This is a genomic window from Halorhodospira abdelmalekii, from assembly GCF_016583625.1.
GTDB classification, from domain to species: Bacteria; Pseudomonadota; Gammaproteobacteria; order Nitrococcales; family Halorhodospiraceae; genus Halorhodospira; species Halorhodospira abdelmalekii.
Genome location: NZ_NRRN01000016.1, coordinates 1 through 57671, shown reverse-complemented (window position 1 = coordinate 57671; position 57671 = coordinate 1). Strand labels below are relative to the sequence as shown.

General features: G+C 64.2%; 43 protein-coding genes and 2 pseudogenes (1 of these 45 running past the window's edge). 29 read left to right on the top strand and 16 right to left on the bottom strand.

Annotated features, from left to right (window positions below; translation table 11 throughout):
- On the top strand, positions 1-1111 hold the 3' portion of the coding sequence (locus CKO15_RS05485; RefSeq protein ID WP_242464592.1) for a cobyric acid synthase. The gene continues 470 nt to the left of window position 1, outside the view; only the last 1111 of its 1581 coding nucleotides appear in the window; its start codon lies beyond the left edge, outside the window; its stop codon occupies positions 1109-1111.
- A 222-nt stretch (positions 1112-1333) separates the two neighbouring features.
- On the opposite strand, the gene iscB is transcribed toward CKO15_RS05485, so the two are convergent.
- From iscB to cobD, 4 genes are all read right to left on the bottom strand, one after another.
- Complete coding sequence (gene iscB, locus CKO15_RS05480) at positions 1334-2665, bottom strand: RNA-guided endonuclease IscB (protein WP_200193319.1); 1332 nt, start codon at positions 2663-2665, stop codon at positions 1334-1336.
- 272 nt (positions 2666-2937) lie between these two features.
- Complete coding sequence (locus CKO15_RS05475; RefSeq protein WP_200193318.1) at positions 2938-3327, bottom strand: type II toxin-antitoxin system HicB family antitoxin; 390 nt, start codon at positions 3325-3327, stop codon at positions 2938-2940.
- The gene (locus CKO15_RS05470) at positions 3327-3575 is read right to left on the bottom strand and encodes a type II toxin-antitoxin system HicA family toxin (protein ID WP_200193316.1); all 249 of its coding nucleotides are present in this window, start codon (positions 3573-3575) and stop codon (positions 3327-3329) included. The genes CKO15_RS05475 and CKO15_RS05470 overlap by 1 nt, the downstream gene beginning before the upstream one ends.
- 105 nt (positions 3576-3680) lie before the next feature.
- Entirely contained in the window at positions 3681-4706 is a 1026-nt protein-coding gene (gene cobD, locus CKO15_RS05465) for a threonine-phosphate decarboxylase CobD (protein ID WP_200193314.1), read from the bottom strand.
- 173 nt (positions 4707-4879) lie between these two features.
- On the opposite strand from cobD, the gene CKO15_RS05460 reads away from it, so the two are divergent.
- A complete protein-coding gene (locus CKO15_RS05460; protein WP_200193312.1) occupies positions 4880-6910 on the top strand; it encodes a cache domain-containing protein in 2031 nt (676 codons plus the stop codon).
- Between the two features lie 92 nt (positions 6911-7002).
- Here the strand turns inward: CKO15_RS05460 and aroB are convergent, their stop codons facing one another.
- Both aroB and aroK read right to left on the bottom strand, forming a co-directional pair.
- Positions 7003-8079 carry a 3-dehydroquinate synthase gene (gene aroB, locus CKO15_RS05455; protein ID WP_200193310.1) on the bottom strand — a complete coding sequence of 359 codons (1077 nt, stop codon included), beginning with the start codon at positions 8077-8079 and terminating at the stop codon, positions 7003-7005.
- A gap of 10 nt (positions 8080-8089) precedes the next feature.
- Entirely contained in the window at positions 8090-8668 is a 579-nt protein-coding gene (gene aroK, locus CKO15_RS05450; protein ID WP_200193308.1) for a shikimate kinase AroK, read from the bottom strand.
- A 112-nt stretch (positions 8669-8780) separates the two neighbouring features.
- On the opposite strand from aroK, the gene CKO15_RS05445 reads away from it, so the two are divergent.
- Together CKO15_RS05445 and CKO15_RS05440 are read left to right on the top strand one after the other, a co-directional pair.
- Complete coding sequence (locus CKO15_RS05445) at positions 8781-9605, top strand: 3-deoxy-D-manno-octulosonic acid kinase (RefSeq protein ID WP_200193306.1); 825 nt, start codon at positions 8781-8783, stop codon at positions 9603-9605.
- Positions 9606-9654: 49 nt separating this feature from the next.
- Positions 9655-10710 (top strand): glycosyltransferase family 9 protein, encoded by a 1056-nt coding sequence (locus CKO15_RS05440; protein WP_200193304.1) that lies wholly within the window; start codon positions 9655-9657, stop codon positions 10708-10710.
- A gap of 64 nt (positions 10711-10774) precedes the next feature.
- On the opposite strand, the gene CKO15_RS05435 is transcribed toward CKO15_RS05440, so the two are convergent.
- The 3 genes from CKO15_RS05435 to CKO15_RS05425 all read right to left on the bottom strand — a co-directional run bounded on the left by CKO15_RS05435 (position 10775) and on the right by CKO15_RS05425 (position 14968).
- Entirely contained in the window at positions 10775-11980 is a 1206-nt protein-coding gene (locus CKO15_RS05435; protein ID WP_207123902.1) for a deoxyguanosinetriphosphate triphosphohydrolase, read from the bottom strand.
- A 118-nt stretch (positions 11981-12098) separates the two neighbouring features.
- Positions 12099-13274 carry a secretin N-terminal domain-containing protein gene (locus CKO15_RS05430; protein ID WP_200193302.1) on the bottom strand — a complete coding sequence of 392 codons (1176 nt, stop codon included), beginning with the start codon at positions 13272-13274 and terminating at the stop codon, positions 12099-12101.
- Positions 13274-14968, bottom strand: a complete 1695-nt coding sequence (locus tag CKO15_RS05425; RefSeq protein WP_200193300.1) for a hypothetical protein — start codon at positions 14966-14968, stop codon at positions 13274-13276. The genes CKO15_RS05430 and CKO15_RS05425 overlap by 1 nt, the downstream gene beginning before the upstream one ends.
- A 182-nt stretch (positions 14969-15150) precedes the next feature.
- Here CKO15_RS05425 and CKO15_RS05420 point away from each other — a divergent pair, with 182 nt between their 5' ends.
- Together CKO15_RS05420 and CKO15_RS05415 are read left to right on the top strand one after the other, a co-directional pair.
- Positions 15151-17598, top strand: a complete 2448-nt coding sequence (locus CKO15_RS05420; protein WP_200193298.1) for a penicillin-binding protein 1A — start codon at positions 15151-15153, stop codon at positions 17596-17598.
- Positions 17558-18265, top strand: a complete 708-nt coding sequence (locus CKO15_RS05415) for a hypothetical protein (RefSeq protein ID WP_338036004.1) — start codon at positions 17558-17560, stop codon at positions 18263-18265. The genes CKO15_RS05420 and CKO15_RS05415 overlap by 41 nt, the downstream gene beginning before the upstream one ends.
- 12 nt (positions 18266-18277) lie before the next feature.
- On the opposite strand, the gene CKO15_RS05410 is transcribed toward CKO15_RS05415, so the two are convergent.
- Both CKO15_RS05410 and CKO15_RS05405 read right to left on the bottom strand, forming a co-directional pair.
- The gene (locus tag CKO15_RS05410) at positions 18278-19582 is read right to left on the bottom strand and encodes a citrate synthase (RefSeq protein ID WP_200193296.1); all 1305 of its coding nucleotides are present in this window, start codon (positions 19580-19582) and stop codon (positions 18278-18280) included.
- A 147-nt stretch (positions 19583-19729) separates the two neighbouring features.
- On the bottom strand, positions 19730-19993 hold the full coding sequence (locus CKO15_RS05405; protein WP_200193294.1) for a type B 50S ribosomal protein L31: 264 nt from the start codon (positions 19991-19993) through the stop codon (positions 19730-19732).
- Positions 19994-20392: 399 nt separating this feature from the next.
- Here CKO15_RS05405 and CKO15_RS05400 point away from each other — a divergent pair, with 399 nt between their 5' ends.
- The 3 genes from CKO15_RS05400 to uvrA all read left to right on the top strand — a co-directional run bounded on the left by CKO15_RS05400 (position 20393) and on the right by uvrA (position 29401).
- The gene (locus tag CKO15_RS05400) at positions 20393-20770 is read left to right on the top strand and encodes a magnesium transporter MgtE N-terminal domain-containing protein (RefSeq protein WP_200193292.1); all 378 of its coding nucleotides are present in this window, start codon (positions 20393-20395) and stop codon (positions 20768-20770) included.
- Positions 20771-21065: 295 nt separating this feature from the next.
- On the top strand, positions 21066-23258 hold the full coding sequence (locus CKO15_RS05395) for a malate synthase G (protein ID WP_200193290.1): 2193 nt from the start codon (positions 21066-21068) through the stop codon (positions 23256-23258).
- 104 nt (positions 23259-23362) lie between these two features.
- The gene (gene uvrA, locus CKO15_RS14070; protein ID WP_242464591.1) at positions 23363-29401 is read left to right on the top strand and encodes an excinuclease ABC subunit UvrA; all 6039 of its coding nucleotides are present in this window, start codon (positions 23363-23365) and stop codon (positions 29399-29401) included.
- 158 nt (positions 29402-29559) lie between these two features.
- Here the strand turns inward: uvrA and CKO15_RS05380 are convergent, their stop codons facing one another.
- On the bottom strand, positions 29560-30831 hold the full coding sequence (locus CKO15_RS05380; RefSeq protein ID WP_200193288.1) for an ATP-binding protein: 1272 nt from the start codon (positions 30829-30831) through the stop codon (positions 29560-29562).
- A gap of 3 nt (positions 30832-30834) precedes the next feature.
- Positions 30835-33678 (bottom strand): TrlF family AAA-like ATPase, encoded by a 2844-nt coding sequence (locus tag CKO15_RS05375; protein ID WP_200193286.1) that lies wholly within the window; start codon positions 33676-33678, stop codon positions 30835-30837.
- Positions 33679-34114: 436 nt separating this feature from the next.
- Here CKO15_RS05375 and CKO15_RS14065 point away from each other — a divergent pair, with 436 nt between their 5' ends.
- Entirely contained in the window at positions 34115-34720 is a 606-nt protein-coding gene (locus tag CKO15_RS14065; protein WP_242464589.1) for a hypothetical protein, read from the top strand.
- 20 nt (positions 34721-34740) lie between these two features.
- Here the strand turns inward: CKO15_RS14065 and CKO15_RS05370 are convergent.
- A pseudogene (locus tag CKO15_RS05370) lies at positions 34741-35310 on the bottom strand (RNA ligase partner protein); the annotation flags it as partial.
- A gap of 243 nt (positions 35311-35553) precedes the next feature.
- Between CKO15_RS05370 and CKO15_RS14370 the strand changes: the two are divergent.
- Positions 35554-36030, top strand: coding sequence for a pilin (locus CKO15_RS14370; RefSeq protein WP_338036003.1), 477 nt, complete (start codon positions 35554-35556; stop codon positions 36028-36030).
- A 154-nt stretch (positions 36031-36184) separates the two neighbouring features.
- On the opposite strand, the gene CKO15_RS05360 is transcribed toward CKO15_RS14370, so the two are convergent.
- Positions 36185-36442 (bottom strand): PP0621 family protein, encoded by a 258-nt coding sequence (locus CKO15_RS05360; RefSeq protein WP_200193280.1) that lies wholly within the window; start codon positions 36440-36442, stop codon positions 36185-36187.
- A gap of 277 nt (positions 36443-36719) precedes the next feature.
- On the opposite strand from CKO15_RS05360, the gene sucC reads away from it, so the two are divergent.
- From sucC to glnB, 4 genes are all read left to right on the top strand, one after another.
- Positions 36720-37910 carry an ADP-forming succinate--CoA ligase subunit beta gene (gene sucC, locus CKO15_RS05355; RefSeq protein WP_200193278.1) on the top strand — a complete coding sequence of 397 codons (1191 nt, stop codon included), beginning with the start codon at positions 36720-36722 and terminating at the stop codon, positions 37908-37910.
- 26 nt (positions 37911-37936) lie between these two features.
- The gene (gene sucD / locus CKO15_RS05350; RefSeq protein ID WP_200193276.1) at positions 37937-38815 is read left to right on the top strand and encodes a succinate--CoA ligase subunit alpha; all 879 of its coding nucleotides are present in this window, start codon (positions 37937-37939) and stop codon (positions 38813-38815) included.
- Positions 38812-40536, top strand: a complete 1725-nt coding sequence (locus CKO15_RS05345; protein WP_200193274.1) for an NAD+ synthase — start codon at positions 38812-38814, stop codon at positions 40534-40536. Before sucD ends, CKO15_RS05345 begins: the two co-directional genes overlap by 4 nt.
- Positions 40537-40719: 183 nt before the next feature.
- On the top strand, positions 40720-41058 hold the full coding sequence (glnB, locus tag CKO15_RS05340) for a nitrogen regulatory protein P-II (RefSeq protein WP_200193272.1): 339 nt from the start codon (positions 40720-40722) through the stop codon (positions 41056-41058).
- 133 nt (positions 41059-41191) lie between these two features.
- Here glnB and CKO15_RS05335 read toward each other — a convergent pair whose 3' ends face one another.
- Positions 41192-41998 carry an outer membrane protein assembly factor BamD gene (locus tag CKO15_RS05335; RefSeq protein WP_200193270.1) on the bottom strand — a complete coding sequence of 269 codons (807 nt, stop codon included), beginning with the start codon at positions 41996-41998 and terminating at the stop codon, positions 41192-41194.
- A gap of 95 nt (positions 41999-42093) precedes the next feature.
- On the opposite strand from CKO15_RS05335, the gene rluD reads away from it, so the two are divergent.
- The 14 genes and pseudogenes from rluD to CKO15_RS05265 form a co-directional block, all read left to right on the top strand.
- On the top strand, positions 42094-43044 hold the full coding sequence (rluD, locus tag CKO15_RS05330) for a 23S rRNA pseudouridine(1911/1915/1917) synthase RluD (RefSeq protein ID WP_200193268.1): 951 nt from the start codon (positions 42094-42096) through the stop codon (positions 43042-43044).
- Positions 43037-43975, top strand: coding sequence for a peptidoglycan editing factor PgeF (pgeF, locus tag CKO15_RS05325; protein WP_200193267.1), 939 nt, complete (start codon positions 43037-43039; stop codon positions 43973-43975). Before rluD ends, pgeF begins: the two co-directional genes overlap by 8 nt.
- A gap of 54 nt (positions 43976-44029) precedes the next feature.
- Positions 44030-45352, top strand: coding sequence for a sensor domain-containing diguanylate cyclase (locus CKO15_RS05320; protein ID WP_200193265.1), 1323 nt, complete (start codon positions 44030-44032; stop codon positions 45350-45352).
- Between the two features lie 192 nt (positions 45353-45544).
- Positions 45545-48172: an ATP-dependent chaperone ClpB gene (gene clpB, locus CKO15_RS05315; protein ID WP_200193263.1), complete on the top strand. Its 2628-nt coding sequence runs from the start codon at positions 45545-45547 to the stop codon at positions 48170-48172.
- A 139-nt stretch (positions 48173-48311) separates the two neighbouring features.
- Positions 48312-48650, top strand: coding sequence for an FmdB family zinc ribbon protein (locus tag CKO15_RS05310; protein ID WP_200193261.1), 339 nt, complete (start codon positions 48312-48314; stop codon positions 48648-48650).
- A 253-nt stretch (positions 48651-48903) separates the two neighbouring features.
- Positions 48904-50370, top strand: a complete 1467-nt coding sequence (gene kaiC, locus CKO15_RS05305) for a circadian clock protein KaiC (protein ID WP_200193259.1) — start codon at positions 48904-48906, stop codon at positions 50368-50370.
- Positions 50367-50651: a circadian clock KaiB family protein gene (locus CKO15_RS05300; protein ID WP_200193257.1), complete on the top strand. Its 285-nt coding sequence runs from the start codon at positions 50367-50369 to the stop codon at positions 50649-50651. The genes kaiC and CKO15_RS05300 overlap by 4 nt, the downstream gene beginning before the upstream one ends.
- Entirely contained in the window at positions 50651-52654 is a 2004-nt protein-coding gene (locus tag CKO15_RS05295; RefSeq protein ID WP_200193255.1) for a putative bifunctional diguanylate cyclase/phosphodiesterase, read from the top strand. The genes CKO15_RS05300 and CKO15_RS05295 overlap by 1 nt, the downstream gene beginning before the upstream one ends.
- A 120-nt stretch (positions 52655-52774) precedes the next feature.
- Positions 52775-54601: an aspartate--tRNA ligase gene (gene aspS / locus CKO15_RS05290; RefSeq protein WP_200193253.1), complete on the top strand. Its 1827-nt coding sequence runs from the start codon at positions 52775-52777 to the stop codon at positions 54599-54601.
- Positions 54602-54740: 139 nt separating this feature from the next.
- The gene (locus CKO15_RS05285) at positions 54741-55385 is read left to right on the top strand and encodes a hypothetical protein (protein WP_200193251.1); all 645 of its coding nucleotides are present in this window, start codon (positions 54741-54743) and stop codon (positions 55383-55385) included.
- 150 nt (positions 55386-55535) lie between these two features.
- Positions 55536-56054 carry a disulfide bond formation protein B gene (locus CKO15_RS05280; protein ID WP_200193249.1) on the top strand — a complete coding sequence of 173 codons (519 nt, stop codon included), beginning with the start codon at positions 55536-55538 and terminating at the stop codon, positions 56052-56054.
- A 116-nt stretch (positions 56055-56170) separates the two neighbouring features.
- The gene (gene tolQ / locus CKO15_RS05275) at positions 56171-56872 is read left to right on the top strand and encodes a protein TolQ (protein ID WP_200193325.1); all 702 of its coding nucleotides are present in this window, start codon (positions 56171-56173) and stop codon (positions 56870-56872) included.
- A 9-nt stretch (positions 56873-56881) separates the two neighbouring features.
- Positions 56882-57343 carry a protein TolR gene (tolR, locus tag CKO15_RS05270; protein WP_200193247.1) on the top strand — a complete coding sequence of 154 codons (462 nt, stop codon included), beginning with the start codon at positions 56882-56884 and terminating at the stop codon, positions 57341-57343.
- Positions 57344-57353: 10 nt separating this feature from the next.
- Positions 57354-57671: pseudogene (locus CKO15_RS05265) on the top strand (cell envelope integrity protein TolA); the annotation flags it as partial.

Sequence of the window (57671 nt, the reverse complement as noted above, 5' to 3'; positions counted from 1 at the left end):
GCACTATTTGCGCAGCAACGACATCAGCAACATGGGCTTGGCCGAGGCGGCCGATCTGCCGGTGGTCTTGCTCGGTGAGGAGGCCCGAGGAGGTATTACGGCCTCGGCGCTGGGGGCCTATCAGTTGTGGAGCCGCAGCGAACGGGCCCGTGTTGTCGGTTACCTGGTCAACCGTTTTCGCGGCGACTCGGAGATCTTTGCTCCCGCCGCTGCGCAGATCACGCGCGCAACCGGCTGGCCCAACCTTGGCTTGATCCGCTGGTTCGACGGCGCCGCCCGTTTAGCGCAGGAGGATTCCCTAGCACTGGATCGGCAGCGGCAGAACGGCGAGGGCGAGGGCGGTGGCAGTGCCGGTACGAACAGACGGCTGCGCATCGTCGTGCCACGTCTGCCCCGCGTCGCCAACTTCGACGATCTCGACCCGCTGGCAGCGGAGCCGGGCATCGAGGTGCGTTGGGTGCCCCCCGGTGAACCTTTACCACGAGACGCCGATGTGGTGCTGCTGCTCGGCTCCAAGGCCACCCGCAGCGACCTGGATGCGCTCTATCGGCAAGGCTGGCACCACGACATCCATACCCACGTCCGCCATGGTGGCTACGTCGTCGGCCTCTGCGGCGGTTTTCAGATGCTCGGTCGAGTGGTCCGTGATCCGCACGGCGTCGAAGGGGCGGCGGGCGAGACCCCGGGGCTTGGTCTGCTCGATCTGGAAAGCACGCTCACCGACGAAAAGTCTCTGCTGGAGCTCAGCGCCGGTCACATCCGCGACGGCCTCAGCGGCCAGCCGCTGACCGGTTACGAGATGCACATGGGGCGTACCAGTGGCGCGGCCTTGGCCCGCCCGTGGTTACGGCTGGAGGACGGCCACAGCGCACGACCGGAGGGCGCGCAGTCGAGCGATGGGCGAGTCATGGGTGGCTACATTCACGGTCTTTTCGCCGCCGACGGTTTTCGCCGCCACTGGCTGCAGCGCCTAGGAGCGAGGGCTGCCGAAGTGCACTACGGCGAGCAGGTCGAGCGCACCCTAGATGCGTGGGCCGATCAGCTGGAGACCGATCTCGATCTGGATCGGCTCTGGACGCTGGCGCGCTCGCCGGCACGACCTTCGGCCTAGCAGCGCCGGATGTTGAATTTTTTCACCGCTTCTTTTAGGCTCCGCGCCACCCCTACCAAAACGCGCCGCAGTGCTCCGCCTATAGCCGCGCAGCGGCTTAGGGGGTGGTGAAGCGGCGCATCTTGCAAGTGGCCACCATTCTGTTACGCTTGGAATCATCACTTTGCGCGAGAAACCCCGTCCTTCAGGGCGGGGAGGGATAGCGCATCGTGCGCAGCACGATTACGCGGCCCGGCTCGCGTCCTCCTCTCTAGGTTTGGGTTGAAGGGTATAGCCGTAGCCATCGGCCCGTTGCAGCAAGCGGCAGTAGCGGTGTGAAATGCCTTGGACTACGCCCTGTCGAGTCTGGATATTGAAACTACCGGTGGCGCGGACGGCCACCCGGCCTTGATAGGTACCGGCCTTCTTGCCGGTTGGTACATCAGCCTGAACCAGATCCCCGGTCTGAAAGCCCTCCACCTGCTTGGTTTGCATCAGATAGCCACGCGGAAAGCCAAACCGGTTGAGCCGTGTGCGCTGGTAGCTGCCTCGACCCGTGGCCCGTACCGTTAGGGTGGGCACATTCCAGTCGGTGACGGCGGTGACCGGCCCGACACAGGCTGCATCCAAGGCGTGGGTCTTGGGAATGCCTAAGCGCTGGCGGTTGTATTTGGTACGCCCGCCGCTACTGGTGACCACGGGCAGGCCGGTGGCCTGAAGCTGCCGGAAGAGCGCCCAACGGGTGCTGTTGACGGCGGCGGCATCCTTGAGTGGCGCCTTGGCTTGGGCCTGAATGCGTTGCAGGCGCTTGGGGTCATCGGCCAGAAAGGCCTCTACGGGCTGATGCCCCTTGGCCTGATTGCACTCACGGCAGGCCAGCGTCAGATTGCTGACCCGATCCGAACCGCCCCGGCTCTTCGGGTGGATGTGATCGATCTCCAAGGGCACCTGTGTCGCACCGCAGTAGGCGCAGCAGCGTTGCCACTTCTCCAGCAGGTACTCCCGCACCTCATAGCCCTGCAAGGTGCCCTGCTGGTACGCCACGCCGCTGATCTCGGGGTTTTCCACGGCCTGGGTATCGAACCGAACCAACTCCATGCTGATCCCCGTCACCGGGACCAATCGACACAGTCGCTCCACCCAAGCTGTTGTGGTCTCTACCCGATGGTGCAGGCTCGGCGGCAACCAACCTTGGGGTCGGGTCCGGTTGTCGAAGCGGGGCGCTCGATAGTGCAATTGGCTCCGGCGCCGCCGCCGGAAGGCACGGCGTTGGGTCAATTTTTCACTGATCTGTTGCCCGCGATGCTCAATCTCCATCAGCATCACTACCTGCTGCCGCTCCGGATCGGTTTCGTCCTTGCGGACTACCGTGACCCCGGTGGTCTTGCTGCCGGGATCGATTTTGATCTCGATCGGCTGCAGCTCCGACTCCTCCACCGTGCGATCTTTGAGCCGGATCGTGAATGGACGCATCCGGTGGACCACGGCCCGGCCCCGCTCCAGCAGCAGCCGTGCCCGCTTCTCCGAGCAGGGCATCAGCGGCTTTTTCCTCTTGTCTAGTACTAAAACTGCCATCTCAATGCTCCATTCTGCCCGCTGGGGACAGATTTCAAATCTGTCCCCAATAGCAGAGAACCCTTACGGGTCCAGTGACGTGGGGCTTGCGCCCCGTCTCCCCTCGGGAAAGTCTGCAACCGGCTCCCGCTTGCGCGGCGACTGGAACCTTCGGCGCTTTACCTTTCGCCAGCATGATCCCAGCCTTCCAGAGCGGCGGACTGAGGAAGCATCCGCCGGTGGGTCTTGACGACCTGTTGCAAACGTAGCGGCACATTGGCCACTCTCCCTGGTCAACCCAGCCTGCTTTCACAAGCTCCCGCCTTTAGGCGGGGGTAGTTGACCGCCGCTCTTTCCAAGTAGCTTCTTAGGGCTTGGCGGGTCAGATCGTTTAGGGAAATCCCATGCTGTGAGGCGGCAACAGCGGCGGCCAGATGCAGTTCGTGGCCGATGCGAACATTAAAAGAGCCTTTGCACGGCTTTTCGGGGAGGGCGCCAAGCTGCTCGCAGGTAGCAATGTAGTCATCGACGGCAGCGCGGAACGCAGTCTCCAGTTCGGCCACCGTTTCGCCTTCATAACTGACCAGAGCGCGCACGAACTGCAGCCTGCCAAATAGGCAATTGTCAGCGGTGCTGGCTTCGATGGAGCCATAGTAGCCACGATATTTCAGTAGTTTATCCATCAAGTCAGCCCTCCCGAACGTAAGTGCTCAATGACTTGGCGCCGAGCATAGGCTTTGAGTTCGTTGCCCAGATGCGGCTTGTGCATATTGATCATCGCTTGAACGTTGCCATTGTGAAACTTAACACGCGAGCCCTGACCTTCAAGTTGCCGATAGCCGAGCCTGTATAGCAAGGTTTCCAACTCTCGCCAAGTGAAGACGGCGTGTTCGTTGAGTAGCTTGGCAATGAGTTTTTCCGTTTTCGACATGCCGCCCCTTTCCTGCAACTAAATTTAGTCGCCTTGATGCGCTATGGCAAGTCACCCCCGGATGCGCTGCTCACTCGGCAGGGCAGGGCAGGGCGGCTATCGGCATCAGGCTTTCGCCACGGCGGCGGCGAGCCGCTGCCACTCATCCTCTTCACTCGGTAGCCCGAAGCGCAGGCCGGCCGGCTCATCAAAGGCCCGGACCCAGATGCCGGCCCTGGCAAGGGCGTGCTGGTAAGCGCGCGGTGCAGCGATCGGCACCCAGCAGTAGAGGGCGGTTCGACCGGCAACCGGCAGCCCGGCGTTATCGAGGAGTGTGGCGAGGCGCTCAGCCGCCGCCTCAAGGTGAGTGCGTTGGGCCAGCTGCCAAGCGCCGTCGGCCAGCGCGAGACAAGCCGCTTGCCTAGAGGGCCCGGTCAGTGGCCACGGCCCAAGCAGGGTGCTCAGTCGCTCGCGGATCGTTGTACTCCCGAGCAGAAAGCCGATACGGGCGCCGGCTAAGCCGAAAAACTTCCCCAGCGAGCGCAGTACGATCAGGTTGGGCGAGTCCGGGTGACCGGCGCAGCGGGCTAGACTGGCAGCGGGGTCGGCGTCGGCGAAGGCCTCATCGACAATCAGCCAGCCGGCCTGGCGCAGTAACGCCTGCTGCCAGCGCTGCAACAACTCAACGGGGTAGCGTCTACCGGTTGGGTTGTTCGGATTGCTCAGCACCACTACATCGAAATCGGGCCGCTGGGGCGGGCCCTCCTCAATCAATGCGGGGTTGATACGCTGTACGGCGTGACCCCAGCGTTGCCATGCAGCGGAGTGCTCGCCGTACTCCGCCTCCGGGATCGCCACCCGCGACGGCGGGCGGAGCGCCGGCAGCAAAGAGATCGCCGCTTGGCTGCCAGGGAGCGGCAGCGGCGCGGTGATTGCTTGGTAGTACGCCGCCGCAGTGGCCGTCAGTGAACCTTCTGGCGCACCTTCCAGCGACTCCTCTTCCGGTAGACGGTGCCAGAGTGCGGCTGCGCTGATCGACTCCGACGGCAGCGGGTATGGCGTGGGGTTGATACCGGTCGATAGATCGAGCCAGCCGTCAGGGTGCTCGCCAAAGCGGGCCACTGCTTGCTGCAGGTTGCCACCGTGCTCCATCCGTTCCCTCGTATTGTGTTCATGCCGGTTCTAGACCACTGTCGCGCGATGATCCGGTTGACTGCTTGACTTAGCATGAGTCCCCCCTCTATGCTGAAATCCCGCTCTTGTCATGGGCTTTATTTTGGGGCCGATTAGAGCGCCTATCAGACGTCTTGCAGGTGTTGGCCGCCATGTTGACGCACAGCCCACTGACGAGTCGCCAGTTTACACAGCAGCAACTGGTTCAGCACATGCCCTTTGTGCACAGAACCGAGCAGGAACTGGAGCAGCTTGGAGAGTGGTGGCAACGCGTAACGTTAATCGGCAAGATTAGCAGCCTGCAGATCGCCAAGACCCTACTCGATGAAATGGACGTCACGCAGCGGCGCTTTCAAGAGTTGCAGCGGCGCCTGGTAGAGAGTTTGACACAAGAGAAGCTGCGCAAGCTCAATCTCGATCTCAGCAGTCGCGCTCAAGTGGCAATCGACATATTGATTCGGAATCTCTTTGAGCGGACTGCCGATGTCGGATTTCTCGCAACAGATCGCTACATTCGTGCCTTTCTGCACAACGACACCCCTACCGAAGCCGACCGCGCGGCCATCGTCGAGCGCTTGCGAGCCTATATCGCAAAGTATAGTGTCTACGACGAGGTCATCCTGCTCAATCCATCCGGGCAGTTGAGCGCCCATCTCGACGTGGATAATCCCGTGGCCGCGATTCGAGATCCCTTGCCTGCACAATTGCTCTCCGCCACCGACACCCCCTATCTTGAGATCTTTCGTCCCTCCGACCTGCAGCCCCTAAAGCGCAGCGCCCATATTTTTGCCGCCCGTATCACCGAATCGGATGATCCAGATTCACGTTTGCTAGGCATCTTGTGCTTGTGTTTCCGGTTTGATGATGAGTTACAAGGTATCTTTGCCCAGCTGGCACAAGAGGGCCTGTTGCTCGCCATCCTTGACAGCAACAATCAGGTCATTGCCAGCAGCGATGAAGCCCGAGTACCGTTTGCGGATCGTTTGCAACCGGCTCCGCAGGGGGCGCTCGGCCGAGCGTCATATAGAGGCACGGAGTACTTGGTGCGGACTGCATCGACGAATGGGTATCAGGAGTATATGGGCTTGCCGTGGCGGGGGCACGCGATGCTTCCCTTGGACGCAGCTTTTAAGCATGAGGTCGATCTAACAGCGCCGAGCGGCCGCTCCGCTGCGCCGCTGGTACAGGTTCAACAAGGGGCGTTGACGGAGATCAGTCAAGCAGCGGCGAAGGTGACGGCGGATCTGACGTTGACCGTAATCAATGGGCAAATCCTGTCGGTTAAACAGGATGCCCAGCAGTTCATGCCGGTGCTCAATGAGATTCGCACCATCGCTCAAAAGACGCGTGAAGTCTTTGACCACTCGATTGAAGTTCTCCAGCAGACCATCAGTGATACCTTGCTCGCCGACGCTGTATTCCAGGCCTCGTTGGCTGTCGACATTATGGACCGTAACCTCTACGAGCGTGCCAACGATGTGCGGTGGTGGGCGCTGACGCACGATTTTCGCAAGTACTTGGCCGATCCAGAAGAGGCGCTGGCGAAACGTGCTCAACTAGCCGCTATTCTCGCCTACATCAACGACCTCTACACGGTCTATACCAATCTGCTGCTGTTCGATCTCCATGGTCGTGTAGTCGCGGTCTCTCGTCCCGAGCAGGAGAGGCTCATTGGTACGGTTTTGCCGCCCGAACTGCCGGTCTCTAGGGCGTTGCAAAATGAAGACCCGCAACGCTACGTGGTCTCCGATTTCGTTGCTACTCCCCTCTATGCGGGCCAATACACCTACGTCTATATGACGGCGGTGCATGCACTGGAGTCGCGGCGGACGGTAGGCGGTATGGCGATCGTGTTCGATGCGGCACCGCAATTTCACGCCATGCTACAAGACGCATTGCCCCATGACGAAAGCGGGGCGGTGAGCCCCGGTGCTTTTGGCCTGTTTGTCGAGCCTGGTGGTCGTATTGTTGCGAGTACGCACGTCGACCTCTGCGTTGGTGAGACGCTGAGCATCGACATCGATCTTGCCGGGTTGAAAAGCGCAAAACGCACCGGCCGCCTGGTTCGCTTCAACGGGGAAAGTTACGCGGTAGGTGCGGTGATGTCGCAAGGGTATCGTGAGTACAAAACGACGAACGACTACCGGAACGATATTATCGCCTTGATCTTCATGCCGGCTTGACGACCCACCGCAGGTACTTCTCGCGGCAGCGCTGTGCGCGCAAGTCGCCACAGCAGCGGGTAATGGGTGTTTGGCAGCCGAGTCTCCTGCCTCTAGCGAGCGTATTCAGCGTGTAGCATCTGCTCCAGCGTCGCCGGCGGGACATCGCTCGTAACGATGGCCTTGCCGATGCCGTGCAGCAGCACCAGGCGCAGCGCCCCGCCGCGGTTCTTTTTATCGACGCTCATTAGCTCCAGAAAGCGCTCGGGTGCGATCGCCGGCGGGTGCAGTGGCAGCCCGCAGCGATCCAGTAGTGCCTCGAGACGCTCCAGATCGCTTGCCTCCAGCCAGCCGAGGTCGACGGAGAGGCGCGCGGCTAGGCGCAGACCGACGGCGACCGCCTCGCCGTGTAGCCAGCTGCTGTAGCCGGTCTCGGTCTCAATCGCGTGTCCGAAGGTATGACCGAGGTTGAGCAGGGCGCGCTCGCCCGCTTCGCGTTCATCGGCGGCGACGACCTCGGCCTTGTTGCGGCACGACTCGGCGACCGCATGGGCGAGGGCCTCGGTATCGCGCGCGATGAGTGCCTCGATGTGCTGCTCAAGCCAAGCGAAGAAGGCCGGATCACGGATCAATCCGTACTTGATGACTTCGGCCAAGCCGGCGGCGAGTTCGCGCGCAGGTAAATCGGTGAGCAGGCCCATATCGGCAATGACGGCCCGCGGTTGGTGAAAAGCACCGATCATGTTTTTGCCGCGCGGGTGGTTGACCCCGGTTTTGCCGCCAACCGACGAGTCAACCTGAGCGAGCAGGGTGGTCGGAATCTGAATGAAGTCGATGCCACGCTGATAGGTTGCGGCGCAGAAGCCGGTCAGATCGCCGATGACCCCGCCACCGAGTGCGATCAGGGTGCTGGAGCGATCGAATCGTTCGCTGATTAGCCGATCGTAGACCTCCTCGCACGTAGCTAGCGTCTTATAGCGCTCGCCATCGGGCAGGATTAGATCGCTGATCGCAGTCTCGGGCGGTGTAGCGATGCGCCCGCGGAAGAGTGGGGCGACGGTCTCATTGCTGATGAGCAGAGCCCGGGCGCCGGGGTTGAGATGGCGAGCGAGCAGTTCCGTGCCGAGTAGATCGGTGCCGATGTAGATCGGATAGCTACGGTCGCCGAGTTCGACGTGCAGCGTGCGCATGTCTCGGTCCTCACGGGTCGGTAGAGCGGCGATGGGGGTCGGGTGGTGGCGCTGGGAGTGCGCTGTGCTCTGCCAGCGCCTGCTCAATGCGTTGGGCCACGGAACGCGCTCGGCCGCTGGTGCTCTCGACGACCACATCGGCGAGTTCACGGTAGAGCGGTTCGCGCTCGGCCATCAGCGCTTCGAGTTTGGCCTGTGGGTTGCTGCCTTGTAGCAGTGGACGATTGGTGTCGTTACGGGTCCGGCGCAGCTGCACCTTGACTGGGGTATGTAGGTAGACGACCAGGCCACGGGCACCGAGCAGATCGCGGTTGGCCGCGACGGTGACGGCGCCGCCACCAGTCGCCAAGACGATCTCATCGTGCCGAGTCAGCTCATCGAGCATCGCGGTCTCGCGCCGCCGAAAGCCGGCTTCGCCCTCGATATCGAAGATCCACGGGATGCTGACGCCGGTACGCTGCTCAATCTCGGTGTCGCTATCGAGGAAGGTGTAGCCTAAGCGTTCGGCCAGCTCACGGCCCACGGTCGACTTGCCGGCACCCATGGGGCCGATCAAAAAGATGCGTCGGGGCGTGTGCCATTGAGCCATACGCCCACTGTAACAGAGCGCCGGGAGCGGCGCACTGGGCAGTGTCTTGTCAGCGCCTTGTCGACTCTGTAGGCGTGTCGAAGCCACCAGAGTATGGCAAAGTAAAGCAGTTATGGAACCGCGCCAGCTTCGCCTCAATGGGCAGTACATCCTCTACGACGCCGAGCGGCTACCGCAGCCGACGGCGGCGCTGTTCGATGCCGATGCGCTGCAGCGGCAGGGGCTTTGGCAGGGGCGGCCGACGGGTGGCCGCGGCAGTGCCTGCTTCGTGACGATTGAAGGGATCCCGGCGGTGCTGCGGCGCTATCGTCGCGGAGGCATTTTCGCGGGGTTGCTCAAGGATCGGTATCTACGCGGACCGCTGACCGCATCGCGACCGTGGCGGGAGTGGTGGGTGCTGGCCCGTCTGCACAGCGAGGGGCTGCCCGTGCCGGCCCCGCTGGCAGCCCGCATGCTGCCGACGGGGCCGTGCTATCGTGCCGATATCGTGATGGAGCGGCTGCCAGCGCAGACGCTGGCAGAGGCGTTGATTGAGGGGAGGCGTGTGTTGAGTAGGGAGTGGTGGTGGGCGATCGGTAGCACCGTGGGGCGGCTGCATCGGCGCGGTCTCGATCACGCCGACCTTAACGCTCATAACGTCTTGCTGAGTGCGGCGCAGGATATCGGCCAAGGTGCGGACCGAAGTGCAGAGCGAGGTACAGAGCAAAGCGAAGGGCACGCGGTCTACGTTATTGATCTTGATCGGGCGCGCTTGCGGCGTCCACAGCTGCATTGGCAACGGCGCAATTTAGCTCGCCTGGAGCGCAGTCTGCGCAAGTTGGCGCGGACTGCTCCCGGTATGGCAGCGCTAAGCGCCGAGTCGTTGCGGTGCTTGACCGATGGCTGGAGTGCCGGCCGCAGCGCGAGTCAGGGGCGTGCCCGGAGCGGGGCGGTGTGAGCGTGGCGGTGGGTAGAAACACCCGAACGCGGCTGCGGAGGGCTGTGCGGTGAGTGCGCCGCGTTCGCTCTGCCTGCTGCGCCTCTCGGCGATTGGTGATGTCAGTCACGTCGTGCCGCTCGTGCGTACTCTGCAGCGGCACTGGCCGCAATGCCGGTTGACGTGGGTGGTTGGGCGCACCGAGTACGGCCTAGTCGGTGGGCTGGAGGGGGTCGAGTTTATCGTCGTCGATAAGGGCGAGGGGCTGATCGGCGCGGCGCGGCGGCTGCGCCGAACCCTAGCCGGGCGGCGCTTCGAGGTGCTGCTGCATCTGCAGGCGTCGTGGCGGGCGAATCTCCTTGCGAGTGTCATCTCTGCGGAGCGGCGGGTCGGTTTCGATCGAGCGCGGGCGTGCAACGGGCAGGGCTGGTTTATCGATACACCGCTGGTCGGGCCGTCACGCGTGCACGTATTGGATGGCTTCTTCCAGTTTCTCGAAGTGCTCGGGCTCAACGCCCGCGAGTTGCGCTGGCAGATCCCGGTGCCCGAGGCGGCGAAGCTCCGAGTCGAGGCGCAGGTGGCAGCGGCGGAGCCCTTTTTGGCGATCAGCCCGTGTAGCTCAATACGAGCGCGTAACTTCCGCAACTGGTCGCCGCAGCGCTATGCGGCGGTGGCCGATCACGCCTACCGACAGCGTGGCCTGAGCTTGGTGCTGACCGGCGGGCCGACGGAGCAGGAGCGTGCTTATGCGCAGGCGATCACTGCGGCGTGCCGGGCCGCACCGGTGATCGATTTGATCGGCCAGACGACGCTGCCCGAACTGCTCGCAGTGCTGACTCGGGCTTGCGCCTTTGTCGGCCCCGACTCCGGGCCGCTGCATCTAGCGAATGCCGTTGCCACCCCGGTCGTCGGTCTCTACGCAACGTCGAACCCGCAGCGCACCGGGCCGTACTGCTTTCTCGATAGTGTCGCTGACCGCTATCCCGAGGCGATTTACGCCGCCTACGGGCGGCCGGTCAGCGAGCTGCGCTGGGGCCAGCGGGTGCGTCAGGCCGATGCCATGGAGCGGATCACGGTCCACGATGTGACCGCACGGCTCGATGCCCTGCTCAGTAACAGCGTTTAGTCACACTGCGTAATACTGCTCAGTCTGCTCAGTGACAGCGTCCAGTCGAATGGCCCCGTAACCGTTAGCGCCCGCAGCCGATCCAGCCGCTGGCGACCGACTGCTCGGGGCGAAAGAGGCGAAGGTGCTCTTCGATGGCGAAGCGATCGGTCATGCCGGCGATATAGTCGGCGACGGCGCGTGCCCGTCCCGGTCGGCCGTGGCGCTGCTCGCCGTGTTCGGCGGCGATCCGCGGCTGCTCCGGCAGCAGACCGGGGTCGTCGAGAAAGAGAGCGAAGAGATCGTAGACGACCTGCTGACTCTTGCGCACCATGCGCGCGACCCGGTAGTGGCGGTAGAGGCGGCGAAAGAGAAAGTCCTTAAGGTCTTGGTGGTGCCGGGCCATGGTGGCGCTAAAACCGATCAGGGGCGTAGGCAAGGCCCGCACCGCATCGACCGTTTGCGGGTTAGCAGCGGCGATGCGGGCGCGCGATTCCTGAATCAGATCCTCGACCTGGATATTGATCATCCGCCGGACCACCTCGTAGATGGTGCGCCGCTCATCGAGTTGCGGGTAGGCGCCTTCGACCTCAGCGAAGAGGGGGGCGAGCAGATCGGTCTCGCGACACTCACAGACGCGAATCAGCCCCGAGCGCAGCCCGTCATCGACATCGTGGCTGTTGTAGGCGATGCCGTCGCAGACGTTGACCAGCTGCGCCTCAAGCGTTGGCTGGCCGCCGTGGATGAAGCGCTCGGCGACCTCGCCGAGTTGCTCGGCGCGCTCGGCCGGGCAGCGTTTGAGTAGGCCTTCACGGGTCTCGAAAGTCAGGTTGAGGCCGTCGAACTCAGCATAGCGGGCCTCCAGGGTATCGACCACGCGCAGCGACTGGATGTTGTGTTCGAAGCCGCCGAGCTCGGCCATGCAGTCGGCGAGGGCGTCTTGGCCAGCGTGGCCGAAGGGGGTGTGGCCGAGATCGTGGGCGAGGGCAATGGCTTCGACCAGGTCGACATTCAGCCCCAAGGCCTGGGCCGCGGTGCGCGCAATCTGCCCGACCTCCAGGGTGTGGGTCAGGCGGGTGCGGTAGAGATCGCCCTCGTGGTTGACGAAGACCTGTGTCTTGTACTCGAGGCGGCGAAAGGCGCCGCTGTGGATGATGCGATCGCGGTCGCGCTGGAACTGATTGCGGTGCCCCGGATGGGGTTCACTGATGCGCCGGCCGCGGCTGTTGGCCTCGGTGACAGCGCACGGGAGTGGCGCGGGAAAGGGCGGTGTTGTGGTCACGATCGACAGCAGCCTAGTTGTGGCGGAGAGGGTGGCGGGCGGATTGAGCAGGCTTCTGCCCCGTCGCTCAGCGGGGAGGAGAGGAGCGAGTCTGCCCAGCAGCCCTTAGGCCAATCCCTAGAATGGTTCACTGCGCGCCGCTCTTCAAGGCGGAGTCGATGAGCAGCGGTGTCACGAAGATCAACAGCTCCTGCTCGCGGCTGCGCTCGTGGCGCTGCCGGAACCAGTGCCCGAGCAGCGGCAGGCGGGCCAACCACGGCACCTGCTGTCGGCTCTCGTAGTGCTCGCGCTCCCGCACCCCGCCGAGGACGACCGTCTCACCGTGATCGACGCGTAGGTGGGTGGTGACGGTCTGGGTATCGATGCTCGGGACACCGGAGAAGATCTGGCCGACCGAGTCCTTGGTGATGTGCAGCGAGAGGGCGATCGAACCGTCGTCGCTGACCGTCGGTGTGGCCGTCAGCGAGAGCGCGGCATCGCGAAAGGCGATGGCGGTGGCGCCCGATTCGGTGGTCTCCTGGTAGGGGATCTGTACCCCCTGCTCAATGCGCGCCTCGCGGCGCTCAGTGGTGAGCACCCGCGGGCTTGAGACGATCTGTCCGTGGCCCTCGGCCTCCATCGCCGAAAGCTCCAACTGCAGCAGCCGCTCGCCGATCTTGCCGACCGCCACCCCGAGTTGACCGCCCCCGATCTGCGGCAATTCGGCGAGCAGGCCGTCACCGCTGCCCGGTCCGAGGTTCGCAAGCAGCGGTCCGCTCGCCGCCCACAACTGACCGTCGCCGCCGATGCGCTCAAAGCCCAAGCGTGAGCCTAGCTCCAGGCTGTAATCGCCGGAGACGAGGACGATGCGCGCCTCGATCATCACTTGGCGGGTCGCCCGATCGAGCTCGGCAATAAGTGCCGCGGCGGCCTCTAAGTCGGTCGGTAGGGCGCGCAGAATGAGGGTGTTGGTGCGCGCATCGACGCTGCTGCGTCCCGCCTCGGCGAGCAGCCCTGTCTCATCGAGCAGCTGCGCGAGGCTCTCAGCATCGCTGTGCTGCAGCGCGATGGTTCGCAGGTGCAGTGTGGGCGTTGGCGTTGCGATTGGCGGAGCTGCTTTCTCATCTTTGCCAAAAAAGGGGTCGCTGAGCGGGGTCTGCGGGTCGGTTTCGCCCTCGATCCAGGCCAAGGGGGATGTTGCGCAAGCCTCTTTGCCTAGTAGCGTGGCGCTAAGCGCTGTCGCACAGAGGAGTGCGCCGGACAAGTGGAGGGTGCGTGCGGTTAAGGTGAAGGGGGATGCCGTCGGCTGGGTCAGGTGCGCCATTACGCTTCCTCTCGGGTCTGGATCAGTAGCTGCCCGTCGAGGTGCAGCACCGGGCGTTGTGCATCGCGCCGCAGGCGCAGTGCCTCGATAACGACAGGGCGGGGGTTCGACGTTACGGCTTCGAGCCACGCGGCAATCGCTGCGTAGCGGCCGCTTGCGCTCAGATCAAGGTGGGGGTGCTCACCGTCGCGACGATCAAGGCGTTGCAACTCAATCCCGTGGGCCTCAAGCTCGGCGGCCAGCCGACTCGCTTCGGTGCTGAGTGTGGTCAGTGTCGATGAAGTGGTGGTGGACGCGCCGCTGTGGGTCGCATTGTGGTGTTGCTGAGTGGGGCGCGGGGTTGGGTTCGGCAGCTTGGCGCTGAGAATGAAGAGAGTCAGTGGCGGCGCATCGCTGTTGCTGACCTTGTTGTTGCCACCATGATCGATGCTGCTGCTGCTGCTGCTGCTGCTGCTGCTGGTGTTGGTGTTGGTGTTTGTGGCTGCGACTGAAGCTGCGGCGGAGCGACGAGTCAGCCGCTCAATCTGAACCGACTCGAAACCGGCCTGCTCCAGCGCTGCAACAAAGTCTTTGAGCTGTGACGGCACTTCAGCCTCCGCCTGGATCAGCAGCTGCCCGTCCCCAAAGCGCAGCTCGTGGAGCCAGACGCCGGCGGGTCGGGCGGCGTCGATCTGTGCTAGCCGTGTGGTCAGGTTACGGTGGAGGTCTCCGGCAGCCGCCCACGCCCTCTGGTGAGGGGTGGCCGTGGACGAGAAGTCGCCGGGTGTGGCGTCTGCCGACGCAAGTAGTTCGAGCCCGGATGCAGCGTCTGCTGAGGAGGTAGGTGACGAGGCCGCTGCTACGCCCGGTGGCAGAGTGGTGTGGCCACTCACGGCGCCGGGCAGCGTTGTGCCGTGAGTATAGATAAAGAGGGCGAGTGCGCCGACGAGGACGAGCGCGCCAAGCAGCGTGCTGCGGTTCAATTCGGAGCGGGGCGGTGGCGGTATGGTGGGTTGGGCAGTGAGTAGGTTGGTGGCTGCTTGTTCGTGGGCGCTCCAGGCGACGGCGACGCAGAGCGCCGCGGCCGCGGTCTTCGGTAAGCCGTGGCGGCGGGCCGCCCGCAGCCGGGTAGCGCCAAAGGCTCGCAAGGCGTCGCGGGTAGAGATCAGCTGTACCGTGCGCAGCCCGGTGCCCTGAGGCAGGCGCTGTGCGGCTAGCAGGTGGCGCTGTCGCACCGCCTTTAGGCGGCTCTGTGGTACGAGTTGTTGTTCGGGCTGTTCGAGCTTTTCGGGCTGTTCCGCAGTAGCTACCTGGACTGTTTTCGACGCCGCTTGGCGCTGCGAAGAGGGCGAAGGCGCTGCCGACTCCAGGCAGTAACGCCACGTCGAGACGGGTTTGGGGAGGTGGCGGCGGATCAGCAGCCGCAGTCGGGCGGCGTGTTCGCGGTGCTGATTGCGCGGAGCGGGTGGGGTCTTGAGACGGCGGCGTAAGAGGTGTGCCTCGGGGAGGGCCACAGCAATCCGGCCGCGGCGGACGCCCAGCCGGTGGCACGCCGCTTGGAGGGCGCGTCTTCGGGCAGCGAGGGTCGGTTCGTCGATGCGTTCGGCGGTGTAGACCGGGCGGTCACCGCGGTAGCAGGCGGCGTGTAGCCGACCGTCAGCGATCAAGACCGCAATGCGCGCAGTGCACGCGCTTTTAATTAAAGCAGTGATCATGGCAGCTCCTCCCTGAGCCCGTGCTGCCCGCTCCGTGGGCAGCTTTCGACGTCCATATAGGCGCCGCCGCGTAGTGTAGTCGAAGTGTTGCGGCTTGGCGAGCCCTAGCCAGCGTGCGGCAGCAGACCTATACTGGGCGGCGAATCAGCCCCTGGGCGCGTGAGCCCCAAAGATCCGATCTCATGAGACGTCTACTCAAAATAATCCTCTACAGTGTCGTAGCTCTGCTCGGCGCCGGTACCGCTGTCGCTCTAGCGGCCCTTGCCTACGCCGTCTTTGTCCTCGCTCCACAGTTGCCCTCGGCCGAATCGCTGCGCGATATTCGCCTCCAAGAGCCGCTGCGGATCGTGACCGTGGAGGGCGATCTGATTGCCGAGTACGGCGAGCAGCGGCGGCAGCCTAAACCGTTCGAAGAGCTGCCGAGACCACTGATCGAGGCTTTTATTGCGGCAGAAGATCGGCGGTTTTTTGAGCATCCCGGGGTCGATTACCAGGGCATGCTGCGGGCAGTTTGGCACGTGGTGCGCGAGCGTGATTTCGGTCCAGGCGGGTCGACCATCACCATGCAGGTGGCGCGCAACTTCTTCCTTTCGCCCGAGCAGACGATCCTGCGCAAGGCGAACGAGATCTTGCTCGCACTGCAGATCGAACAGGTGCTCGAAAAAGAGGAGATCTTGGCGCTTTACCTGAATAAGATCTATCTTGGCAACCGAGCCTACGGGGTTGCGGCGGCCGCCCAAGCCTACTATGGGAAGTCGCTGGATGAATTGACTTTGGCTGAGACGGCAATGATCGCCGGGCTGCCCAAGGCACCTTCGGCGGCCAATCCCTTGCGCAATCCGCAGCGGGCGCTGCAACGGCGTGGTTATGTGCTTGCCCGTATGCGGGCAGAAGGCTTTATCAGTGAGGCGCAGTTTCGCGAGGCCCTTCACGCCCCGATTACCGCACGACAGTGGGCGCCGCGCACCGTCGTCGAGGCGCGCTACGTCAGCGAGATGGTGCGTCGGACGATGGTCGAGCGCTACGGTGAGCACGAGGCCTATACCGGCGGCTATACCGTCTATACGACTATTGAGGGGCATCGGCAACGAGCGGCGAATGAAGCGCTGCGCACCACCCTCCACGACTATATGCGACGGCACGGCTATCGCGGTCCAGAGGGGCGGGTGGATCCGACACTGCTCGACGATGAGCGGACGCTGGCCGAGGCGCTGCGTGAGCACCCACCGCTGGGCAATAGCGAGGCCGGTGTGGTGCTAGAGATTGTCGACGACCTCGCACGGGTGCGTCTGCGCGATGGGGACGAGGTCGAGGTGCCCTTTTCGACCATGACGTGGGCGCGTGAATATCGTGGCCCGAACCGGCGCGGTCCCGCGCCGCAAGAGGTCGCCGATGTCGTTGCCCCGGGCGATATCATCCGGGTGGAGCGCGCTGATGACGAGGAGGACGGTAGAGAGGCGGCCCTCTCTGCAGTGCCACAGGTCGAAGGTGCGCTGGTCGCCCTCTCCCCGGTTGATGGACGGATTCGCGCCCTGAGCGGTGGTTACGACTATCGGCGCAGCGCCTACAACCGAGCGGTTCAAGCGCAGCGCCAGACCGGTTCGGCGCTTAAACCCTTTATCTACTCGCTAGCGCTGGAGCGAGGGTATACTGCCGCGACCCTGATCAATGACGCCCCGGTGGTCTTTCACGACGATGCTTTAGGCAGTCATTGGCGGCCGGGAAACTACTCGGGTCGGTTTTACGGGCCGACTCGGTTGCGCGAGGCTTTGGTCTTTTCGCGCAATTTGGTCTCCATCCGCGTGTTGCGCGATCTCGGGGTGCGGCCGACGATCGAGTTTTTGGAGCACTTCGGCTTCGACCCCGGGACGTTGTCGGCTGATCTGTCGCTGGCACTCGGCAGCAACAGTGCCAGTCCTCTGGTGATGGCGCGCGCCTTTGCCGTCTTTGCCAACGGTGGCTACCGTATCGAGCCGAATGTGATCGAGCGGGTTGAGGATGTCGAAGGGGCCGTGGTCTTTGCCCCGAGCTTTCCTGAGCCGTGCGAGTTGTGCGACGACGCCGGTAGGCCGCCGGCGCCCGCGCTTGGTGAGCCGCGGTCCAGCGCAATGGGTGAGGTGTCGATTCGTACCGCGGCCCCCGCGGCCCCGCGCGTGATTCCGGCCGATAACGCCTGGTTAATGAGCGATATGCTCGCGGATGTCGTTAAGCGTGGTACGGCGCGCGGGGCGGCACGCCATATTCAGCGCGGTGATCTCGCCGGGAAGACCGGGACGACCAACGATCTGCGTGATGCCTGGTTTGTCGGCTACAGCCCCGATTTGGTCGCGGCGGCTTGGGTCGGTTTTGATGACCAGAGCTCGCTCGGGCGCGGCGAGACGGGCGCCAGTGCGGCGCTGCCGATCTGGTCCCGCTTCATGGCGCAGGCGCTTGAAGGACTCGATGAGCGTCCCTTGCCGCGCCCAGATGGCCTGGTTACGGTGCGGATCGACCCGAGCAGCGGCAAGGTGACCGGTGCTGATCACCCGAACGCGGTCTTCGAGACGTTTCGGCGCGATACGGTGCCGGCGCGCATCGAAGAGGGGCGGGATGCAGGGCGCAGCCGCAGCGCTGAACGCGAACTCTTTTAGCGCTCACCAAGTGCTCGATGGGGTGCTTCAGGAGGGAGGAGCGACTATGGGGCGGCGTAGTGGTGGTGGCAGCCCGCGCGATCAGCGGATGCGGGTGAGCTTGATTCGTGAGGCGGCGCGGCTGATGGCCGAGGAGGGGGTGCGCGACTACTACACCGCTAAGCGCAAGGCAGCGCAGCGCCTCGGGGCTGCCGATACCCACAACCTACCGAAGAATCAAGAGGTGCAGTTGGCACTGCAGGAGTATCAAGCGGTCTTCGGCGGCGCCGAGCATCGCCTCCAGCTGACCGCGCTGCGCCGCCACGCCGTGCAAGCGATGGAACTCTTCGCCCCTTTCCGGCCGCGGCTCGTCGGCCCGGTTTTGCTCGGCACCGCCGATGAGCGTTCGGTAATCCAGCTCCACGTCTTCGCCGACACCCCCGAGTCCGTGCTCTTCTTTCTGATCGATCGTGGGATTCCCTACGAACCCGACGAGCGGCGCGTGCGCTACGGTAAGGATCAGCTGTCACTGCAGCCGGTCTTTCGCTTTATTGCCGGCGAGACCGAAGTCGAGTTGATCGTCTTTAGCGAGGCGGGGCTGCGCGAGGCGCCGCGCAGTGAGATCCATGGCCGCCCAATGGAGCGGGCGACCATCGCCGAGGTTCGGGAGTTGGTCGAGCACGGCTGAGACGCGTCTGCGTTAGCCGTCCTGTCGCTTCTCCAATGGGATATAGTCGCGCTGCGGGGCGCCGGTGTAGAGCTGGCGCGGACGCCCGATGCGTTGCTCCGGGTCAGCGACCATCTCGTTCCACTGCGCTAGCCAGCCCGGGGTGCGCCCGAGGGCGAACATCACGGTGAAGAAGTCGGTAGGGATGCCGAGCGCCCGGTAGATGATCCCGGAGTAGAAGTCGACGTTCGGGTAGAGCTTGCGCTCAATGAAGTAATCGTCCTTCAGGGCGCGCTCTTCCAGCTCCATGGCCAGCTCAAGCTGTGGGTCTTGCGTGATACCGAGATCGTTCAGGACCTCGTGGCACGTCTTGCGGATGATATTGGCGCGCGGGTCGAAGTTCTTATAGACCCGGTGGCCGAATCCCATCAGACGGAACTCGTCGTTTTTATCCTTGGCCTTGTCGATATACTTCGGGACCTGGCTGATATCGCCGATCTCATGCAGCATGTTGAGCACCGCCTCGTTGGCACCGCCGTGGGCCGGTCCCCAGAGCGCGGCACAGCCGCTGGCGATTGCCGCAAAGGGGTTGGTGCCGGTCGAGCTGGCCAATCGCACGGTCGAGGTCGAGGCGTTTTGCTCGTGATCGGCGTGCAGGATCAGGAGCTGATCGAGCGCCCGTTCGTGGATGGGGTTGATCTCGTAGGGCTCAATGGGCCGCGAGAAGAGCATGTTGAGCAGGTTGCTGGTGTAGTAGAGGCGGTTCAGTGGGTAGACGAACGGCTCGCCGGCCATGTGCTTATAGGCCGCTGCAGCGATCGTCGGCATCTTCGCCAGCACCCGGTGGCACGTCAACATGCGGTTTTGCGGATCGTTGATGCGGATCGCGTCGTGGTAGAAGGCCGATAGTGAGGCGACGACGCCGGTCAGCATTGCCATCGGGTGGGCGTTGTAGTGGAAGCCGTCGAAGAAATTCTTCAACGACTCGTTGATCATCGTATGCTCGGTGATTGCGCGGTTGAAGCCCTCAAGCTCGGCTTGCGTCGGCAGCTCGCCGTGCAGCAGGAGGTAGGAGACCTCCAGGAAGGTGCTGCGTTCGGCAAGCTGCTCAATCGGATAGCCGCGATAGAGCAAGATGCCTTGGTCGCCGTCGATGAAGGTGATGTCGCTACGGCAACTTGCCGTCGAGGTAAAGCCGGCGTCGTACGTGAAGTAGCCGAACTCCTTATACAGGTCCTGGATGTCCAGGACCTCCGGGCCGTGGGTGCCGCCCCGGACAGGCATCTCAACGCTCTTGCCCGTGGCGTTGTCGGTAACGGTGACCGTCTTCGCCGTCATCAGTTGCCTCCGCGAGAAACCCCGCCCTTTAGGGAGGGGAGGATAGCGGCCTTGCGGCAGCCGCCGTTAAAGCCGTTAAACAGATGCGGCCCCCCGCCCGCCCGGCCTGTTTCGCCCCTATTTCAGGACTCCGAGCGAGTGATGTGGCTAAGCGCTCGTGCTGCCTCGGGTCATGCCGAAGCGCTTGCGGAAGCGGTCGACCTGGCCGCCCGACTGGACAACGCGCTGCTTGCCGGTAAAGAAGGGGTGGCTGCGGCTCGAGACTTCAATTTTGACCAGCGGGTACTCGTTGCCATCCTCCCAGGTGATGGTCTCCTGCGTCTTGACTGATGAGCGGGTCAGGAAGGAGAAGTCGCTCGAAATGTCCTGGAAGACCACTTCTCGGTACTCGGGATGGATCTCTTTTTTCATGGTTTAGACTCTGGCTCTATGTGTCGATGTGTTGAGTAAATTTTCCAGGGATCGCCTGGGTTTGCCCTTTTTGCGCGCTGCGGCAATGGTGAACCGCGTAACATAGCCGTTGTCCTCGCCGCGGTCAAGATGGCGCGCGCGCGGCGCGCGCGTGTCACCCGCGCTGCGCATCTTGACAGTGCCGCAGCTGCGACATAGATTACGCGGCACGTGTTTGGCTACACGAGGCTTACGTCATGCCGGACGACTATTGCAGTCCGCACTCTGAAGACCGCATACCGCGAATGAGCGCCCGTTCCGACGGGCACCGGCTGACGATGGAGCTGTAACGCTCAAGGCTCCTCCGCTTTGTCCGGTGCCCCGTGCGGGGTGGGCGCCGGCAAAGGGAGAGAAAGAGCCATGAACGTATTCAACACCGAGCATCACGAGCGCGATTTCACCCCGCCGGCCCGTGCCCAGTTTGCCGACCGGCTACCCGCCGCTGCTGCGCGGCGCATCCTGAAGATGGCCCCTAGCGACCGTCCTGCTGCCTTGGAGGCGATGCCGGACGGCGAGAGTTTGGCGACGTTCCTGGAGATGCGGCCTGAGGCGCAGGCGAGCGTCTTGGAGCACATGGACCGTGGGCGTGCCGCCCGCCTGGCCAATCGCTTGCCCTTCAACACCCTGGCGCGCGTGCTCGATCACATGGGTGCGCTGCGGCGTAATGAGGTCGTGCGCGATCTGCGCCCGCTCAAGCGCAGTCGGGTCGAGACCGTGCTAGCGGGTCGGTTGCAGTAGCGCCCGCTGCGGACTTAGCTAATCGGGGCCAATCGGGGCCAATCGGGTGCTGTCCCGGAGCGCTGGCGGCGATCCGGAGCGCTGCAGGGGCAGAGGCCGAGCGAAGGCCCAGGCGAGGGCCGAGGCAGGTCTAGCGCAGGCACCGAAATAGAATCGGGCGGTGGCCGCTGGGCCCCGCCCGATCTTTTTTGGGTTACTATCAGCGGCTGTCGATTGCTAGATCGCTCCGGCTTAACGAGCAGCGATCGTCGCAGCGATCACCAAAGATCACCAGATCACAGCAAGGGAGGTAGTCATGAGCGAACGGATCGAAGCCAGCGGCTTACAGGTCGCGCGTGAGCTCTACGACCTGGTCGCCAACGAGATTGCCCCGGGCACCGGGGTCGATCCAGCGCGCGTCTGGAGCGAGCTGCGCCGCATCGTCGACGATCTCGGGCCGCGCAATCGTGAGTTGCTGGCGCGTCGCGCCGAGCTGCAGCAGCAGATCAACGAGTGGTACCGGCAGCGCCGCGGCGGGGCCTACGACCTGCAAGAGTACCGCGCCTTTCTCGAACAGATCGGCTATCTACAGCCCGAGGGCGAAGATTTTCAAGTCACCACGGCCCACGTCGACCCGGAGATCGCCGAAGTGGCTGGACCGCAGCTGGTGGTGCCGGTCGACAATGCGCGCTTTTCGCTCAATGCCGCCAACGCCCGCTGGGGCAGCCTCTACGATGCGCTCTACGGCACCGACATGATCGCCGATGAGGGGGAGCTGGCGCGGGGTGCTGGCTACAACGCCGCGCGTGGGCGCAAGGTGATGGAGATCGCCGGAGAGGTGCTCGACCAGATTGCGCCGCTCGCTCAGGGCCGCCACGCTCAGGTGACAGCCTACCGGCTCAGCGGCGGGCAGCCGCAGCAGCTGATCGTTGAACTCGCCGATGGCAGCACGACCCATCTGGCCGATGCGCAGTGCTGGGTCGGTTACGCCGGTGAACCGGCGGCGCCGAGTTCAATTCTCTTGCGCCACAACGGCCTGCACGCCGAGATCCAGATCGATCGCAGCGATGCCATCGGCAAAGACCACCCGGCGGGGGTCAAGGACGTGGTGATGGAGGCGGCCGTAACCGCCATCCAGGACTGCGAAGACTCGGTCGCTGCGGTCGATGCCGAAGATAAGGTACGGGTCTATCGCAACTGGCTCGGGCTGATGAAGGGCACGCTCGAGACGCCGGTCGCTAAGGGCAGCGAGTCGTTCATCCGTCGCCTGAATCCCGATCGCACCTTCACCACCCCGCAGGGGCAGTCGCTGACGCTGCCGGGGCGCTCGCTGATGCTGGTGCGCAACGTCGGCCACCTGATGACGACCCCGGCGGTCCTCGATGCCGACGGCAACGAGATCCCCGAGGGGATCCTCGATGGCATGATCACGGTCCTCTGTGCCATCCACGATCTCAAGGGCAACAGCAGTGTACGCAACTCCAAGACCGGCAGCGTCTACATCGTTAAGCCGAAGATGCACGGCCCGGATGAGGTCGCCTTCGCGGTCGAGCTCTTTAAGCGCATTGAGGACGCCTACCAGCTGCCGCGAGCGACGCTGAAGATCGGCATCATGGATGAGGAGCGGCGCACCACGGTCAACCTGAAGGAGTGCATCCGCCAGGCCCAAGACCGGGTCATCTTCATCAACACCGGCTTCCTCGATCGCACCGGCGATGAGATGCACACCGCCATGGAGGCCGGCGCGATGATCCGCAAGGCCGACATGAAGGGGGCGCGCTTCATGACGACCTACGAGGATTGGAACGTCGATGTCGGCCTGGCGTGCGGGCTCAACGGTCACGCCCAGATCGGGAAGGGGATGTGGCCGAAGCCCGATCGCATGCGTGAGATGTTCGATACCAAGGCGGGTCACCCGCAGGCAGGCGCAACCTGTGCCTGGGTGCCGTCGCCGACGGCCGCAGCCCTGCACGCAGTGCACTACCACCAGATTGCGGTCCAGGGGGTGCAGGCCGAGATCGCCGCACAGGGGCGGCGGGCTAAGCTCGACGATATCCTGACGGTGCCGCTGGCACCGAGCACCGACTGGGGCGCCGAGGCGATCCAGCAGGAGCTCGATAACAACTGCCAAGGTATCCTTGGCTATGTGGTGCGCTGGATCGATCAGGGCATCGGCTGCTCGAAGGTCCCTGACATCAACAACATCGGCTTGATGGAAGACCGTGCGACGCTGCGCATCTCCAGTCAACACATCGCCAACTGGCTCTACCACGAGGTCGTTTCGGCGGAGCAAGTGATGGAGACGATGAAGCGCATGGCGGCGGTGGTCGACGAGCAGAACGCCGGCGATCCGAACTACCAGCCGATGGCGCGCGACTTCGATGCCAGTGTGGCCTTCCAGGCGGCGTGTGAGCTGATCTTCGAGGGCCGTAATCAGCCCTCGGGCTACACCGAGCCGATACTCCACCGCCGTCGCCAAGAGGCCAAGCAGGCCCATAGGGCCCAATAGGCCCAGAAGGCCAGGCAAGCTGAGTAAGGCAAGCTAAGTAGGCCAAGACGGCGGCCCGTTGGCCGTCGTCGGCCGCCGCCTCGGCGGTGGTCGCAGAGGGGCCGATGTCCGCATTAGAACCGATCCGCATCCGTGGCGCGCGGCAGCACAACCTGCAGGGGGTCGATCTCGACCTGCCAGCCGGTGAGCTGATCGTCGTCACGGGTGTCTCGGGCTCGGGCAAGTCATCGCTGGTCTTCGATACGGTCTATGCCGAGGGCCAACGCCGCTACGTCGAGACCTTCTCGGCCTACGCCCGACAGTTTCTTGAGCGGATGGATCGGCCGCAGGTCGATCAGCTGACCGGGGTGCCGCCGGCGATCGCTATCGATCAGGTCAATCCGGTGCGGACCTCACGCTCGACGGTCGGCACCATGACCGAGCTGACCGACCATCTCAAACTGCTCTTTGCGCGAGCCGCCCGGCTGCACTGCCACCGCTGTGGGGCGGTGGTCGAGCCGGCGACCCCGGAGCGGATTGCCGACGCCTTGTTTGCGGCCGGTGTTGGCGATGGGCGCGGCGTAGCGATCACCTTCCCAGTCCACGTGCCCGCCGAACTGGCGCCTGAGGCGGTGCGCGAGCTGCTCTCCACCCAGGGCTATACCCGCATCTTCGAGCCGCCGAGCGGCGGTGTCGAAGTGGTGCAGGATCGTCTGCGGCTGGAGCCGCAGCGCCGCCCCCGCTTGCTTGAGGCGCTCGAGACCGCCTTGGTGCAGGGCGGTGGTGAGGTGCGGATCTGGCCGCTCGATGAGCAGCGCGAGCCGTCGGGCTCAGCGCTGCGCTACACCCGTGATCGGCGCTGCGGAGCGTGTGACATCGCCTACTCGCAGCCGCGCCCCGATCTCTTCTCCTCCAACTCACCAGTTGGTGCCTGTCCTCACTGCCGTGGCTTCGGGCGGACGATGGAGATCGATCCCGATCTGGTCGTCCCCGATCCGGCCCGGAGCCTGGAGGATGGGGCGATCCGCCCCTTTCGCAGTGGCCTCTCGGCGGCGTGTCAGGACGACCTGCTGCAGGCGGCCGCAGCGCGCGGCGTCCCGACCGATCGGCCGTGGCACGAGCTCAGTGAGGCGGAGCGCGCTTGGGTCTGGGAGGGCGAGCCGCGGCGGCGCGGCAGCGGGCGCTGGTACGGCGTGCAGGGCTACTTCGCGCAGTTAGAGCGCAAGAGCTATAAGACGCACGTCCGCATGCAGCTGTCGCGCTATCGCGCCTACCGTCCGTGTAAGGTTTGCCGCGGTGCCCGTCTGGTGCCGGCAGCGCTCGATTTTCGCATCGGCACTCGGGCGCTGGCCGATGCCGTCTTGCCCCCGGAGCAGCGCTTTCGCCCCGGGCACGTCGAGCTGGCCGAGGCGGCGTGGCAGCAGCTGCCGGGCTTAACACTGCACGACTTGGCCTGCCTGCCGCTGCACCGCCTGCAGCGCTTCTTCGAGCAGCTGCAGCTGCCGGCGCCCTTCGCTGAGGCGGCGGCCACGCTGCTTGAGGAGATCCGCGCCCGGCTTGGCTATTTGAACGAAGTCGGGCTCGGTTATCTAACGCTCGATCGGCAGTCACGCACCCTCTCCGGCGGTGAAGTGCAGCGCATCAACCTGACCACCGCGCTCGGAACCTCCCTGGTGCAGACCCTCTTCGTCCTCGATGAGCCCTCGGTCGGGCTGCATCCGCGCGATGTCGAGCGGCTGATCGGTATTCTCAGACGGCTGCGCGATGCCGGTAATTCGCTACTGCTCGTTGAGCACGATGCGCAGGTGATGCTGGCGGCCGATCGACTGATCGACATGGGGCTGGGACCGGGCGAGCGTGGCGGCACGGTCCTCTTTAATGGTCCGCCCCAGGCGTTGTCGCAGGCGCGATCGCAGGGTGATGGCGCCTCGGTGACCGCGGCGTACCTGGGTGGCGAGCGTCGCGTTGCCCGCCCGGTGCCGGCGCAGCCTCCCGGCGAGCGCGCGCTGCGACTGAGCGGTGCCCACGCACACAATCTCCAGGCGGTCGATGTCGAGATCCCGCTCAATCGCTTGGTCTGTCTGACTGGCGTCTCCGGCTCCGGGAAGTCGACCTTGGCAGTGACGGTGCTCTACCGGGCGTTGCTGCGCCACTTCGGGCGTGCCACTGAACCCCCGGGGGTGCACGCTGCCCTCGAGGGAATCGCGCAGCTGCGCGATGTCGTGCTGGTCGATCAGGCGCCGATCGGTAAGAGTGCGCGCTCCTGCCCGGTCAGTTACAGCGGCGCCCTGGAGCCCATCCGCAAACGCTTCGCCGCCACGCCGCTGGCCCGTGAGCGCGGCTATGGTCCCGGGACCTTCAGCTTCAACGCCGGCACCGGGCGCTGCCCGACCTGCCAGGGTTCGGGCTTTGAGCACGTCGAGATGCAGTTTCTCGCCGACGTCTACCTGCCGTGTCCGGATTGCGACGGGCGCCGCTTCCGCGCCGAGGTGCTGGAGGTTGTGTTGGAGGGCGGTGATGGGCAGCTGGCCTCGATCCACGATGTGCTGCAGATGACCGTCGATGCGGCGGTCGCCTTCTTCGCCGATCTGCCCGCTGTCGCCGCTCGGCTCGAGCCGCTGCAGGCGGTGGGGCTGGGCTATCTGCGGCTGGGGCAGCCGGTGCCGACCCTCTCCGGCGGTGAGGCGCAGCGGCTGAAGCTCGCCGGCCATTTGGCCGAGTCGTATGGCGCAACGCAAGCCGCCGCCCGCAAGGCAGCGGCGGGGTCGGTGAGATCGGCGGCACCGGTAGGATCGGCAGAGGAGGAAGGCACGCCGATTGCGGCGAATGGTGGAGACGAGCAGGCCAGCGGTGGCACGCTCTTTATCCTTGATGAGCCGACGACCGGGCTGCACTTTGCCGATGTCCAGGTGCTGCTCAATGCCCTGCAGCGGCTGCTCGATGCCGGCAACAGCCTGCTGGTGGTTGAGCACAACCTCGACGTCATCGCCAATGCTGATTGGCTCATTGACCTAGGGCCGGAGGGCGGTGAGCAGGGCGGCAAGGTAGTGGCCACCGGTTCACCGCAGCAGCTCGCCGCCGCAGCGGCGACGGCGACCGGGTGGGCCTTGGCGGCGGCTGAGCGTGGTTTCCAGGGGGCACCGGCGCCTACCACCGTGCCCGATTCGGCGGTGGCCGAGGCGAGGGGGCCATACAGTGCCGTTGCCAGCGATAGTGCCGCCAACAACGCTGCCGCTGCAACTAACGGTGCAGGCACCGCTGCCCCCGTTCCGGCAGCAGCGGATCGACTTGCCGTTGAGGCCGGTGTTGAGTCCGATGCACCCCGCAGTGCTCCTGCCAGTTCTGCCCCCGGCACCGCCCCCGACCGTCCGACCACACCCCCAGTCATCGATATTCGCCAGGCGCGTGAGCACAACCTGCAGGCGATCGATGTCGCCATTCCGCGTCATGCCTTCAGCGTGATCAGCGGAGTCTCAGGCTCCGGGAAGTCGACACTGGCCTTCGACATCGTCTTTGGCGAAGGGCAGCGGCGCTATCTCGAATCGCTCAACGCCTACGCCCGCCAACTGGTGCAGCCGGCCGCTCGCCCCGACGTCGGTGCCATCAGCGGCATTCCGCCGAGTGTGGCGATCGAGCAGCGCGTCAGCCGCGGCGGCTACCTCTCGACGGTGGCGACCGTCACCGAGATCTACCACTACGTACGCCTGCTCTATCTGCGCCTCGGCGTGCAGTACTGCCCGTGCTGTGACGTGCCGATCACCGCTCGCAGCGAGGAGACGATCGCCGCCGAGCTGCTGAGTCAGTGGCGCGGCGAGCGGGTCGAGCTGCTCGCCCCTCTCGTGATCGCTCGTAAGGGCAGCTACAAGGAGCTGGCGAAGTGGGTCGCTACGCGCGGCTATCGCTGGCTGCGGGTCGATGGTCAGCGGCTGCCGAGTGCGCCGTGGACGCCGCTCGATCGTTACCGCGAGCACCACATCGATTTGCCGATCGCCGAGTTGGAGGTGGCGCCGGAGCACGAAGCGGCGCTGCGCTCCGCCATTGAGCGCGCCGTGGCCTACGGCGAAGGGACCGTGCGGGTTGCTGTCGTTGCCGGTGGCAAACAGGCTGGGAGTTCTACTGGCGACCCCGAGGGCAGTGAGGGCGGGGGCACCGAAGGCAGCAAGCCAAGCGACGGCGCAGAGCCGATCAGCCGTGTCGAGCCCGCCGCCCCCCCTGACCCCGCCGAGCCGACCGGGCGTGCCGAGCAGGTCTTCTCGACGCGGCGCGCTTGCCCCGAGTGTGGGCGCGGATTCGCCGAGCCCGACCCGCGCCTCTTCTCGTTTAACTCTTCTCGCGGCTGCTGTCCGCAGTGTCGCGGTTTCGGCGTCCTCCGGACCGATACGACGGAGAGCGCAGAGGCGGCAGAGACCGCAGCAGCGGCGGCGGGGGGAGAAGCGCCGACCTGTCCTGCCTGCAACGGCACCCGGCTAAACGAGCAGGCCAGAGCGGTGCGCCTACACGGGCAGAGTATTACCGAGATCAGCGCCCTATCGGTGCAGGCGGCGCGGGAGTGGGCCGCGACCGCCACTGAACGGCTCAATGCGCGCGAGCAGGCGATCGCTTCCGATCTCTTCGTCGAGATCGAAAGGCGCTTGGCCTTTCTTGAGCAGGTCGGTCTCGGCTATCTGACCCTCGATCGGGCCGCCCCGACCCTCTCCGGAGGTGAGGCGCAGCGCATTCGCTTGGCTGCAAGCTTAGGCACCGGACTCCAGGGGGTCTGCTACGTCCTCGATGAGCCGACGATCGGCCTGCACGCCCGCGATAACGCCAAGCTGCTTGAAACATTGCGCGCCTTGGCTGCGGCGGGCAACACGGTAGTCGTCGTCGAGCACGATGAAGAGACGATTCGGGCCGCCGAGCATGTGATCGATCTTGGCCCCGGGGCTGGGCGCAACGGCGGCCGCGTCGTGGTCGAGGGGTCGGTAGCCACGCTGATGGCGTGCAGCGAGTCGCTGACCGGGCAGCTCTTGCGCGACCCGCCCCGTCCGCCGAGCTCGCCGCGGCGCCCGGTCGCCAGTAAGATGGCCAGCGAAGTCACTAGTGAAACTGCCAATCAATCTGCCGGTAAGACTACAGGGGGGCAGCAGTGGCTGCGGGTGATCGGCGCCGATCGCCACAACCTGCAGGGGATTGATGTCGAGCTGCCGCTGGGACGCCTGATCTGCATCTCCGGGGTCTCCGGCTCGGGCAAATCGACCCTGGTTCGCGAGGTGCTGGAGCCGAGCGTGCGCCAGCGCTTAACGCAACGCCGGGGCTCGGAGCGGGTGTCGGCGGTCGGTTGTCGGCGGATTGCCGGCCTCGACCCGATTGAGCGTCTGCTCGAAGTGGACCAGACCCCCATCGGGCGCACACCCCGCTCCTGTCCGGCGACCTACGTCGGGATCTGGGATGAGATTCGCAAACTCTTTGCTGCGACCGAGCAGGCACGCATGCGCGGCTGGGGGGCGGCGCGCTTTTCCTTCAACGTCGCCGGTGGGCGCTGCGAGGCGTGTTCGGGGCAGGGGGTGCAGCGCATCGAGATGAACTTCCTGCCCGATGTCGAGGTGACGTGCGAGGTCTGCGGCGGGCGGCGGTTCGGCGAGGAGACCCGGCAGGTGCGCTACGCCGGATGCAGCATCGATGAAGTCTTGGCGATGAGCGCCGAGCAGGCGTGTGAGTTCTTCACGGCCCATTCGGCGATCCGCCACCCCCTCGAGCTGTTCTGCAGCGTCGGGCTCGGTTACTTAAGCCTCGGGCAGCCGAGCCCGACCCTCTCCGGGGGCGAGGCACAGCGCTTGAAACTGGTCACCGAGCTGGCCAAAGCACGCCCGGCCCGGAGCGGGCGGACGCAGCGGCTGCGACCAACGCTCTATCTGCTCGATGAGCCGACGGTGGGGCTGCACATGGCCGATGTTCTCCGCCTCACCGAGACGTTGCACACCCTCGTCGCGCAAGGGCATAGCGTGGTGGTCATCGAGCACAATCTCGATGTGATCGCGCAGGCCGACTGGGTGATCGACTTAGGCCCGGAAGGAGGCGAGGCGGGCGGTCGCCTGATCGCCGCTGGTCCTCCGGCGATGATTGCCGCCGCTGGAACACCGACCGGCACCGCCCTGGCAAAGCTTCTGCAAGCGCGCGGAGGATAAGAAAAGGAGCGGGCATAGGACGAAGCCGCGTAGCCAGTCTGCCATTACGGACACCATATTTTGCCGAGATCGCACCCCCGTGTCCGCTGGGGCGGGCCTATCAGGATCTAATTTGGGCCCCGGGGCGGGGTCATCGGTGCTGGTGCGAGGCGGCAAACTCAGCCCTCTCCTTCGCTCGTGTCCGCAGGCGCGTAAATCACCAGGCGTAGCTCGCTGTCATCAACCAAGCGGTATTCCGGGGCACGACCGGACAGCTTTTCGCTGTTGTGGAGGATGATGGACACGCCTTCGCCACGTTTATCCATCATGGTCGATCGGTCTGTTTGCAGGCCCGCTTCATCCGGTACACGACATTTTGCCAACAAGCTGGTAACCGTTTCATTCCGAGCTGCCTGGCGGTACGGAAGGCTATCCACCGTCATGGTGTTGGCGATGGCCCCGGGCGAGTACAGTTCCATGCGGTCTGCGAATACTCGCAATCGGATCTTGGCGTCCTGCATGGCGTAGTCACGATGCGCGACCGCGTTGACGATGGCCTCGAATACGGCCGTCATATCAAATTGGGGAGTATCCTCTCGGCCCACGCTTTTGGACGCGGCGACTCGCATGTTTTTGCTGACAAAATGGCAGGCTGAAAGCACCTGTTGATCCAAAGGTCCGGTGAGATCTGCTGCATCAAGCTGGTAAGCCTGGTTGCCAGCCGGCCGAATCTGAGTGCCCCGGTAGGCCACCGCCTGAATGAACGCATTGGGCAGCCATTGGCGAGGATCATCGGAGGCAAGAAGGATGCCCGCCACTGACGGGCGCAGGATATCGTGATCCATGCTGGCCATGCCGAGCTTTCGTAGCAGATCATCACGGCTATCCCGGGTGCGAGCCGTGGCGAATCGCTTCCAGAGCGCCTCGTTCAGATCATCCAGGGTGGTATTCGGCACCGGCTGCTCATCAAAACGAATGATTCGGGCCTGACTGCGCTGCTGAAACAGTCGTGCGAGGAAGTCCGGCGCCATTTCACGCTTCTCATCACCGACCCGATGCATATAGCCGCCCGGGCTGCGATGCACCCACAAGCTGCGGCCGATTTCCACCTTCAATACAGCCACCTCGTCGCCGGTGGTCGTGGGTAGTAGCATCCGCTCAATAACCGGGGTCAACGGTGGTGTGACCGAGTCCAGGCAGGTCTGCCGGACATAGTCGGTCACAAGATCCAGTTTGCTTCGCGGAACCCCCAGAACCTCCCGTGTTGCATCGTCCACACCCAGCACGCAGACACCCCCTCTGGCATTGGCGAACGCCGCCAACTCATCGGCCAGCGAATCGCGACGGGGTGCACTCACTCTCTTTCCGGCGATTCGAACCTCCTTCAGTTCGAGGAAGGAGTCCTCCCCAAGTTGTATCTTCTTCAAGAGCGTGGCAGCGGTATCGAACATGCCCTAGAGCTCCTTCCCCAAACGACGATAACGCCGTTCGAATGCATCACGGCCCCCCTCCATGACATGGCAGACCTCATCGCGCATGGCTTTTTCCTGTAGCGAGCCTTTTTCGATCACCCGACACTGGCCGCCTCGGAAATCAAGCGCGTGGAGCATTTCGGCATCGCCATTGACCACAATATTGGGATTATGCGTCACGGCAATAATCTGCCGCCGCTGCTTGTTTTCACGCAATTGGCGGACCACCAGGTTGTAAATCAGGTGATTGTCGAGGTCATCTTCCGGTTGATCCAAAACAATCGGTTCAGAGCCGTGAGCCAGCAGGAAAGCCAGCATCGCCGCCGCACGTTGGCCTGCCGACGCCTGCTCAATGGATTTGAAATCCCGCCCATCGCCTCTTTGACTGTACCTCACATCCAGGCCATCGTCCGGGTACCACATCACTATGTGATCAACAAGCTCAGGACGATTGCTCGCTTGTCGTTCAAGAAAGTTATTGAAGCGACCGCCGAAAGCGCCATGACCTCGACAGCCTCCGGTTAGACGGTGTTTGATTTGGCCGATCCTTCGTTCCAATGCCTCTCTGGCCTGATTGGCATCATCAGGTAGCTGGTCAAGCAGCTCGGCGACCATCCCCCTGGCAGGTTGGCTACCTTCTTCAATCAGGATATCGCTCTCGAACTTCGGATGCTCCGCGCCGAGCATTGCTCGAATGCTTCGTTCTATGGCGCGGGCATCCTGGCGGTAAGGCTTCAGGCTGATCTGTACATATTCGTTTCCGGCCAGACTCTCCTCAAGAAAGGCTTCCCGCCGCTCGCTGAGTGTGCGCCGAGCCGCTACAACCGTTTCGCGCTGGGATTCGGCCTGCTCTAGGACTCGGGCGCGCTGTGCGTCCAATGACTCCAGCTCCTTCCACTGGTTTTCTAGTTGCTGCCGCTCCTGGACCAACTGGCCATACTCGCTGGGGTCCGCGACGCCCTGTTCCTTCAGATCCCTGACAAGTCTCTCGTAATTGCTCCGAGCCTTGACCACTTCCTGCTGCCACTCAGTAGTCGGTAGCTTCTCACGGTCCTGATGGACGGTGGCCGCCAAGTCCTCTGCCGTGTCCTTCAGCGCCTTCGAGGCAGATTCAATGGCTTTATGGAGACTCGACAGGACGGCCAGTGTCTCCTGGTCCTGCTCGTTATGCTCATCGAACAGCTGCTCCGGGAGATCCTCCGCCGCCAATTCCTCCGCCAGTTCACTAACGCGGCGCACCATTTCCTCAGCCGATCCGAACTGGCGGTTCACTTCCCGTTCTTGTCGGGATCGACGCTGGTACGCCTTGAGCACGTCGGCGTGGTGGGCGTCCTCGAATTTCTGCAGTTTCCGCTGCACGTCTTGCAACCGGATTTTCAGTGCAGCACGCCCCTGAAGCCGGCCTTCCAGTTCACGCGCCTTGGCGCAAAGGGATAAATAGGTCTGCTGCGCCTCTCGCAGTGCGGTTTTGTCGGCATCCGCTCCGGCTGCTTCATCGATCAAATCGAGCAGCGCTTGATGGCTTCCGCCGGCCAGTGCCGCGATCTGGCCCTGGCTGAACAGCCGGATAGGGAAACGCTCGGGAATCACCGCCTGATGATCCGACTCATGCCAATCACCATTTTTTTGTTCTTCGACGACTGACCCCGAGCCATCCGGGCGCCAGTGCACGCGGTACCGTGCGCCATCTCTGAGAAAGACCAGCGCCACATGGGTCTCTGGCGTGAGCGCGCCGTCATCATCCCGCCCGCTTGGGGATCGATTGAATTTTTCGAATGTACGGCGAGGCTCGCTACCCTGTTCAAGGACTTGCAGTTCATTTTCTCGCCTCAGCGCCAGCCGCAGTGCATGCACGATGGTCGATTTGCCTGTCCCGCGTCCGCCTACAAGCGCGTTAAACCACGGGCTGAAGGAGAGGGTTTCTGACTGACCACGTCCCATATAGCGGGCATCGTCAACTGCCACTGACTCGATAAAATTCTCAGGCAGCGTGTTTGGGTCGAAGCGTTCCGGATCATCACTGCGGCGAATAGAAAACCTTTCACCGTCGAGCAAGGCCAAGCGCAAACCTTCCAGCGAAGGCTGAGCCATTTTTACCCAGGTCCAATGCGAACCCGGATAACGCGCACCGTCAGGGCCTGAAGGGTGATGCGCGTCAGAGCCCAGCACTTTTGCCCAGCGCAGGTTTTTTTGATGGTAGAGGGCGGGTTTCTCTGAATCTGGACTCACGACCTCTATCGCGAACAGATTTTCACACTCAAGCAAGGGGGCTAACGTACTGCCGCCAAGCTCCCAGGCACCGGAAGGTCCATCGACATGAGCCAGCACGGGCAGCGCGTTGGCTTCTACAATTTTCTGAATTACTTCGATTGGGGAAGCATCGACCGCTTGGCTGCTCTCTCCCCGATTGCCATGATTGCCGACCGCCCCCAACAGTGCACTGACATCGGCGCCGTCTTTTTCTGGATCAAAAATGGCCAGAATATGGATGTTTCCGTTGGCTGTGATTTCGACGCCCGGGAAGAGCCAAAGGGGTCGGTAGTTCTCGGGCTGCTGTTCGCGGAGCTGCGCCAGCGCAGCCTTCAGCCGATCGACCCAATCACCGGAGTTGTGGTCGGTCACGGCAACGCAGTCAATGCCTGCCCGCATAAAGTTGAGCAGCCACTCTTCCGGCGTTATCTGCATCAGTGACGCTTGATCTGGCCCTTTTCCATAGTCACTGGAAGCCGGTGTATGCGTGTGAAAGTCAAAACGCCACCAGCGCGCACCAGGAAAACGCCAACGGGGGTGATCATCGCTTGGTTCTCTTTGCCAAACAGCACCCAACCTTTACCCTCCGGGACTCAGTCATACATGCTGAAGCATGGCGGTGGTCGAGCGTTTTTCCTGGGAGCGCCGGCGTCATCGCCGGCATGTGTGAGAAGAATGCCGGCGGGGACGCCAGCGCTCCCAGGCGGCGACCTCTGCCCTACGCTTACGTGGCGGGTGCGTGGATCAATGAATGATCAAGGCCCGCCAACCACTGTCGACTGGAGCATTCGCATTCATGATTGCGTGCTCAATCGGTTTGATGGTGTCCCGGAGCGTAACAGAATGATGGCCGCTTGCAAGATGCGCCGCTTCACCACCCCTTAAGCCGCTGCGCGGCTAGGCGGAGCACTGCGACGCGGTTTGGTCGTCGCCACTGCCGCCGTGGCGCTTGTTGGTGTGCGCCGTCTGGCGTAGACTGCACCGACGCCGTGCCGCTCAAGGATCGAGCAAAATGCAGAGCAGTGAGAGGGAGTTCGAGTGCAGCAGCGGGCAGAGCGTTCGCTTTGCCCTCTTAACCCATCGACGCTATCCCTGGTTGGCCCAAGCCGAGGCCGTGCAGCGGTTGCGCACCGGTTTTCGCCGGGCTGCGCAGCGGCGACCGTGGGTCTGGGAGGCGGCGGTCGTCCTTCCTGATGTCGTCTACGGGGTTTGGCGTCTGCCCGCCGATGACCCCGATCCACGCCCGCGCTGGCGGGCGGTCAAGGCGCACTGCACGCGTCACTTGCGCCACGCCCCGGGGCTGCCGGAGGGGCGGTTGTGGGCCCGCGGGGTCGAGTGGTCCACTCTTGATGCGGCTAGCAGTGAGGCGGAAGCTGCGGAGTGGCGACGGCAGATCGATTGGATGCACTGGGAGCCGGTGCGCCGGGGCTTTGTCGCCCGCCCTGAGGCGTGGCGTTATAGCTCCTATCGGCGCTGGTTGGCGCGCGGCGATTATCCCGAGGCGTGGCCCGGGCCGTCGGCGGTGCCATCGGCAGCAGAGGGAGAGGCTGAAGAGGTGCTGTTGTCGGGGGCTGGGGCTGGGACGGCGGCTGCAGGTGGGGCGGAGGCGCTGCGATGAGCCGCGGGGAGGTGTTCGACGCCGGCGAGATTCTCGAGCACGCGCCGCAGATAGCGCGGGTTGACCAGTTTAATGCCGATCCGCTCGGCGAATTTGCGCATCCCTTCGTCGGCCGAGACGAGGCTGGCATCGAGTTCGTAGGCGAGCAGCACGACGTCGATGTCCTCGCGCGAATCGAGAATCCCGCGGCGCATCGCCTCGCGGTAGCGCTCGCGCAAGTGGGTGATCATCTGCGGCTGCAGACAGTTCGCCTCGCCGGCAAGCCGAGTGTGCTCTTCAGCGATGCGCAGACCGCGCTGAATGCGCGTGCGCACCTCCTCAATGAACTCGTAGATCACCTCGCTCGGGATCGTCAGCGAGAAGCGCCGCGGCGAGCGGATGTGCACCTCGGTCTCAAACTCGGGGCCGATAAAGTCCATCGAGCGCAGGTTGCAAAGCTCCTGATAGACCGGTCCCGGCATATAGAACTCGGCGTCGGCGCGGCGTGCCAGCCCCAGAAAGACCGAGATCGCGCGCAACGGCTCCTCATCGAAGCGCAGGTAGACGTCGGGGTTGGTAAAGACGCTGGTATCCAAGACAAATCGACGCATAAGCCTACCCATCCCGTCGCAAAGCTCGCTCGCGCGCCTCAGCGCGACCCCTGTGTGCGTCAATTGTACGCGCCTTGGGCGCGGAAGGACACGGCGCAAAGATTTTCCTGGGGCTGAGGCATTCTCAGCCTATTTTCCACGGCTCCAACAAGGAGGTGAGCCATGTCGCAACACCACGTAGACCAACACTTAGACCAAGTAGACCAAGTAGATCAAGCAGGCCTAGTAGACCAAGAGGGCCAAGTGGCACTGCACCGCCGCCTAGCGGCGCGTCGTCGCCCGCGCCACACCGGCGGGTTTACCTTGATCGAACTGATGATCGTCGTCGCCATCATCGCCGTCCTGGTGGCGTTAGCAGTGCCGCAGTATCAAAGCTATGTCGCCCGGGCGCAATTTGCCGAGGGTGTGAGCCTCTTCGCCGGCGTGCGCACTGCCATTGAGGCGCATGTGCAGATTCATGGTGTCGGTCCGCAGCTGGCTGATCCGGCCTTTCTCAGCAGCCACCGCACGCAGGGTGAGTACATTGAGGGGATGTCGATCGGGCAGGCGGGCGGCAGCGTTGAGGTCGTCGTCTCGTTCCGCAACAATGGGGTCAGTCCGGCGCTGGCTGGGCAACAGGCGACCTTTACTTGGCAACCGAACGATCCGAACGCCGCTTGGCAGTGTCAGGTTGCCGGTGCGGTGCGGCCTTACGCCGCTGGGCTGTGTGCTGGCAGCTAGGTCGGCTGTGATCGCCGACCGAGCTCAGTTGGCGAGGCGTCGAGTGATATCCTCCCGTCCCTGAAAGGCAGAGGGCGGGGGGCACACAAATGGGTAGCAATAGCGGCAAAGTGGCCCATTGCAGCGCCGTTCCAGGCCGCCAGAGTGGGCGCCGCTAGGGCCGTGGGCCGAGCCGCATGTGATCCTGGCAGCAGTAGTACCGCTTCCAGCGCTGCAACGCCTTGCTGCGCGCTAAAAAGAGCCCGCAGTGGGCGCACGGAACCATCTCCTCGGCATAGCCACCGGCGGCGGCCTCGCTGTCGGGAGCCGGCGGCGGGCTGTTCCGTGGCTTATGGACGATCCACTGATAGACGGTGCGTGCACCGATCCACGCCAGGATAATGAGAACAATAAGCAGGATCTGGCTTAGCATGTACCGGGATTGCCTAGCATAGGTGCCCAAGACCCCTTAAGGTGTCATGATCTGGTTCGTTTGCAAAGCGCAGCGCCATCAGGCGGAGAATATGCCACACGGCAGAGAATACGCCACTAGGCGGAGAGTATGCCGCAGGCGGTGGTGAGGTGCCACGGGAGGTGGGCAGCACCTCGCGGTCCAGCGGGTGGAAGGCCCGCGTCTATTTCGACGGCTGCAAGAGTGCAGTCGCAGTTCCTTGAGCGATTGAAATCGCGGGTTTCCTTGCGGAGAGCCTATGAATATCCACGAGTTTCAGGCGAAATACCTGCTGGGTGAGCGCGGTGTCCCGGTGCCGCGCGGCTATGTTACGCGCTCTGCGGTCGAGGCACGACGGGCCGCCGAGCGCCTCGGTGGCAGCGCTTGGGTGGTCAAGGCGCAGGTACATGCTGGGGGGCGCGGTAAGGCCGGCGGCGTGCAGGTGGTGCACGATCTCGATGCGCTCGAGCGCTACGCTGGTGGCTTGCTCGGTCGTTCGCTGGTGACCGCGCAGACCGATGCGCGCGGACAGCCGGTAGGCGCGGTATTAGTCGAGGAGGGGCTGGAGATCGCCCGCGAGCTCTACCTTGGGCTGCTCGTCGATCGAGCGCGCGAGCGAGTCGTCTGTATCGCCTCGGCAGCTGGTGGCATGGAGATCGAGGAGATCGCTGCCCGTGACCCGCAGCAGCTGATTACGGTGGTGATCCATCCAGCCGCTGGCCTGCAGCCCTATCAAGCGCGTCAAATCGCTTTTGCCTTGGGGTTGGGTGGGCGTCAGATCGGCGAATTGACGCAACTGCTCACCGCCCTCTATGCACTCTTCATCGCGTACGACCTCTCGCTCGTCGAGATCAACCCGCTGGTGGTGACCGCTGACGGCCGGTTGCTGGCGCTCGATGCCAAGGTGACCGTCGACGACAACGCCCTCGGGGTCGGGCGCCAGCCACAACTCACCGAGATGCGCGATGTCACGCAAGAAGACGCCGTCGAGGTGGAGGCTGCCGAGCACCAGCTCAACTACATCACCCTCGATGGCAATATCGGCTGCATGGTCAACGGCGCTGGGTTGGCGATGGCGACCATGGATGTCATCAAGCTCCACGGCGCTGAGCCGGCCAACTTCCTCGATGTTGGCGGGGGCACGAGCGCCGAGCGCGTCGCCGAGGCCTTCAAGATCATCCTCTCCAGTCCCAAAGTCGCCGGTATCCTAGTCAATATCTTCGGCGGCATCGTCCGCTGCGACCTGATCGCCGAAGGGATCATCCGCGCGGTCCAAGAGGTCGAGGTCAAGGTGCCGGTGGTCGTCCGCCTCGAGGGCACGCGCAGCGAGGAGGGCAAGCAACTGCTCGCGCAGAGCGGGTTGGCGTTGACTCCCGCGAGTGATTTGGCCGATGCCGCAGCGCGCATTGTCGCCGCCGTAGCGGCCCCGCGCGACGGCGTGGCGGGCTAACGGGCTAAACACAGGAGAATGTGCAGATGAGCGTACTGGTTGATGCCCAGACCCGGGTCATCGTGCAGGGGTTTACCGGCAAACAAGGTACCTTTCACGCCGAGCAGGCGATCGCCTACGGCACTACGGTGGTCGGCGGGGTGACCCCAGGGCGCGGCGGCGAGACCCACCTGGAGCGCCCGGTCTTTAACACCGTCCGCGAAGCGGTGGCGGCGACCGCGGCGAACGCCACCATGATCTACGTGCCGGCCGCCTTCGCCGCCGACGCCATCCTGGAGGCGGCCGATGCCGGCATCAAGGTGATCGCCTGCATCACCGAAGGCATTCCGGTGCTCGATATGCTACGGGTCAAGGCGGCGCTGCGTGATACGTCGAGCGTTCTGATCGGCCCGAACTGTCCGGGCATCATCACCCCGGGGGCGTGTAAGATCGGCATCATGCCCGGAGCCATTCACCGTCCAGGACGCATCGGCATCGTCTCCCGCTCCGGCACCCTGACCTACGAGGCGGTCCATCAGATCACCGAAATCGGCCTCGGGCAGTCGACCTGCATCGGCATCGGTGGCGATCCGATTCAAGGGATGTCGTTTATCGACTGTCTGAAGCTCTTCGAGGCAGATCCGGAGACCGACGGTGTGGTGATGGTCGGGGAGATCGGCGGCAGCGCCGAGGAGGAGGCGGCCGACTATATCCGCGATCACATGAGTAAGCCGGTGTTGGCCTATATCGCCGGAGTGACGGCGCCGCCGGGGCGACGTATGGGGCACGCTGGGGCGATCGTCGCCGGGGGGCGCGGTGGCGCTGAGGATAAATTCGCCGCACTCGAGGCGGCCGGGGTGGCGACGGTGCGTACACCGGTGGAGATTGGTCGACGGATCAGCGAGCTGGTGGCCGCCTCGCAATGACGCCTTCTCCGGTCTCTCCAGCCGCTAGTGAGCCCGCTCACGCATCGGGTGACGCGCCTTCCGGCCGGCCGCCGCTGCGGATCGCTGTTGCCCAGCACGCCTTCCCGGTGGGGGCGCTGGCCGAGAATGCGCGGCGGATCCGGGCGAGCGTGCAGCAGGCGCGCGACGAGCTCGCCGCCGATTGCGTCCTCTTTCCCGAGCTGGCGCTGACCGGCTACCCGCCCGATGATCTACTTCTGCGTAACGACTTTCTAGCGGCGACGCAGCGCGCCCTCGACGAGGTGGCAGAGGCGTGTCACGGGATCACCGCCATCGTCGGGGCGCCGCTCTATCGCGCCGGGGGTGTGCGCAACGCCGCCGTAGTGCTGGCCGATGGCCAAGAGCAGGCGGCGGTCTATAAACGCTGTCTGCCGAGCTACAGCGTCTTCGATGACAACCGCCACTTTACCCCCGGTGAGGCCCCGGGCGTGGTTGAGATCGCCGGGTATCGTCTCGGTGTAGCGATCTGCGAGGATCTGTGGTGCGGTGAGCCGGTTACGGAGCTCGCGGCCGCCGGCGCCGAGCTGATCGTCGCCCTCAACGCCTCGCCCTATCACGCCGGGAAGCCCGTCGAGCGCGAGCAGGTCGCCGCGGAGCGGGCACGCAGCAGCGCTCGGCCGCTGCTCTACGTCAACATGGTCGGCGGCCACGACGAGGTCGTCTACGATGGCGGCTCCTTCGCCTGCAGTGCAGCGGGCGCGGTCACGGCACGGGCGCCGCTGTTCGAGGAGGGCGGATACCTCTTTGAGCTGAGTGCTGCCGGTAAGTTCGACGGCCCGCAAGCAACCCCTCTGGAAGAAGTCGCTGCAACCTACCAGGCGCTGGTTCGCGGTACCGCCGACTACGTCCGCGGCAACGGCTTTGCGGCGGTGGTGCTTGGTCTCTCCGGCGGCATCGATTCAGCACTGACCGCCGCGATCGCGGCCGACGCCCTTGGCCCCGAGCGCGTCCTTGCGGTGATGCTGCCGTCGCGCTACACCGCGCAGCGCAGCTGCGACGATGCCGCGGCCTGTGCCCGCGCCCTCGGGGTTGAGTACCGCGAGATCCCGATTGAGGAGCCGGTCAGCGCCTGCGAGCGGGCGTTGGCGCCGCTCTTTGCCGGCTGTGAAGCCGACGTCACCGAGGAGAACATCCAGGCGCGACTGCGCGGCACGCTGCTGATGGCGCTGTCGAATAAACAGGGGCGGATGCTGCTCGCCGCCGGCAACAAGAGCGAGCTCGCCGTCGGCTACGCGACCCTCTACGGCGATATGTGCGGCGGCTTCGCCCCGCTTAAAGACGTCTATAAGAGCGAGGTCTACCGTTTGGCGGCGTATCGCAATCGCCTCGGCGAGGCGGTGCCGCAATCGATTATCGAGCGTGAGCCGACCGCCGAGCTTCGCCCCGAACAGCGCGACTGCGATAGCCTGCCGCCCTATCCGCAGCTCGATGCCCTGCTGCGCCGCTACCTGGAGGCGGACGCCGATGTTGCCGATGTTGCCGATGTTGCCGATGTTGCCGATGTCGCCGATGCCGCCGAGAGCGCCGTCAGCGATCTGTCCATGGCAGAGCAGCAGCGCGTCATCCGGCTGCTCTATCAGAATGAGTACAAGCGGCGGCAGGCAGCACCCGGGGTCAAGGTGACGCGGCGGGCCTTCGGGCGCGATCGCCGCTATCCCATTACCTCGGGCTGGCGGGGCTAGTAATGGCGCTAAGCAATGGCCAAAGGAGCGGCGCCACGCCGCAGACTCTTTTGATGATGAACGACCCCCGCCAAGATTCAGGCGGAGCACTGCGGCGCGCTCTGTTAGAATGCGCCGGTGAAGAGGCAGCGGGACGCATTGTTGCGGAAACCGGAACAGCCGACAGAGAAGGGGCGCAGGCTTATGAAAAAGGTCGAGGCGATCATCAAGCCGTTCAAACTCGATGATGTGCGCGAGGCGATGTCAGAGATCGGCATCACCGGTATGACGGTCACCGAGGTGAAGGGGTTTGGACGGCAGAAGGGGCATACGGAGCTCTACCGGGGAGCTGAGTACGTTGTCGATTTCTTGCCGAAGATGCGCATCGAGGTGGTGATTGCCGATACCGATGTCGAGCGCTGTGTCGAGGCGATTACGCAGGCGGCGAAGACCGGCAAGATCGGCGACGGCAAGATCTTCGTCAGCGATGTCGAGCGGGTCATCCGAATCCGCACCGGTGAAGAGGACGAGAGCGCGATCTAGCTGTTGCAGGTCGCAGCAGACCACGCGCGGGGTCGGCCCCTGTCGGCCTCTCCGAAAGGGCCGGTTTGCGTGTCGCCAGCTTGATCGCGTGAGTTGGACGCGACGGGTACAGCTGAAGTGGCTTTAGGCGCCGCTATCGCCCAAGCAGGGATGGCGACTCTGGTGACTCCTGCAGAGGGAGATCGAGCGGAACTTCGTGGCGCCGGCGGATCTCCTCGTCGACCTGCTCGCTGAGGTCCTTAAGACCGAGTCCGCGATAGGCTCGTGCGAGTTTGTCCATGGCCTCGGGAACGGCTGGCGTCCCAGGATAGTGGGCGATCACCGTTTGGGCGCGGTTGGCCGCGGCGATGTAGGCACCGCGCTCCAGGTAGAAGTCGGTGATGTAGAGTTCATGGGCGGCAAGGGCCTTGCGAATCGTCTCCTGGCGTTTCTGTGCGTCGTCGACATATTCGCTATCCGGGAAATCCCGTATGAGCTCGCGGAAGTCGCCGAAGGCGCGCCGTTTCGGCTCCGGGTCGCGCAGGTTGGCATCAACGCGCAGTAGCCGGCCGAGTCCTCCGGGACCCATCGACTGGTGAGCGATGCCGCGCATGTAGAGCGCATAGGCGACGTTTTCATCCTGCGGGTGCATGCGGATGAAGCGGTCGGCGGCGGCGACGACCGACTCGTACTGGCCCGCGAGATAGTGCGCGTAGATGATCATCAGCTGGGCCTGTAGCGCGTGGGCGCCGAAGGGGTAGCGGGCGATCAAGCTCTCGTAGCGCTGGATCGCCTCGCCGTAGTTGCCGTTGCTTAGGCTGGTTTGGGCGCGCTCGAAGAGCACTTCGACGCTGCGTTCGGGGTCTTCATCGGGGGTTCCGGCGCAGCCGCTGAGTAGGGCACTGGCTAGCGCGAGTAGGACAAGCAGGGTAAGCGCAGCAGAACGGGCAAGAGCAGGCATTTCCTCTAAAGACTCCGGCAGCAGTGTTCACAGTGCGGCTATTGTAGCGTCCATGGGGCCTATTGCCATCAGGCGAGCGAGCGATCGAACGAGCGATGTTAGAAGAGAACGAAGAGCAGGAGCACGCGGTGGTCCCCGAGGCGCTCCACGGTAAGCGGCTCGACTATGTGTTGGCTCAGCTTTTTCCCGATTATTCGCGCAGCCGTTTGCAGCAGTGGATCAAGAGTGGGCGCGTCTGGGTTGAAGGCGAGCAGCGGCGCCCGCGTGATGCCGTTCGCGCCGGTGAGGCGCTGGTTTTGGAGGCGGTGGCACAGCGGCAGATCGAGTGCAACCCCGAGCCGATCCCCTTAGAGATCGTTGCCGAGGATGAGGCGCTGCTGGTGATCAACAAGCCCCCGGGACTGGTGGTCCATCCGGGCGCCGGCAATAGCAGCGGTACCCTGGTCAACGCCCTGTTGCACTACGCCCCTGAGCTGGCCGCGTTGCCGCGTGCGGGTATCGTCCACCGCCTCGATAAGGGGACCTCGGGGCTGTTGGTGGTGGCACGCAGCAGCGCCGCGCACCACCATCTCGTCGCCGCGATGCAGGAGCGGCGTATCGGTCGTGCCTATCAGGCTCTGGTCGTCGGGCGACCGACCGCCGGCGGTACGGTCGATGCGCCGATTGCCCGCCATCCGCGCGAGCGCATCCGCATGGCGGTGGTTGCCCACGGGCGCCCGGCGGTGACCCACTATCGTGTAGCCGAGCGCTTCCCCGCTCACACCCGCCTAGATGTCGAGTTGGCGACCGGCCGGACCCATCAGATCCGCGTCCACATGGCGCACGTCGGTCTGCCGCTGATCGGCGATCCGCTTTACGGTCGACGCCTGGTCTACCCGCCGCAGGCCAGCGAGGCGCTGCGCGCGCAGCTCGCTGGCTTTCGTCGCCAAGCGTTGCACGCTTGCCGCTTGAGCCTCTGCCACCCGCTCAGTGGTGAGTCGGTGAGTTGGAGTGTCGCACCGCCCCCCGACTGGCAACGTCTGCTCGAGGCGTTGCGCAATGGTTGATCAGCGCTCTGATCCGGCGGCGGCTTTGGCCGCGGGCGTACCCGACGACTGGCTCTGTCCGGAGTGGCCCGCCCCGGCGCAGCAGGTGCAGGTGGTGACAACGAGTCGCAACGGTGGTTGCAGTGTGCCGCCTTACGCTACGCTGAACCTCGGTTCGACAGTCGGTGACGATCCGGCGGCTGTCGCTGAGAACCGTCGCCGCCTCTATCGCTGCGCCGGGGTGCCGCAGCCGCCGTGCTGGTTGACCCAGGTACACGGCACTACAGTCGTAGCCGCTCACCAGGTGGCGGTGGATCCCACCGCGGGTGGATCGTCAGTCACACGGCCAGTTGGGGCGCGAACTGAGTTGCGAGATGGGTCGACGGGAGCGCGGGCCAGGAACGGTGAACACGTCTCTGCCAGTAATGAGACGAGCAATGCGGTGACGGCTGCTGCCGTGGCCGACGCGGCGTGGACCGACCGCCCCGGTACGGTCTGTGCGGTGCTCACGGCCGACTGCTTGCCGGTCGTCTTCGCTGCTTGCGATGGCAGTGCCGTGGCGGTGGCGCACGCGGGCTGGCGCGGTCTGGCCGCCGGCATCCTTGAGCGGACCGTGGCAGCGCTGCCGGTCCCGCCCGAGCGGCTTATGGCGTGGTTGGGGCCGGCGATTGGGCCGCGCGCCTTCGGTGTCGGCCCGGAGGTTGTCGCGGCGTTTGCGGCGCACGACCCGAGGGCTTTAGAATGCTTCGAGAGCCTTGCAGGAGGCTGGCACTATGCCGATCTCTACGCCTTGGCTCGCCAACGGCTGAGCGAGTGTGGCGTGGTTCGGATCTACGGAGGGGGCTGGTGTACTTACGGCGATACCGAGCGGTTTTTCTCCTACCGTCGCGACGGTGCACAGACTGGGCGAATGGCGACGTTGGTGTGGATCGGGCGCCCCGCCGCCGAGTGATGCCCTCCGCGTGCCGCTTCGGCTGGCGGTGCTGGCGGCAGTTGGCGGTGCGCTATGGGGCGTGAGGAACGGGGCTGTGGGGCCACGGCCGCGTCAGGGGGAGGCGACGATGCACCCGACTGCATCTTAGTGGTCGAGGATAGCCGTTCGATCTCCGGGCTGCTCGCGGAGCGGATCGACGATGAGCTGCACATGCGCGCACTTGTAGCCCATGACCGGGCACAGACGCGGCGGTTGCTTGCTGAGCAAGCTGGGCGCATGGTGGCAGCGGTTCTCGACCTCGATCTGCCGGATGCCCCGAATGGCGAGATCGTCAAGGACGTGGTGGCGCTGGAGATTCCGGCTATCGTCTTCACCGCCACGCTAGAGGACGATCTGCGCGATCATCTGATGCGGGTTGGGGTCGCCGACTACGTTGTCAAAGGCGCTCCAGAGTCGATCGATACGGTGATTCAGTCGCTTGGGCGTATCCGCCGTAACCGTGGCATCGGGGTCTTGGTTGTCGACGATTCGCGCTCGGCGCGTGGCCACCTGGTCGCCCTGTTGCGACGCTGGGGTTTCTGGTGCGAGGAGGCTGCAAACGGTGAGCGTGCACTAGAGCGGATGCGGGCGGTCGAGGGAGAGATCCGCTTGGTACTCTGCGATCAGAACATGCCAGGCATGGATGGCGTGACACTGATACGTACGCTGCGGCAGCACTTTCCGCAGCACCGTTTGGGGATCATCGGCGTTTCCAGCTACGGTTCGGGCCTGCTCTCGGCGCGGCTGCTTAAGGCCGGCGCCAACGACTTTATCACTCGCCCCTTCCTTGAAGAGGAGCTCGGCGTACGGGTCAATCTCAACGTTGAGCTGCTTGAGCTGTTGCGGCAAGCGGAGGATTACGCCCGGCGTGATCCGTTGACCGGGTTGGGTAACCGGCGGCACTTCGCCGAGATCTCTGAGACGCTCGCTGAGACTGCCGAACGCACCGGGCAGAGTTTGGCGGCGGTGGTCATCGATCTCGATCACTTCAAGGCGATCAACGATTACCATGGCCACGCCGGCGGCGATACCGTGCTGCGCGCTGTCGCCGGCTTGCTCGGTGAGACGGTGCGTCGTGCCGATCTTTTGGCGCGGGCCGGTGGGGAGGAGTTCCATATCCTCTCACTGGGGCTCGACTCGGAGGGGGCTGTACGTTTTGCGGAGCGTCTCCGGGAGGCCATCGCTGCACTGCCGGTGCGCTACGGCGGCGAGGCGATTGCTGTTACGGCGAGCATTGGCGTGGCGAGCTATCAGGCGCCCTCGGTCGAGGCCTTGTTAGAGGCGGCCGATCAGGCGATGTATGAGGCCAAGCGTGGCGGCCGCAATCGCGTTGTCTGCGCCCCTATGACCCAATAGCGAGCGCAAGCCCCCAAGCCCCTAGCTTTGTGCTATGGGGTGAGCACCTCCCAACTGAAGCGTGGTCCCGTCACCCTTTCTAGCAGCCCGGCCGACCCGCTGTGATTGAAAAGACGTTCTCCTCCCCCCACCTCTCTAGGCAGTAACCTTTTTGAGTTGGCACCGGCGGCGGTGCGAGGAGAGAGTTCCACTATGCGAATGGATAAGCTTACGACCAAGTTTCAGATGGCCCTCGGCGATGCGCAGAGCCTCGCGGTTGGCCGCGATCACCAGTTCATCGAGCCTGTGCACCTGCTGCTCGCCATGCTCGATCAGGAGGGGGGTGGCGTACGGCCGCTGCTGCAGCAAGCCGGGGTCAATGTCAACAAGCTGCGCTCGCAGCTCGGTGAGGCGCTTGAGCGGTTGCCGCAGGTCAGCGGCGCCGGCGGCGAGGTCCACTTATCGCAAGACCTCGCCCGGCTGCTCAACGTCACCGATAAGCTCGCGCAGCAGCGCAAAGATCAATACCTCTCCAGTGAGCTCTTTGTCCTCGCGGTGCTTGAGGACGGCAAGAGCACACTTGCGAAGTTGCTCGAGCAGGCCGGCGCGACCCGGGCGGCCCTGACGCAGGCGGTCGATCACGTCCGCGGGGGTCAAGCGGTCGACGATCCGAGCGCCGAGGATCAGCGCCAGGCGCTCGATAAGTACACGATCGATCTGACCGAGCGCGCCGAGCAGGGCAAGCTCGATCCGGTCATCGGCCGCGACGATGAGATCCGTCGTACCATCCAGGTGCTGCAGCGGCGCACCAAGAACAACCCGGTGCTGATCGGTGAGCCGGGGACGGGCAAGACGGCGATCGTCGAGGGGTTGGCGCAGCGGGTCATCAACGGCGAGGTGCCGGAGGGGCTAAAGAACAAGCGCGTCCTCTCGCTAGATCTCGGTGCGCTGCTCGCCGGGGCGAAGTACCGCGGCGATTTCGAAGAGCGGCTCAAGGCGCTGCTTAAGGAGGTCGGGCAGCAGGAGGGGCGGATCATCCTCTTCGTCGACGAACTGCACACCATCGTCGGCGCCGGTAAGGCCGAGGGGGCGATGGATGCCGGCAATATGCTCAAACCGGCTCTCGCCCGCGGCGAGCTGCACTGCATCGGGGCGACCACACTCAACGAGTATCGCGAGCACATCGAGAAGGATGCAGCGCTGGAGCGGCGCTTCCAGACCGTCTTAGTCGATGAGCCGAGCGTCGAGGATACGGTCGCGATCCTGCGCGGACTCAAAGAGCGCTACGAGGTTCACCACGGGGTCGAGATCACCGACCCGGCGGTCGTCGCCGCAGCGACCCTCTCGCATCGCTACATCGCCGAGCGTTTCCTTCCCGATAAGGCGATCGATCTCGTCGATGAGGCGGCATCGCGGATCCGCCAGGAGATCGACTCAAAGCCAGAGCAGATGGATCGGCTCGAGCGGCGGTTGATTCAGCTCAAGATCGAGCGCGAGGCAATGAAGAATGAGCTCGATGAGGCTTCGAAAAAGCGTCTGGCCACGCTCGAGCAAGAGATCAAGCAGCTCGAGCAGGAGTACCAGCACCTGGAGGAGATCTGGAGCTCCGAGAAGGCGGCGGTCGAGGGGACGCAGTCGATCAAGGAGGAGCTCGACCGGGCCCGCCACGAGATGGAGATGGCGCGCCGGGCCGGCGATCTGCAGCGGATGTCGGAGCTGCAGTATGGACGCATCCCGGAGCTTGAGCGGCAGCTCGATATGGCCGCGCAGGCCGATATGTACGACATGAAGCTGCTGCGCAACAAGGTCACCGACGAGGAGATCGCCGAGGTCGTCTCGAAGTGGACCGGCATCCCGGTGGCCAAGATGCTCGAAGGCGAGCGCGATAAGCTGCTGCGCATGGAGGAGGCGCTGCATCAGCGGGTCGTCGGTCAAGAGGAGGCGATTGCCGCGGTGGCGAACGCCATTCGGCGCTCGCGCGCCGGGCTGGCCGATCCGCAGCGGCCGAACGGCTCCTTTCTCTTCCTCGGGCCGACCGGGGTCGGCAAGACGGAGCTCTGCAAGGCGCTCGCCGAGTTCCTCTTCGATACCGAAGAGGCGCTGCTGCGTATCGACATGTCGGAGTTTATGGAGAAGCACTCGGTCGCCCGCCTAATCGGTGCCCCGCCAGGCTACGTCGGCTACGAGCAGGGGGGGTATCTGACCGAGCAGGTCCGACGCAAACCCTATTCGGTGATTCTGCTTGATGAGGTTGAGAAGGCGCACGTCGAGGTCTTCAACGTCTTGTTGCAGGTGCTCGACGATGGCCGCCTGACCGATAGCCACGGGCGGACGGTCGACTTTCGCAATACCGTGATCGTGATGACCTCCAATCTCGGCTCCGATGTCATTCAAGCGATGGCCGGTGAGCAGGAGGAGGACTACCAGGGGATGCGGACGGCGGTCATGGAGATCGTCGGCCACCACTTCCGGCCCGAGTTCATCAACCGGATCGACGAGCTGGTCGTCTTCCGTGCCCTCTCCCGGGCGCAGATTCGGACCATCGCCGATTTGCAGGTCCAGGCGCTCAATGCTCGTCTGGCCGAGCGCGAGATGGTGTTGGAGATCACGCCAGCGGCACTCGATAAGCTCGGTGAGGCCGGGTTCGATCCGGTCTACGGCGCCCGCCCGTTGAAGCGGGTGCTGCAGCAGCGGGTCGAAAACGCCTTAGCCCGCGAGCTGCTTGAGGGCCGCTTTGGGCCGGGCGACCGGATTCGCGTCGACATCCAGGATGAGGAGTTTCTCTTCTCGCGGGCTGCGAAGGCGCTTGAGTCTCACCAGTCGGAGTCGCAGAAGCCGTAAGGAGGTGTAGATAGAGTCTTGGGGGCTCCTCAGGAGGCCTCGTGAGAGGCTTGGAGCTGGCCTCATAGGGCTTGCATTTGCGCGCGCCGAACTCTATACAACAGGGCCGTAACCGAGTCATCGCTGAGGATATGACGAGATGCCGATCTATGAGTACGAGTGTAGTCAGTGTGGCCATCGCCTAGAGGCGATCCAGTCGCTCAACGACGCGCCGCTGAGTGATTGCCCGGAGTGTCATGAGGGCGCACTCAAGCGTTTGGTTTCGGCCGCCGCCTTTCGCCTGAAGGGGGGCGGGTGGTACGAGACCGACTTCAAGAATAAGGGGAAGGGGAGCGGCAAGGGTAAGGCGGGATCCGAGGAGGTGCGAGCGTCTGGTGGCGCGAGCGAGCAGTCGGGTCAGTCAGCGTCGACGGCAGGAGAGGCCGGCGGCGGTAAAGCCGGTGGTGCCAGTTCAAGCACTACTGCCGATTCGCCATAGCATCGAGAGCCAGACCGTGGAGAAGGGGGCGGAGCGCCCGTGCGACTACCGCTGACGGCGATCGGCGTAGTACAATCGGTCGGCGCAAGGCCCTCCGGTCTCTGGATCGTTAGTGTCGGCTGTGGCAACCTTTGTCAGCCGATGAGGGGGCGACCGATCTTTAGCAAGGCACGGTTTGATGCGAGAAGATGGAGTGGTCGCCCAAAGGGCCGACCAAGAGGCACACCAGAAGACTCAGCCGGAGCAGCGGGAAATGGCCCAAACGACGCAGGAGTCGAGTGAGTCTCCAGCGCCGCGATTGCCAGCTGTTGGCACCGGTGTGCGAGGGCTCGATTTCATTCTTGAGGGGGGGTTACCGGCAGGGCGTCCGACGCTGATCCGGGGGGGGCCCGGCTCCGGCAAGACGGCGATCGCTTTGACCTTCCTCTGCTACGGCTTGGAGCAGGGTGAGCCTGGGGTTTTGGTGACCTTTGACGAGTCCCCAGAGGCGCTGATCGCCCACGCCGAGGGGTTGGGCATGCCGTTGCGTAGCCATATTGCCGCCGGCCGGGCGCAAGTGCTCGATATGCGCCCGAATCGCTCCGAGGTGGTCGCCGGTCAGGCGCTTGAGTTGACCGCGGTGCTCTCGCGCATCGGTTACGCCCTAGATCGGGTTGGGGCGCAGCGACTGGTCGTCGATGCCATCGACGGTATGGGGGATGCTTTTGATGTCGATCTGGGGCTGCGCAGCGAGATCGCTCGCGTCTTCGATTGGCTGCGCGAGCAGCAGACGACGACCGTCATCACCGTTGGCGAACAGAGCGATTTTAGCGCCCGCTATGGGCTGGAAGATTACATTGCCGACTGCGTGATCCTCCTGCGCCAAGAGATCAAGCAGCGCTTGATGACCCGCTTACTGCGGGTGCTCAAGCGCCGTGGCGGGGGGCACGGAACCAATGAGTTTCCCTTCTTGCTCGATGCCGACGGGGTCTTTTTGGCGCCGGTGACCGGCGTCGATCTGCGCACTGAGACCTATACGGACCGCCACAGTACGGGCGTTCCCGGGCTCGATGCCATGCTTGGTGGCGGCGGTCCCTACCGCGGCTCGGCCATGATGATCTCGGGCCAGTCGGGGACCGGTAAGACCAGCTTTGCCGCTGCGTTTGCGTGTGCGGTTTGTGATGAGGGCGAGCACGTTCTCTATCTGAGTTTCGAGGAGTCGGATGCTGAGCTGGTGCGCAACCAGCGCAGTGTCGGCCTTGATCTGACCCGTCATCTTACCCCTGGCGGCAGTGGCCAATTGACCTTGCGCCCGTTGTTGCCGGCAGAGCTGGGCTGGGAAGAGCACCTGCTGAGGATCATGCGCGCGGTCGATGAGCTGCAGCCGAGCGTCGTGATCATCGATCCGATCAGCGCGCTGGCCGATCGTCGGCTCGAGGGACAGGGTAAAGAGATGCTGCTGCGCCTCTTTTACCGCTTAAAGAAGGCCGGTATTACGGTACTGGCGACCGAGCTGTTGACCGATGCCAGCGCCGGGGTCAGCAGCCTTGATGTCTCTTCGATTATCGATGTTTGGGTTAAATTGCGGCGCGATGAGGGGGCGGAGCGGTTGCGTCGCCTGATCACTGTAGTCAAGGCTCGAGGGTTGCCAACCGCCGATGAGGTGGAGGTGTTCTGCTTTACCGAGCGGGGTGTGACAGTGGGTGAGCAGCGCAGTTTGCCGTCGCGGGAGGGGCCGTGAGCGAGCTGATCCTTAGGCTCTACATTGCCGGCCGAACCCCCGCCGCGGAGCGGGCCATCCGCAATCTCGAGCGAATTGTAGCCGAGTCCTACGGGGAAGATGCGCCTGCGTGCGCTATTGAGGTGATCGATATCTTGGAGCGCCCGCAGCTGGCCGAAGATGAGCGTATTTTGGCTACGCCGGTGGTGATCAAGAAGCTACCTCCGCCTGTGCGTCGTGTCGTCGGCGATCTTTCAGAGCGGGAGAAGGTGCTGATTGGTCTCGATCTGAAGGAATACTGATGTCGCCTCCCGCCGATTACTTCCGCAAGCTGGTGGAGCGGGCTACGGACGGAATCCTGTTGCTCGATGCTGTGGGACGTATCCAGTACGCCAATTTGGCGGCGGCGGAACTCTTCGGCCGGTCGCAAGAGGCCCTGCAAGGGCAAGAGCTCGGTTTTGTCGTCACGCAGGATCAGCCGACGGAGCTGCGTCTTACTAACCGGTTGCGCGTAGGGGTTACGGCCGATGTGCGCAGCGTCGAGATCGAACTCGACGGCGAGCGGATGGTGGCAGTCTATCTGCGCGATGTCACCGAGCGCAAACGGGCCGAGGAGCGGTTGCGGCAGTCGGCGGCGGTCTTTGAGTCGACCAGCGAGGGCGTCTTTATCGCCGACTCGCGCGGGCGCATCGTCGATGTCAATCGCGCCTTCAGCGTGATTACCGGCTACGAGCGCAGCGAAGTGATCGGGCGTTCGCCGCGTTTTTTGCAGTCGGGACGGCATCCGCCGAGTTTTTATCGCGAGTTGTGGCGACGACTGGAGAACGAGGGGCGCTGGCAGGGGGAGATCTGGAATCGGCGCAAAAGCGGAGAGATCTATCCGCAGTGGTTGAGCGTCGATTCGGTCTACAGCGAAGGCGACGAGCTTGCCCACTACGTCGCGGTCTTTTCTGATCTGACCGGGGCGAAGCGCACACAGGCTGAAATAGAACGCTTGGCCCATCGTGATCCATTAACGGGGCTTGCCAACCGTCTAGCCTTTCGCGCGCAGGTGGCCTCAGTTGTTGAGCAGGCCGCCAGTCGGCGTCCACACAGCGGCGCTAGCGTGCTGCTCGTCGGCCTTGATGGCTTTAAACACATCAACGACAGTCTCGGTCTAGCGGCCGGCGATCTGGTATTGGTTGAGGTCGCCCGGCGACTCGGGACGGTTATCCCCGGCAACGATAACATCGCCCGGCTCGGCGGCGATGAGTTTGCTGCGGTCATCGACAGCCGGCAGGTTGATGCGGGAGCGGCGGCGGTCGCACAGGCGGTCCTTCAGGCCTTGAGTCGCCCCATCCAGTTCGACAGCACCGAGCTCTATGTTGAGGCCAGTGTCGGTATCGCCAGCTATCCGCGCGACGGTAAAAGCGTCGAGGCGCTGATCCAAAATTGCGATGCAGCGATGCGGCGGGCGAAGCAGGCCGGCGGCCGAACCTACCGCTACTATGCAAAGGACTGGACGAACTACGCCCACGATCGGGTGGTGCTCGCAGCGCAGCTGCGCCGGGCGATCACCGATAACGAGCTGGTGCTCTACTATCAGCCACAGATCGATCTGCACAGTGGTCAAGTGGTCGGCCTTGAAGCCTTAGTGCGCTGGATTCACCAAGACGAAGGGCTGGTCTCACCGGGGCGCTTCATCCCGATGGCCGAGGAGACCGGGCTGATCGAGCCGCTCGGTGAGTGGGTGTTGGAGCAGGCTTGCCGACAGGCGGCGGTGTGGTGCCGTGAGGGGCTCTCCTTCGGACGCGTTGCAGTCAACGTCTCAGGGGCGCAGATTGAGCGTTGTGATATCGTCGATTTGGTTGCGCGGACGCTCGACAAGACTGGACTAGCGGCGAACTGTTTGGAGCTGGAGATCACTGAAAGCTTTCTGATGTCGCGTATCGAGGCGGCAGCCGAGCTGCTGGCGGGGCTCAAGCGAATCGGTGTGCAGCTGGCCATGGACGACTTCGGCACCGGTTACTCGTCGCTGGCTTATCTTAAGGGCCTGGCCTTCCACACCCTCAAGATCGATAAGAGCTTTATCGATGGGGTGCCGGGGAACTGCAAAGACGCGGAGATCCTTCGTACCGTGGCCGCGCTCGGGCGCAGTCTCGGATTTAAGATCGTCGCCGAGGGGGTCGAGGGGGGCGAGCAGCATGATTACCTGCTGCAGACCGATTGCGATTTCGCCCAAGGGTACTTCTTCAGTCCGCCGGTTCCGGCGCAAGCGATCCCGCAGTTGATTCGGACGCTGGGCTCCCCCGCTTTCGAGCCTTGATCGGGGTTGCTGCCGTCAAACTTGCGCACGGCCTATGCCCTCCTTACCATTAGCGGGCTTTAGCACCCGCGCGATTGCCCACTACTCATTACACAACCGGTCATCTGGGATTGCCACCATATGCGTAGCCACTACTGCGGCGAAATTTGCGAAGACCATCTTAAACACGAAGTGACCCTGTGCGGCTGGGTTCACCGGCGGCGCGACCACGGCGGGGTGATCTTTATCGACCTGCGTGATCGGGCCGGATTGGTGCAGGTCGTCTTCGATCCCGATACCGAGGCGGCCTTTGCTACGGCCGATCGTGCCCGCAGCGAGTACGTCTTGCAGGTCCGTGGAAGGGTGCGTCACCGTCCCTCGGGTACCGAGAATCCCGATCTTCACTCGGGGCGGGTCGAGGTGTTGGGGCAGGCGGTGACGGTCCTGAACAGTGCTAAGACGCCGCCCTTCCAGCTCGATGAGCACGAGCACGTCGGCGAGGAGACGCGTCTGCGCCACCGCTATATCGATCTGCGGCGGCCCGAGATGCAGCAGCGCCTACAGCTGCGCGCCCAGGTCACCTCGGCGATGCGGCGGCATCTCGAAGCCGAGGGTTTTCTCGATATCGAGACGCCGATGCTGACCCGGGCGACTCCCGAGGGCGCGCGCGACTACCTGGTGCCGAGCCGCACCCACCCCGGGCGCTTCTTTGCCCTGCCGCAGTCGCCGCAGCTCTTTAAACAGCTGCTGATGATGGCCGGTTTCGATCGCTACTACCAGATTGTGCGCTGTTTTCGCGATGAAGATCTGCGCGCCGATCGGCAGCCGGAGTTTACGCAGCTCGATATGGAGGCCGCCTTCGTCGATGAAGAGTCGATCATGGGGGTTACCGAGCGGATGCTGCGCCATCTCTTCGGTGAAGTGCTCGGCGTCGAACTCCCCGAGCCCTTCCCGCGGATGCGCTACGCCGAGGCGATGGCGCGCTACGGCTCCGATAAGCCCGATCTGCGGATTCCGCTAGAGCTGATCGAGGTCGCCGACCTGGTGGCTGATGTCGACTTTAAGGTCTTCGCCGCCCCGGCGCGCGATCCGCGCGGACGGGTTGCGGCGCTGCGGGTGCCCGACGGTGCGGCCCTGACCCGCAAGCAGATCGACGACTACACCGCCTTTGTCGGTCGCTACGGTGCGAAAGGGCTGGCCTATATCAAGGTCAACGATCCGGCTCAAGGGGCGGCGGGACTGCAATCGCCGATCGTGAAGTTCTTGACCGATGAGGCGGTGCAGGGGATCTTGGAGCGCACCGAAGCCGCTGCCGGCGATCTGATCTTCTTCGGCGCCGATCGGACGAAGGTGGTGAACGACGCCCTCGGTGCGCTGCGCGTGCGCCTCGGTCACGATCTTGGCCGGGTCGCTGAAGAGTGGCGGCCACTGTGGGTCGTCGACTTTCCGATGTTTGAGTACGACGATAAGGATGGGCGGCTCTACTCGCTCCACCACCCCTTCACGGCGCCGCGTCTCGGCGACTCTGGCGACTCCGGCGATGTCAGCGACTCCAGCGATACGCAGGGGCTCGCAGCCGCAGCGGCGTCGCGCGAGGCGGCCGAGGCGCTGCTCTCGCGCGCCTACGACTGCGTATTGAACGGCGTCGAACTCGGTGGCGGATCGATCCGGATCCACGATCCGGCGGTGCAGCAGGCGGTCTTCGGTCTGCTCGGCATCGATGAGGAGGCGGCCGAGGCGAAGTTTGGTTTCTTGCTGGATGCCTTGCAGTACGGCTGTCCGCCGCACGGCGGCATCGCCTTCGGGCTCGATCGTTTGGTGATGCTGATGGCCGGTGCCGATTCGATTCGCGAGGTGATGGCCTTCCCGAAGACGCAGACGGCGACCTGTCTGCTGACCGAGGCGCCGGCCGAGGTCGGCGAGGCACAACTGCAGGAGTTGGGCATTCGGCTGCGGCGGGTACAGTAGACTGCGTAGTGCGTAGTGCGTAGTGCGTAGTGCGTAGTGCGTAGTGCGTAGTGCGTAGTGCGTAGTGCGTAGTGCGTAGTGCGTAGTGCGTAGTGCGGCGTCTACCGGTGACGGGTGTTGCGGGCCAGTGGGAGAGTGGATGGGAACGCCTCTCCAGACCTTTGAGCGCTACTTCTATTTTGAAGTCGAGCGGGTCGATCGCTTGCGTTCGATCGTGCGGGTTTGTCGCACTGTCGAACCTTCGGCAGGCGGGGCAAGAGCGGCAAACGGGGCAGGCGGTCTCCGGCCGCCTCTTTGTGTGGCGATGGCGCAGGTGCAGGAGGAGGGCGCGCGGTCGTTGCTGGTGAAGGATGTGGCCGTGCTTGAGCATGAGTCGGATTATCAGCAGGCGACCGCAGAGCGGCGGCGAGCCATGTCGGAAGCTGTGCCCGGGGGCGCTCTAGAAAAAGCGCCGCACGGCGAGCAGGTCAGTGAGCGTGACAGCGACCAGGGTAGCGATCTCAAGAGTCTGCGACGGATCTACAGTCGCGATTTCCCCTTGCTCTATGCCGCTACCATGGCCGGGGTGCTGGCGTTTGCGCATAACAGAGGGGTATGGCGCGTTCGCGGCTATCTTTCGCCCGATGAGGCCCGCGTCATCCCGCGGCTCTTCCCGCTTGAGCACCGGGGCGGGTACGAATACTGCGGCGAGACGAGTCGAGTCATTGCAGCTTCGGCAGCACGGATGCCCGTGTTTTATGATCTGATTCTGATTGCTGCGGAGCAGACCTCCGCCGCTGCATAACGGCTGCTTTATCGTGTGGCGTGGGTTTGGTTCGGTTCGGTCTTCCTGGTCTTCCTGCAGCGTCCCTCTCGCTCGGCCGTTGGCGCTGAGCTTCTCTCCTTGGTGCGTTTGTCGCTGTGCTTGTCTATGCTTCAGTGGGAGGTTTGACCTATGCATAGGCTGGAGGATGTGAACATGCGCAGTCGGCGCCTGCTCGGGCTCGTTGCGCTTTTGGCGGCGGTCGCCGGTGCGATCGTCGCGGCCGCGGAACATTGGGGCGGGCTGGTGCCGTGCTCGCTGTGCTGGAGCCAGCGCGGTGTGCTTGCGCTATTGATGATCGTGGCGTTGCTTGGTTTCTTGTTATGGCCGCAGCGTCCGTGGGGGCAGTGGGTACTGCTCGGGGCACTGGCGTCGACGGCGCTTGCAGGAATCGTGTTGGCGACGCGCCATCTCTACGTGATGTGGAACCCCGATGTGGTCGACTGCGGGATGAGCCCCGAGGTCATGCTGCAGATTTTGCCTTGGCGTGAGGTCTTGATCGAGTTGGTGACCGGCAATACCGACTGCGCAGAGGTGGCGGCCCTCTTCGGCGTCCCGCTGCCGGTCGCAAGCTGGATTGGGTTTGCGACGCTCGGTGGGGTTTCGGTCTATGCGGTCATCCGCGTCATTCGTGCCCGGTCGCATGGGTAGGCCGTATGGGTAGCGGTGTGTATCGTCCGCAGTCCTGTCCTCGGTGCGCTGGAACTTGTGCTACACCTCGCCTGTCGTTAGATTAGGCGAGCACATCGAAACCGGCCTTGGATCCAATGACCGCCGACGTCTCTGTTACCCGTTTAATCCTTGATGCCAGCCTGCTCGTGCAGGCCGTGATGTTGATCTTGCTGCTCGCCTCGGTCGCTTCGTGGGCGCTGATCTTCTACAAGCGTCATACGCTCAAGCGTGCCGAGCAGGGTGCGATTCGTTTCGAGGAAGAGTTCTGGGCCGGTGGCAATCTCGCCGAGATCTACCGCCGCGTCGGTCAAGAGGGCGACGGGGAGAGCAGTGCCGGCCTAGAACGGATCTTTCGCGCCGGCTTTCAAGAGTTTTCGCGCATGCGCAAGCAGAGCAGTGCGCCGCCGGCTGCGGTGGTCGAAGCGGCGCACCGGGCGATGCGCGTCTCGGTCAGTCGCGAGATCGACGGTGCCGAGTCCTACCTGCAGTTTTTGGCGACCGTCGGTTCGGTTAGCCCCTACATCGGCCTCTTTGGCACCGTCTGGGGGATTATGAACTCGTTTAGGGCGCTCGCCGGGCAGCAGCAAGCGACCCTCGCGACCGTCGCCCCGGGGATCGCCGAGGCCCTGATCGCAACCGCCCTCGGTCTCTTCGCCGCCATTCCCGCAGTGATCGCCTACAACCACTACGCCAACCGCGCCGAGCGGCTGGCGAATCGCTATGAGACGTTCGTCGAGGAGTTTACCAGCATCCTGGAGCGTCATACCCACGCCGCGACGAGCGCGGCGGCACGCTAGGAGGCCACCATGGCGCGGGTGACCCCGACCGGAGCGCGGCGTACGCGACGGCGACCGATGTCGGAGATCAACGTCGTTCCCTACATCGACGTCATGCTGGTCTTGCTGGTGATCTTTATGGTGACCGCCCCGCTGCTCTACCACGGTATCGATCTCGATCTGCCGCAAGTGGCCAGCGAGCCGCTTGAGGACGAGGAGCGCGAGCCGCTCATCGTCAGTCTCGACACCGACGGTCGCGTCTATCTCAACGTCGCCGACGACCCGGAGCAGGCGATGGGGCGCGACGAGCTCCTCGAGACCATCGGTCGCATCCTGCGCGATCAACCGAATCGGCGTGTCTTGCTGCGCGGTGATCGCAAAGTGGAGTACGGTGATGTCGTCGCCCTGATGGCACAGCTGCGCCAGGCCGGGGTGCGCAGCGTGGGACTCATGAGTGAGCCGCCCGCCGGGTCCACCCCTGGCGCTGGCTAGGACGGAGGCGATGCAGTGGTTCAAGCTTCGTCTGGCGCTGCTCGGCAGCTGGTTTTCGGCCAGCCCGCAGCGTTTTGTGCTCTATTCGGTGCTGGGCCACTTCGTCCTGATCCTGCTCTTTGTCGTCAACATCGGGCTGCGCCCCCCCGAGCAGCCGCCGGAGCGCGAGCGGGCGGTGATCGAGGCTACAGTTGTCGATCTGCAGAGTATGGTCTTCGACGAGCAGCCGGAGGAGCCCGAGGAGAAGGTCGTCGAGCCCGAGCCCGAGCCCGAGCCCGAGCCCGAGCCGGAGCCCGAACCGGAGCCGGAGCCGGAGCCCGAGCCCGAG

Bases quoted from the DNA above. Each gene is read 5' to 3' on its own strand.
- clpB (WP_200193263.1), top strand. From the start codon at position 45,545: ATGCGAATGGATAAGCTTACGACCAAGTTTCAGATGGCCCTCGGCGAT.
- CKO15_RS05380 (WP_200193288.1), bottom strand. From the start codon at position 30,831: ATGTTCGATACCGCTGCCACGCTCTTGAAGAAGATACAACTTGGGGAG.
- tolQ (WP_200193325.1), top strand. From the start codon at position 56,171: ATGACCGCCGACGTCTCTGTTACCCGTTTAATCCTTGATGCCAGCCTG.
- CKO15_RS05405 (WP_200193294.1), bottom strand. From the start codon at position 19,993: ATGAAAAAAGAGATCCATCCCGAGTACCGAGAAGTGGTCTTCCAGGAC.
- rluD (WP_200193268.1), top strand. From the start codon at position 42,094: ATGTTAGAAGAGAACGAAGAGCAGGAGCACGCGGTGGTCCCCGAGGCG.
- sucC (WP_200193278.1), top strand. From the start codon at position 36,720: ATGAATATCCACGAGTTTCAGGCGAAATACCTGCTGGGTGAGCGCGGT.
- CKO15_RS05280 (WP_200193249.1), top strand. From the start codon at position 55,536: ATGCATAGGCTGGAGGATGTGAACATGCGCAGTCGGCGCCTGCTCGGG.
- iscB (WP_200193319.1), bottom strand. From the start codon at position 2,665: ATGGCAGTTTTAGTACTAGACAAGAGGAAAAAGCCGCTGATGCCCTGC.
- aroK (WP_200193308.1), bottom strand. From the start codon at position 8,668: ATGGCTCAATGGCACACGCCCCGACGCATCTTTTTGATCGGCCCCATG.
- CKO15_RS05460 (WP_200193312.1), top strand. From the start codon at position 4,880: ATGTTGACGCACAGCCCACTGACGAGTCGCCAGTTTACACAGCAGCAA.
- CKO15_RS05430 (WP_200193302.1), bottom strand. From the start codon at position 13,274: ATGGCGCACCTGACCCAGCCGACGGCATCCCCCTTCACCTTAACCGCA.
- CKO15_RS05395 (WP_200193290.1), top strand. From the start codon at position 21,066: ATGAGCGAACGGATCGAAGCCAGCGGCTTACAGGTCGCGCGTGAGCTC.
- CKO15_RS05360 (WP_200193280.1), bottom strand. From the start codon at position 36,442: ATGCTAAGCCAGATCCTGCTTATTGTTCTCATTATCCTGGCGTGGATC.
- uvrA (WP_242464591.1), top strand. From the start codon at position 23,363: ATGTCCGCATTAGAACCGATCCGCATCCGTGGCGCGCGGCAGCACAAC.
- CKO15_RS05295 (WP_200193255.1), top strand. From the start codon at position 50,651: ATGTCGCCTCCCGCCGATTACTTCCGCAAGCTGGTGGAGCGGGCTACG.
- sucD (WP_200193276.1), top strand. From the start codon at position 37,937: ATGAGCGTACTGGTTGATGCCCAGACCCGGGTCATCGTGCAGGGGTTT.
- tolR (WP_200193247.1), top strand. From the start codon at position 56,882: ATGGCGCGGGTGACCCCGACCGGAGCGCGGCGTACGCGACGGCGACCG.
- CKO15_RS05425 (WP_200193300.1), bottom strand. From the start codon at position 14,968: ATGATCACTGCTTTAATTAAAAGCGCGTGCACTGCGCGCATTGCGGTC.
- cobD (WP_200193314.1), bottom strand. From the start codon at position 4,706: ATGGAGCACGGTGGCAACCTGCAGCAAGCAGTGGCCCGCTTTGGCGAG.
- aspS (WP_200193253.1), top strand. From the start codon at position 52,775: ATGCGTAGCCACTACTGCGGCGAAATTTGCGAAGACCATCTTAAACAC.
- kaiC (WP_200193259.1), top strand. From the start codon at position 48,904: ATGGCCCAAACGACGCAGGAGTCGAGTGAGTCTCCAGCGCCGCGATTG.
- pgeF (WP_200193267.1), top strand. From the start codon at position 43,037: ATGGTTGATCAGCGCTCTGATCCGGCGGCGGCTTTGGCCGCGGGCGTA.
- CKO15_RS05475 (WP_200193318.1), bottom strand. From the start codon at position 3,327: ATGGATAAACTACTGAAATATCGTGGCTACTATGGCTCCATCGAAGCC.
- CKO15_RS05285 (WP_200193251.1), top strand. From the start codon at position 54,741: ATGGGAACGCCTCTCCAGACCTTTGAGCGCTACTTCTATTTTGAAGTC.
- CKO15_RS05400 (WP_200193292.1), top strand. From the start codon at position 20,393: ATGAACGTATTCAACACCGAGCATCACGAGCGCGATTTCACCCCGCCG.
- CKO15_RS05445 (WP_200193306.1), top strand. From the start codon at position 8,781: ATGGAACCGCGCCAGCTTCGCCTCAATGGGCAGTACATCCTCTACGAC.
- aroB (WP_200193310.1), bottom strand. From the start codon at position 8,079: ATGCGCACGCTGCACGTCGAACTCGGCGACCGTAGCTATCCGATCTAC.
- CKO15_RS05470 (WP_200193316.1), bottom strand. From the start codon at position 3,575: ATGTCGAAAACGGAAAAACTCATTGCCAAGCTACTCAACGAACACGCC.
- glnB (WP_200193272.1), top strand. From the start codon at position 40,720: ATGAAAAAGGTCGAGGCGATCATCAAGCCGTTCAAACTCGATGATGTG.
- CKO15_RS05335 (WP_200193270.1), bottom strand. From the start codon at position 41,998: ATGCCTGCTCTTGCCCGTTCTGCTGCGCTTACCCTGCTTGTCCTACTC.
- CKO15_RS05320 (WP_200193265.1), top strand. From the start codon at position 44,030: ATGGGGCGTGAGGAACGGGGCTGTGGGGCCACGGCCGCGTCAGGGGGA.
- CKO15_RS05345 (WP_200193274.1), top strand. From the start codon at position 38,812: ATGACGCCTTCTCCGGTCTCTCCAGCCGCTAGTGAGCCCGCTCACGCA.
- CKO15_RS05415 (WP_338036004.1), top strand. From the start codon at position 17,558: ATGCAGGGCGCAGCCGCAGCGCTGAACGCGAACTCTTTTAGCGCTCAC.
- CKO15_RS05410 (WP_200193296.1), bottom strand. From the start codon at position 19,582: ATGACGGCGAAGACGGTCACCGTTACCGACAACGCCACGGGCAAGAGC.
- CKO15_RS05420 (WP_200193298.1), top strand. From the start codon at position 15,151: ATGAGACGTCTACTCAAAATAATCCTCTACAGTGTCGTAGCTCTGCTC.
- CKO15_RS14065 (WP_242464589.1), top strand. From the start codon at position 34,115: ATGCAGAGCAGTGAGAGGGAGTTCGAGTGCAGCAGCGGGCAGAGCGTT.
- CKO15_RS05310 (WP_200193261.1), top strand. From the start codon at position 48,312: ATGCCGATCTATGAGTACGAGTGTAGTCAGTGTGGCCATCGCCTAGAG.